This is a genomic window from Saccharomonospora sp. NPDC046836 (assembly GCF_040645195.1).
GTDB lineage: Bacteria > Actinomycetota > Actinomycetes > Mycobacteriales > Pseudonocardiaceae > Prauserella_A.
Map to the genome: position 1 here is coordinate 1 of NZ_JBEYXW010000013.1, position 57,671 is coordinate 57,671.

Genomic DNA, 57,671 nt, shown 5'->3' on the forward strand with positions numbered 1-57,671 from the left:
GGTATCGGCGGCGACCCCATCATCGGCACCACCCACATCGACGCCCTCGCCGCCTTCCAAGACGACCCCGACACCGAGGTCATCGTCATGATCGGGGAAATCGGCGGCGACGCCGAAGAACGCGCCGCAGCCTTCATCAAGGACAACGTCACCAAACCCGTCGTCGGCTACGTCGCCGGCTTCACCGCCCCCGAAGGCAAAACCATGGGCCACGCCGGCGCCATCGTCTCCGGCTCCACCGGCACCGCCCAAGCCAAAAAACACGCCCTCGAAACCGCCGGAGTCAAAGTCGGCAAAACACCATCCGAAACCGCCACACTCGCGCGAAAACTCGTCCGCAACGCCTGACGGCGGACCACGCGGCGGCGCCGGGTTCCTCCAGCGCCGCCGCTTCGGCGTTCAGGGCAGCGGCAACCGCGGCAGACCCGGCAGCCGCAGCGCACCGACCAGCCCGGCGCCGGTCACACTCAGCACCGCGGCGACGAGGAACGCGACGGCGTATCCGTCGCTGCCGGCGACGTACCCCGCGAGCGCGACCCCGAGCAGCCCACCCACGGACTTGGCACCGTAGAAGACCCCGAAGTTCGGCAACCCGGGTCGCTCACCGAAATGACCCTCGACCAGCCCGGGCAACAGCCCGTAACAGGCCCCTGCGGCCCCTCCGGCGAGCGCGGCACCGAGGAGCAGCAGCGTCGCACTGCCCTGCTGCCCGGCCGACAGGAGCAGCAGCTGCGCCACTCCCCCGGCACAGAGCGCGACCCGCACGACCCGGCGCCGGCCGAACCTGTCGCTCGCCCACCCCTCCGCCGTCCTCGTGAGACCACTCGCCGCGGCGAGCACAGCCAGCGCGGCCGCACCGAAGCCCGCACTCCACCCGCTTTCCACGGCGAACACGGCGAGGTGAGCGATGTCGAAGAGGATCACCGCGGTCAGGCAGGTCACCGCCAGATACAGCAGCCGGAACACCGGGGAACGCACCATCTCGGCGTCCGAATAGCGGCGAATCGGTGGGCGGTTGCGGCGCAGGCCACGGTTGACGGACTTGTCGAGCGCCCATTCGCGGGGGTCCACATGCGGGGGCCACCAGTAGTCCGGCGGGTCACGCAGCAGCAGGGCGGCGGCCGCGACCAGCAGGACGACCAACACGCCGGCGACGCCGAGGAACGCCTCGATGCCGTCTGGCGTGGCGAACTGGCCGGCGAGCACGACGAACGGGATCGACCCGTAGGCGAACGCGCCGCCGACGAAGGCGGTCCGCGCAGGCCGTTCCGGATACCAGCTCGCCACCACACCCAGGCAGGTGCCGTAGATCAGCCCGGCACCGATGCCGCCGAGTACTCCGTGGTTGAGCAGCACGACGACGAGGCTGCCGGAGCCGCCCAGCGTCACCAGTCCCGTCGCGCACAACACGGCACCAACGAGCATGGGCACGGCAGGCGGCACGCCGAGCCTGCCGCGTAACCGCGCTGCCGGATACACGGTGCCGCTCTGGCACAGGATCCATACGGCGAGCACCCAGCCACCCTGTGCGAGGCTCCAGCCATGCGTGCTGCCGAGTACGGGCATCAGGGCCCCGTAGCCGTACTGGCCGACACTCGCGACCAGCATCGCCGCCCATGCCGCCCAGAACATCCAGGTGCGCGAGCGGCCAAGCAGGTCACGATCGGTCTGCCCCACGCGGTAGCGCCGGCCGTAGTAGTCGCGGATCTCCTTCAGGACCGGCACAGGCGTGCCGCTGTACATGACGGACATACCTCACCTGTTCGCTGCATACAGTATGGAGCAGCCAGTATCGCAGGAACCTGGTGTGATGTCGACAACAGCGATTTGCGCCCTAAAACCACCCCCAAGGCCACCTTGGTTGCGTTCAACGCAACCAAGGTGGCCTTGGGGGACGAAAAACGTCAGTCGCGGGACCAGGCCACGCGCATCCACTGCACGCCGAGCACGAGCATGCAGGCCACCGCGAGCACCATGCCGATACCCGGGCCGCCACCGGCGGCTCCGCTGGCGGTGGAGGACTGCTGCGACCAGATCGCGAGGAACCCGTCGACAGCGGAGATCCAGCTGCCGATCGCGCACACCCAGCACAGCCACCAGCGCCGGGTGGACAGTGCCGCCACGGCCGCCAGGACACCGAAGAGGGCGGACGTCGTCGCGAACAGCCGGGGAATCGCCCCACCTTCGCCGGCGAGCACCTGCCAGCCGACGTGGTCGCCGACCCACGGCAACAGCAGCCCCACGACGACACCGAACACGGCAATGGCGATCCCGAAGCCACGGCGGCCGAACTCCACGGTCTTCGCCGCGCGGCTCACAGCCGCGTCGACGTCGGCGCCCAGCTCGTCGAGACCGGCGGCGTCGCCCTCACTCGGGCGCTGTCCGTTGCCGTCCTCGCCGCTCACAGCGCACACCCTCCCGCGCCGGACCCGGCCGTGGCGGGCGCCGGCGTACCGAAGGACGGCAGGCCGAGACTCACCCCGCTGGTCTTGGGACGCAGTCCCGCCTCGGTGTTGTCGCCGGCGCGCGTCCGCCGGTGCGACAGCAGAGCACCGTCGGCGACGAGATGATGCGGAGCCGCGTACGTCACAGTGGTCTCCACGATGTCGCCGGGGCGAACCGCTGTGTCGATGGCGGAACCCTCCGGCGTGAAGTGCACCAGCCTGCCGTCGCGGGCCCGCCCGCTCATCCTGTGGGTTTCGGCGTCCTTGCGCCCCTCCCCCGCCGCGACGAGCAACTCCACTGTGCGGCCGACGAGCTTCTTGTTCTCGTCCCACGCGATCTCGTCCTGTAGCGCGACGAGCCGGTCGTAACGCTCCTGGACGACCGCCTTCGGCACCTGGCCCGCCATGTCGGCTGCCGGGGTACCGGGCCGCTTCGAGTACTGGAAGGTGAAGGCGCTGGAGAACCGCGCCTGCCGCACGACGTCGAGCGTGGCCTCGAAGTCCTCGTCGGTCTCGCCGGGGAAGCCGACGATGATGTCGGTCGTGATCGCCGCGTCCGGCATCGCGGCGCGCACATTGTCCAGGATGGACAGGAACCGCGACGAGCGGTACGACCGGCGCATCTGCTTGAGCACGCGATCCGATCCGGACTGCAACGGCATGTGCAGCTGGTGACAGACGTTCGGCGTCTCGGCCATCGCGTGGATGACGTCGTTGGTGAAGGCCGCCGGGTGCGGCGAGGTGAAGCGGACGCGTTCGAGCCCGTCGACCGAGCCGCACGCACGCAGCAGCTTGCCGAAGGCGAGCCGGTCACCGAACTCGACGCCGTAGGAGTTGACGTTCTGGCCGAGCAGGGTCACCTCCAGCACGCCCTCGGCGACGAGCGCCTCGACCTCGGCGAGCACCTCGCCTGGCCTGCGGTCACGTTCCTTGCCGCGCAACGAGGGGACGATGCAGAAGGTGCAGGTGTTGTTGCACCCGACGGAGATGGAGACCCAGCCCGAGTAGGCGGACTCGCGCCGCGCGGGCAGCGTCGAAGGGAAGGTCTCGAGCGACTCCAGGATCTCGACCTGCGCCTCGGCATTGTGCCGGGCGCGCTCGAGTAGCACGGGCAGCGCGCCGATGTTGTGGGTGCCGAACACGACGTCGACCCACGGGGCACGCTTAACGATTTCGCCACGATCCTTCTGCGCGAGGCAGCCGCCGACCGCGATCTGCATGCCGGGGTTGCCGGCCTTGCGCGGCCGCAGGTGCCCGAGGTGGCCGTACAGCTTGTTGTCGGCGTTCTCCCGCACTGCGCAGGTGTTCAGCACGACGACGTCCGCTGCCTCCCCATCGGCAGCCGCCACGTAGCCCGCCTCCTCGAGCTGCCCGGCGAGCCGCTCGGAGTCGTGCACGTTCATTTGGCAGCCGAAGGTGCGGATGTAAAAGCTTTTGGTCACCCGATCTCCTGGTCGCGCTGGTAGTCCTGCACCCACCAGGGTAGGTCAACGGCGAAAAAGCACCTCACGACGCCTGTGGATCGCCGAATGGCTAAGGTTCGGACACAGTGTGCCGGCCAGCTGACGCGGAGTTGAACGGGCACTTAAGGTTGCGTTTTGATCTGAACGTCATACCGGGATTGCCCCAAAGGTGTTGAATGCCGGTGTCGTTCCCGCGAGACCCCGCGACCCGAGCAGATCACCGCGATGGAGGTTAAATGAGCACCGCGACACCCGCGCCGCCCATGATCAAGGCGGCCGCGGTGAACAAGTACTTCGGTGACCTGCACGTACTCAAGGAAATCGACTTCGAGGTCCCCAAGGGGCAGGTCGTCGTGGTCCTGGGCCCTTCCGGCTCTGGCAAGTCGACCCTGTGCCGCGCCATCAACCGCCTGGAACCGATCAACTCCGGCGAGATCGCGGTGGACGGCAAGCCGCTGCCCGCCGAGGGCAAAGCTCTGGCTGCCCTGCGCGCGGACGTGGGCATGGTGTTCCAGCAGTTCAACCTGTTCGCGCACAAGACCATCCTCGACAACGTGACGCTGGCGCCGCAGAAGGTCCGCAAGGTCTCCTCGGCCGAGGCGCGCAAGACGGCGATGGAGCTGCTCGAGCGGGTCGGCATCGCCAACCAGGCCCAGAAGTACCCGGCCCAGCTCTCCGGTGGTCAGCAGCAGCGTGCGGCCATCGCCAGGGCACTGGCCATGCGGCCGAAGGTGATGCTGTTCGACGAGCCGACCTCCGCATTGGACCCGGAGATGGTCCAGGAGGTGCTCGACACCATGACCGGGCTGGCCGACGAAGGTATGACCATGCTGGTCGTCACGCATGAGATGGGCTTCGCCCGCCGCGCCGCGCACCGGGTCGTGTTCATGTCCGACGGCGAGATCGTCGAGGACTCCACCCCGGATGAGTTCTTCACCGCACCGAAATCCGAGCGGGCCAAGGACTTCCTTGGCAAGATCCTCACTCACTAGTTCGCTACCCGTGTGCTGTCGGGCACCCCGACGGCAGCGGGGCGATAGATGGAAGGAACACGAAGCAAATGCGGTTCAGCCGAGTATTGCGTGTTGGCGCTCTTGTGGCAGCCACGAGTTTCGCACTCGCGGCCTGCGGTGGCGGCAACGGTGGGGATGACGAGGCGTCGGGTGGTGACTCGCTCGTCCAGCGGGCGCAGGATGCCGGCAGCCTGAAGATCGGTATCAAGATCGACCAGCCGGGCATTGGCCTGCAGACGCCGGACGGCGGCTACGAGGGCTTCGACGTCGATGTCGCCAAGTACATCGCCAAGGAACTCGGTGTCGAAGAAGGCAACATCGAATTCGTCGAGACGCCGTCGGCCCAGCGCGAGAACGCGATCGAAAGGGGCGACGTCGACTTCATCGTCGCCTCCTACTCGATCACCGACGAGCGCAAGGAGAAGGTCGACTTCGCGGGACCGTACTTCCTCGCGCACCAGGACCTGCTCGTCCGCGCCGACGACAACTCGATCACCGATGCCGAATCGCTCAACGGCAAGAAGCTGTGCTCGGTGCGGGGTTCGACCTCGGCACAGAACGTCAAGGACGATTTCGCACAGGACGCTGACCTGCAGGAGTACGCGGGTTACTCCGAGTGCCTCACCGGCCTGGAGAACGGCGCCGTCGACGCGCTGACCACCGACGACACGATCCTCGCAGGCTACGCCGCGCAGAACGCCGGCAAGTTCAAGCTCGTCGGCGCCAAGTTGAGCGACGAGAACTACGGCGTCGGTCTGCGCAAGGGCGACACCGAGGGCCGTACGGCGATCAACGACGCGATCAAGAAAATGCAGGACGATGGTTCCTGGGAGGCGGCGGCCGAGACGTGGTTCGGCCCGGCGGGCTACGAGGTCCCGCAGCCCCCAGCCATCGAGCAGTGACCCGCTGACACAACACTGAAAGAAGAGCCGAACTGATCCTGGGCCGGCCATCACGGCCGGCCCAGGGTCGTTTGGTCCTGTCGAGGAGCCCACTGTGTTCGACTTTCTGAGCGAGTACGACGTACTCGGGGCGTTCTGGGTCACCGTCCAGCTCACAGCGCTGTCTGCTGTGGGTGCGCTGATCTGGGGCACGATCCTCGCCGGCATGCGCGTGAGCCCGGTCCCCCTGATGCGCGCTTTCGGCACCGCCTATATCAATGTCATGCGGAACACCCCGCTCACCCTCGTCATCCTCGCGACCTCGCTCGGCCTCAACCAGACGCTGGGTTTCACGCTCGCCGGCCAGGACTTCTCCGAGCAGAACTTCCGCCTGTCCGTGCTGGGCTTCATCGCGTACACGGCGACCTTCGTCTGTGAGTCGATCCGTTCAGGCATCAATACCGTTCCGGTCGGCCAGGCCGAGGCCGCCAGAGCGCTCGGCCTCGGGTTCACACAGGTTCTCAGCATCGTGGTACTTCCACAGGCGCTGCGGTCCGTCATCGGTCCCCTCGCCAGTGTGTTGATCGCCCTCACCAAGAACACCACGATCGCGAGCACCATCGGCGTCGCCGAAGCGTCCCTGCTCATGAGCGAAATGGTCGAGAACGAGAGCGACAACATATTCCTGGTCTTCGCGATCTTCGCTCTCGGTTTTGTGATTCTGACCCTGCCTACCGGGCTGATTCTCGGGTGGGTGTCCAAGAAGGCGGCGGTGAAACGATGAGTGCTCCTTCAGTCCTCTACGACGCGCCAGGCCCCAAGGCCAAGGCACGCAACGTCATCTACGCTGTCGCCTTCGTCGTGGTGTTCGTCGCGGCAGCGTGGTGGGTGCTCGACACGATGGCGGAGAAGAACCAACTCGACTGGGCGAAATGGAGCCCGTTCTTCACCGACTCCCGGGTGTGGACCACGTTCATCCTGCCGGGCCTGCTGAACACCTTGACGGCAGCTGTTCTTTCGATCCTGATCGCGTTGCCGATCGGTGCGTTGTTCGGCATTCTCCGCTTGTCCGATCACAAATGGATCAGCGGGCCCGCGGCGACCATTGTGGAGTTCTTCAGGGCGGTTCCGGTCCTGATTCTGATGTTCTTCGCCAACGAGTTCTACTTCAACTTCACTGACGTACCCTCGGACCAGCGACCGCTGTACGCCGTCGTGACAGGCCTCGTCCTGTACAACGGCTCAGTGCTCGCCGAGGTCGTCCGCGCAGGCATTCTCTCGCTGCCTCGGGGACAGACCGAAGCGGCGCAGGCGCTCGGCTTGCGCAAGACGCAGACGATGACGAACGTTCTGCTTCCCCAGGCTGTCACGGCCATGCTGCCCGCGATCGTCAGCCAGGTCGTGGTCATCGTGAAGGACACCGCGCTTGGTGGTGCCGCACTCGGCTTCGCCGAATTGCTCAGCCGGTCCCGGCCGATCGCGAACAACTACGGCGCGAACACCATCGCCACGCTGGTCGTCATCGGCGTCGTGTACATCGTGCTGAACTTCATCATCACGTCACTGGCCACCTGGCTTGCGAACTGGAGCAGGCAACGACGGCGCGGGGCGCCCAGCGCCGTCGCCGGCCCTAACGACACCGGAGACCAACCGCTCGCCGGCGTACTCTAGCGCGCCGTCAAAGACAGTGAGGGCCACCAAGACCCGCTTCACCGCTGGTTCTTGGTGGCCCTCACTGCTTCTGCTGATCAGTCCCCGCCTCGGCGGAAGAGCTTGTTGCCCAGCCAGACGATCGGGTCGTAGCGGCGGTCGGCAACGCGCTCCTTCATCGGAATCAGCGCGTTGTCGGTGATGTGGATGTTCTCCGGGCACACTTCGGTACAGCATTTGGTGATGTTGCAGTAACCGAGGCCATGGTCGGTCTGTGCCTCGTCGCGCCGGTCGGCCACATCCAGCGGGTGCATCTCCAGCTCGGCAATGCGCATCAGGTACCGGGGCCCGGCGAACGCCGTCTTGTTCTCCTCATGGTCGCGCACCACGTGACACACGTTCTGACACAGGAAACACTCGATGCACTTGCGGAACTCCTGCGAGCGTTCCACATCGGACTGCCACATGCGGTACTCCCCCGGCTTCAGCTTCGGGGGCGGCGCGAACGACGGAATCTCCCGTGCCTTGGCGTAGTTGAACGACACGTCGGTCACCAGGTCACGGATCACCGGGAACGTGCGCATCGGCGTCACGGTGATGACCTCGGACTCGTCGAACACCGACATCCGCGTCATGCACAACAGCTGCGGCCGGCCGTTGACCTCGGCCGAGCACGAACCGCACTTGCCCGCCTTGCAGTTCCAGCGCACCGCGAGGTCCGGCGCCTGCGTTGCCTGCAGCCGGTGGATCAGATCGAGCACCACCTCCCCTTCGTTGGCCTCGACCGTGAAGTCCTGCAGCTGACCGCTGCCGTTGTCGCCACGCCACACCCGGAGCTTCGCGTCGTAACTCATCTCCTCAGGCCTTCCTCTCCGCGTGGTCGGCGAGTTCGTCCTCCGTGTAGTACTTCTCGAGCTCGCTGAGCTCGAACAACTCCAAGAGGTCCGGTCGCATCGGCTCCTGAGCCTTCGCCACGACGGTCACCAGCGGCACCAGCGAATCGCCGCCTCCGGCACTGCACACGAGCAAGGTGTTGCGCCACTTGGCATCCATCTGCGGGTGGTCGTCGCGGGTGTGCCCGCCCCTGCTCTCCGTGCGCCGCAGCGCCGCCTGCGCCACGCATTCGCTGACCAGCAACATGTTCCGCAGGTCGATCGCCAGGTGCCAGCCCGGGTTGTACTGACGGTGCCCCTCGACGGTGACGCCGGCAAGGCGCCTGCGGATCTCGGCGAGCCTGTCCAGCGCCTTCGAGATCTCATCCGCCTTACGGATGATGCCGACGAGATCGTTCATGCTCTGCTGGAGCTCGGTGTGCAGCGAGTACGGGTTCTCCTCGATGACACCGTCCTCGGGCGGGCCGAAAGGAGCAAGCGCGAGCTTCGCCGCTGCGGCGACGTCGGCGTCGTCGACATGGGGCCGCTCCCGTAGCGATTCCACATAGGACGCGGCGCCCAGCCCCGCCCTGCGGCCGAAGACCAGCAGATCCGACAGCGAGTTGCCGCCGAGGCGGTTGGAACCGTGCATCCCACCCGAGCACTCGCCCGCGGCGAAGAGCCCCGGCACGCTGGCGGAGGCGGTGTCCGGGTCGACCTCGATACCACCCATCACGTAGTGGCAGGTGGGCCCGACCTCCATCGGCTCCCTGGTGATGTCCACATCGGCCAGTTCCTTGAACTGGTGGTACATCGACGGAAGCCGTCGCTTGATCTCCTCGGCAGCCAGCCGGCTGGCGATGTCGAGATACACCCCGCCGTGTGGTGAGCCGCGGCCCTCCTTGACCTCGGTGTTGATGGCCCTCGCGACCTCGTCCCGCGGCAGCAGGTCCGGCGTGCGGCGGTTGTTGTCGGGGTCGTCGTACCAGCGATCGGCCTCGTCGTCGCCGTCGGCGTACTGTCCTTTGAAGACATCGGGGATGTAGCGGAACATGAACCGCTCGCCCGCGGAGTTCTTCAGTACGCCACCGTCGCCACGCACGCCCTCCGTGACGAGGATGCCCTTGACACTCGGCGGCCACACCATACCTGTCGGGTGGAACTGGACGAACTCCATGTTGATCAGATCGGCGCCCGCGCGCAGTGCCAGCGCGTGCCCGTCGCCGGTGTACTCCCACGAGTTCGAGGTCACCTTGAACGACTTGCCGATGCCCCCGGTCGCGATCACCACTGCCGGTGCCTCGAAGAGCACGAAACGGCCGGACTCGCGCCAGTAGCCGAAGGCGCCCGCGATGCGGCCGTCCGACTTGAGCAGCTCGGTGATCGTGCATTCGGCGAAGACCCTGATCTTCGCCTCGTAGTCACCGAGCTCCCGGTAGTCCTCCTGCTGCAGCGACACGATCTTCTGCTGCATCGTGCGGATCAGCTCGAGCCCGGTGCGGTCGCCGACATGCGCGAGCCTCGGATAGGTGTGCCCACCGAAGTTGCGTTGGCTGATCCTGCCGTCCTTGGTGCGGTCGAACAGGGCACCGTAGGTCTCCAGCTCCCATACCCGGTCGGGCGCCTCCTTGGCATGCAGCTCAGCCATCCGCCAGTTGTTCAGGAACTTGCCGCCGCGCATGGTGTCGCGGAAATGAACCTGCCAGCTGTCGTTGGGATTCGCGTTGCCCATCGCGGCCGCGCAACCGCCTTCGGCCATCACGGTGTGCGCCTTGCCGAACAGGGACTTGCACACCACCGCGACACTCAGGCCGCGCTGCCGTGCTTCGATCACCGCGCGCAGCCCCGCGCCGCCGGCACCGATCACCACGACGTCGTAGCTGTGCCGCTCGACCTCGGTCATGAGTTGCCACCTTCGAGAGTGCTGTTCAGTTGATGAAGCGCAGGTCCGCGATCACGTCGGTGGACACGAGCCAGACGTAGAGATCGGTGAGCACCAGCGTGCCCAGCGTGATCCAGGCGAACTGCATGTGCCGCGTGTTGAGCCTGCTGACCTGTGTCCAGATCCAGTACCGGACCGGGTTCCTGGAGAAGTTCTTGAGCCTGCCGCCGGTGACATGCCGGCAGGAGTGGCAGGACAGCGTGTAGCACCACAGCAGCACGACGTTGCCGAGCAGGATCACGTTGCCGAGCCCGAAGCCGAAGCCGCGCTCCCCGGAGAAGGCGACGATGGCGTCGTAGGTGTTGACCAGCGACACGGCAATCGCGAAGTAGAAGAAGTACCGGTGCACGTTCTGCACGATCAGTGGCAGCCGGGTCTCACCGGTGTACTTCGCGTGCGGCTCGGCGACAGCGCAGGCGGGGGGCGCGAGCCAGATCGAACGGTAGTACGCCCTGCGGTAGTAGTAGCAGGTGAGCCGGAACCCGAGCAGGAACGGCAACGACAGGAACGCCAGCGGAATGAACCCGGGCAGCTCACCGAAGGGCGTGCCGAAATGGCTCGAGCCGGGCACGCAGGAGTCGCTCAGACACGGCGAGTAGAACGGCGACAGGTAGTGGTACTGGGCGTCGTAGTAGCCCACCCGCAGGAACGAGCGGATGGTCGCGTACACGAGGAACGCAGCCAGGCCGAGTGTGGTCAGCAGCGGTGGCAGCCACCAACGGTCGGTACGCAGCGTGCGTGCGGCGATGGTCGCCCGCGAGCGGGCGGGGACGGTGGTGTCGGGGCCGGCCACGTTGCCCGCCGACGCCGTCACCGCTGGTGGCGCTGGTAGCCGCCGACGCCCTCGTCGTCCGCGCCCTCCCACAGGGCGGGGTCGTAGGGAGTGTCTGGCACCGGAACCTTGTCGACCGGCCCCGCCTGCGCGGGAACCGGCGCAATCCGGTCCAGCTCGACCGCGTCGATGTCGAGCCGCTCAACGTCGTTGACGAGCCGGCGCACCGCGGGCGCCTCCCCGTAGCGGGCGCGCAACGCACCCACGCATTGCCTGAGCTGTCCGATGGTCCGGCGGAGTTCGCTCAGCTCTGTACTGGACATACGCGTGCCCTCCGAATCACTTCCGGCGCCTATGGCCGACTCTGCCTTCCAGCGACAAGTGTGACAAGTAGCACACTCCGAGTGTGACCGTGATCGGGATCACTATTTGTCGCTCTCTTAATCGATTTTGAAAGCAAGACGGGCTATCTGTATCGTGTCAGTTGTCACTGCCCAGCCGCGACGCCAGTGCTGCCGTCCGCCGCCTGCCACTTCCAGTGAAGCGACCGGAGCTGCTCGTGAACCCAGTGCCCGACACCGTCCACCCCGTCCTCGCTCAGGTCACCGCGCGCATCGCCGCCCGCAGCGCGGGCAGCCGCGCCGCCTACCTCGCCCGCGTGTCCGCCGCCGCCTCGGCAGGCACGACGCGCTCGGGTCTCGGCTGCGGCAACCTGGCCCACGGCTTCGCCGCCTGCGCGGGACCCGACAAGCTCGCCATCCGCGGCCTGGCCAAGCCCGGTATCGCGATCGTGTCCGCCTACAACGACCTGCTGTCCGCACACCAGCCGTTCGACGAGTTCCCGGCCTGGATCAAGGACGCCGCCAGGGACGCGGGCGGGGTCGCCCAGTTCGCCGGCGGTGTACCCGCCATGTGCGACGGCATCACCCAGGGCCGCGCGGGCATGGAGCTGTCGCTGTTCAGCCGCGACGTGATCGCGATGGCCACCGGTGTCGCGCTGTCGCACGAGATGTTCGACGGGGCGCTGCTGCTCGGGGTCTGCGACAAGATCGTTCCTGGCCTGCTGATCGGAGCGCTGTCCTTCGGGCACCTGCCCGCCATCCTCGTTCCCGCGGGGCCGATGACCTCGGGCCTGCCGAACAAGGAGAAGGTCCGCGTGCGCCAGCTCTACGCCGAGGGCAGGGCCACCCGTGCGGACCTGCTCGACGCCGAATCGGCCTCGTACCATTCGCCGGGCACCTGCACCTTCTACGGCACCGCGAACTCCAACCAGCTCGTGGTCGAGGTCATGGGTCTGCACCTGCCGGGCGCGAGCTTCGTGCACCCCGGCACGCCACTGCGGCGGGCACTGACCGAAGAGGCGGCACGGCGCATCGTCGCGATCGCCCGTGGGGAGCAGTACACCCCACTGGCCGAGGTAATCGACGAGCGCGCGGTCGTCAACGGGCTGGTCGCGTTGCTGGCCACCGGCGGGTCGACCAACCACACGCTGCACCTCGTCGCGATCGCCGCGGCGGCCGGTATCCAGCTGACCTGGGACGACTTCGCCGAGCTTTCCGCCGTCGTCCCGTTGCTGGCCAACGTCTACCCCAACGGCAGCGCCGACATCAACCACTTCCAGGCAGCCGGTGGTGTGCAGTTCCTCGTCGGCACGCTGCTGGATGCCGGCCTGCTGCACGACGACGTACGCACTGTCGCCGGCACTGGCCTGCACCGGTACCGGCAGGAGCCCTACCTCGACGACGGCACGCTGGCCTGGCGGGACGGCACCCCGCACAGCCTCGACGAGGCCGTCCTGCGCCCGGCGGAACGCCCGTTCGCGCCCGACGGCGGCCTGCGCATGGTGTCGGGCAACCTGGGCCGCGCGGTGATCAAGGTGTCGGCGGTCGCGCCGCAACACCGGATGGTGCAGGCGCCGGCGCGCGTGTTCGCCACGCAGGCGGAGTTCGATCGTGCCTTCCGCGCCGGGGAACTCGACCGCGATGTCGTGGTGGTCATCCGCAACCAGGGCCCGCGGGCGAACGGGATGCCGGAACTGCACGGGCTCACCCCGGCGCTCGGGGTGCTGATGGACCGGGGACACCAGGTCGCCCTCGTCACCGATGGCCGCATGTCCGGGGCGTCCGGCAAAATACCGGCGGTGATCCATGTGACCCCGGAAGCCGCGGCGGGTGGTCCGCTCGCCAAGGTCGCCGACGGGGACCTCGTCAGGCTCGACGCCGAAGCCGGTGAGCTCGACGTGCTCGTCGACACGGGCGAGCTGGCCGCGCGGGAGCTCACCGACAACCCGCCGGCTGAGACAGAGTGGACCGGGACCGGGCGGGAGCTGTTCGCGGCGCTGCGGCGCTCGGTCGGCCCGGCGGATCAGGGCGCGAGCGTGTTCGGGCCCGTCACACCAGAACATTTCGGCGCGCCGACGGAGGTCAGTGTGGGAGGTACGGCATGACGACGAGCCGTGAGCTACTCGGGTTGTCACCGGTGCTGCCGGTGGTGGTGCTGCACGATGCCGGGGACGCGGTCCCGGTTGCGCAGGCGCTGCTGGCCGGGGGTATCCGTGCGATCGAGCTGACGCTGCGCACCCCCGTGGCGCTCGAGGCCATCGCCGCCGTCGCCGCGAAGGTTCCGGGCATCGTGGTCGGCGCAGGCACGGTGACCCGGCCCGAGCACGCACGGCAGGCCGCGGATGCGGGCGCGGCGTTCCTGGTGACGCCCGGCAGCACCGATGCCGTCCTCGATGCGACCTTCGCGACCGGCCTGCCGTTCCTGCCAGGAGCGGCCACCGTGTCGGAGGCCATGCGGCTGTCCGAGCGGGGCGTGGACACCCTGAAGTTCTTCCCGGCCGAGGCGAGCGGCGGCACCGCCGCGCTGAGCGCGATCGGCGGTCCGCTGCCCGACCTCCACTTCTGCCCGACCGGCGGAATCACGGTGGAGAGCGCACCGCGCTATCTCACGCTGCCGAACGTAGGGTGTGTGGGTGGCACGTGGTTGACCCCCAAGGACGCACTCGCCGCTCGGGACTACAGGCGGATCGAAGCGCTGGCGAAGGAAGCCTCGGCCCTCGGGCGGTGACGTCTCGAAGGAGAGACGCCTGCGGTGAGTTGGGCCTGGTTCGGCGATCCGGACTATTGGGCGTCGCGGCTGGTGTTCCAGCGAATGCTGGCCGCGATCTACCTGCTCGCGTTCCTGGTGGCGCTCAACCAGTTCCGTGCGCTCCTGGGTGAGCACGGCCTGCTGCCGGTTCCCCGTTTCCTGCGACACGTGCCGTTTCGTGATTCGCCGAGCCTGTTCCATTTCCATTACTCGGACCGGTTCTTCCTGATCGTCGCCGGAACCGGGGCCGTGGTGTCGGCCGGGCTGCTGGCCGGCCTGGCGGATCCGCTGCCCATCTGGACGAACCTGCTCGTGTGGGCGATTCCCTGGATGCTGTACCTGTCCATCGTCAACGTCGGGCAGACGTGGTACGCGTTCGGCTGGGAGTCCCTGCTGCTCGAGACGGGATTCCTCGCGATCTTCCTCGGCCCGGCCCACGTCGCGCCGCCTGCGCCGGTGTTGTGGCTCCTGCTGTGGCTGCTGTTCCGGGTCGAGTTCGGCGCCGGCATGATCAAGATGCGCGGAGACCGGTGCTGGCGTGACCTGACATGCCTGTACTACCACCACGAAACCCAGCCGATGCCCGGACCGTTGAGCTGGTATTTCCACCACCTGCCCAAGCCACTGCACAGAGCCGAGGTCGCCGCCAACCACGTCGCGCAACTGGTGGTGCCGTTCGTACTGTTCGCACCACAACCCGCCGCGACGGTCGCCGCCGGCATCATCATCGTCACGCAGGGCTGGCTGATGGTGAGCGGCAACTTCGCCTGGCTCAACCTCATCACCATCACGCTCGCCGTCGCCGCTGTCGACGGCACGATCCTCCCCCTCGGCTCACCTCCGGTCACCGCGGCACCACCGTGGTACCGGGGTGTGGTGCTGGCGGTGACTCTGGGCGTGATCGTGCTGAGCTACTGGCCGATCCGTAACCTGCTGGGCCGCGGGCAGCTCATGAACTACAGCTTCAACCGATGGCATCTGGTCAACACCTACGGGGCGTTCGGCAGCATCACGCGCGATCGCCACGAGGTGATCATCGAAGGTGCCGACGCGGCCGAGCTGACCGAGCGGACCCAGTGGCGGGAGTACGAGTTCAAGGGCAAGCCCGGCGACCCACACCGCCGCCCGCCGCAGATCGCGCCCTATCACCTAAGGCTGGACTGGATGCTGTGGTTCGTCTCGCTGTCCTCCCGCTACGGCGCGCACTGGCTGCCCGAACTGGTCACCAGGCTGCTGACCGGCGACCAGGCGACGCTGGCACTGTTGCGGCGCAACCCATTCCCGGACTCACCACCGACGTTCGTCCGGGCGAGGCTGTTTCACTACCGGTACACCACGCGGGAAGAACGCCGGGAGACCGGGGCCTGGTGGGTTCGCGAGCCCGTGGCGACCGTGGTCCGGACCTGCCGTCTCGACGCCCATGGTGCCGTGGTGCCCGTAGGAATGCCGGACTAGGGAACGTAGACTGCTCCAGTGGCCCGGCGCGAGCAGCGCCGGCGCCGTGGCTGCGCGACCTAGCGACAACGGCCTAATCGAGCGCGACGTCATCCAGCATCGTGGATTCGGCACCCGCGTCGCGGAGCTCCTCGCGGACAACCGTGTACGACAGGCCCTGCGGATACCCTTTGCGGGCGAGCACCCCGAGCAGCCGCCGGGTCGCGGTCTGCTCGTCAACATCCCCCAGGGAGCGCAGCTTCTTGCGCACCAACTGCCGCGCCCGTTCCTCCTCGGCGTCCCGGTCGATCTCGCCGGCGGCTTCCAGGGCGACGTCGCCATCGACGCCCTTGCGTTTCAGCTCGGCGACCAGCGCGCGCTTCGACAGTCCTTGGTAGGTGTGGCGAGAGCGTACCCACATCTCGGCGAATGCCGCATCGTCCACGAGCCCGGCATCATCGAGCTTGCCGAGCAGTGTTTCCCGGGTCTGCTCGTCGAAGCCCTTCCGCCGGAGCGCCTGGCGAAGCTCGTCCTTGGTCCGCGGTCGGGCGGCCAGGAGATCGAAACAGATCTCCTTGGCCTTCTTCCGCGCTTCCTCGGGTGTCAGCTCCGCGATCGGAATCGCTCGACCACGCTGTGCCGACCGTGCGCCTGATGTGTTCGCCTCGCCGGGGTTCCACTCGCCCACGCGGCGGCGTCCTTAGAAGTCAACCGGCGCGGGTGCGGTGTCTTCGGCGTCGAGCTGTGCTCCGATGCCGAGCTTCTCCTTGATGCGCTTCTCGATCTCGTTGGCGATGTCGGGGTTCTCCCGCAGGAACCGCCGCGCGTTCTCCTTGCCCTGCCCCAGCTGGTCGCCCTCGTAGGTGTACCAGGCGCCCGACTTGCGCACGATGCCCTGGTCGACGCCCATGTCGATGAGCGAGCCCTCCCTGGAGACACCCACGCCGTACAGGATGTCGAACTCCGCCTGCTTGAACGGCGGCGCGACCTTGTTCTTCACGACCTTCACGCGGGTGCGGTTACCGACCGCCTCGCCGCCGTCCTTCAGGGTCTCGATGCGGCGCACGTCAAGGCGGACCGAGGCGTAGAACTTGAGCGCCTTACCACCGGTGGTGGTCTCCGGGGAGCCGAACATCACGCCGACCTTCTCCCGGAGCTGGTTGATGAAGATCGCGGTGGTGCCGGAGTTGCTCAGTGCGCCGGTGATCTTGCGCAGCGCCTGGCTCATCAAGCGCGCCTGGAGGCCGACGTGGGAGTCACCCATCTCGCCCTCGATCTCGGCGCGCGGCACCAGCGCGGCGACCGAGTCGATCACCAGGATGTCGAGTGCGCCGGAGCGGATCAGCATGTCCGCGATCTCGAGCGCCTGCTCACCGGTGTCCGGCTGGGAGACCAGAAGTGCATCGGTGTCCACACCGAGCGCCCTGGCGTACTCGGGGTCGAGCGCGTGCTCGGCGTCGATGAACGCCGCGATGCCGCCCGCCTTCTGGGCATTGGCCACCGCATGCAGCGCGACCGTCGTCTTACCCGAGGACTCCGGGCCGTAGATCTCCACGATGCGCCCGCGCGGCAGGCCTCCGATGCCCAGCGCGATGTCGAGGGCGATGGCGCCGGTGGGAATGACCTCGATCGGCGGCCGGCTGTCCTCACCGAGCCGCATCACCGACCCCTTGCCGAACTGCTTGTCGATCTGGGCAAGAGCTAGATCGAGCGCCTTGCCCTTGTCCGGTGCTGCTGGCATGGAATCCACCTCATTGGCTATTGGCTGTTGCAGTTGTGCTCTGTTGGGCTCGACGTTACGGGCCAGGTCCGACAGTTCCCGGTCTGCGCGGAAATCTGTGGACAGACAACCCCGATGTGGACAACACGATAGCCGAACACGTGTTCGAGGTCGAAACTGACACACCGTGCCGCTAGGATTTCCGGCCGGTCAGCGGCGCTCAGGCGGGATCCCGAACTCGGCACAGACCTCCTGCCAGATCTCCTTGGCCGACACCCCGGCCGTGAGCGCCTCCTCGATCGTGCGCCCCCCGAGGCCGCTGAGCACATGGTCCTTGGCCAGCGTCTCGGCGCGGGCCGCACCGAACTCCTCGGCCATCTGCCGTCGAAACACCGTGATCCGCATCGAGCCAAGACTAGCGGCGCGAAGTGCCTCCGCTCGGTCGGGACGACGTACTGTGCAGGCATGCAGCTTGCACAGGAGGCATCCGGACTCGGGTCGACCGCACTGACGATCGCCTCCATAGTCACAGTGAGCGCAGCACTGATCGTTCTCATCGTCAACGCCCGCCGCAACGGGCGGAAGTGACGGCTGGCTACTCGCCCGGCTGAACGTTCTGCTCGAAGTAGTCGGCCAGGTTGCCCGGGGTCGTCGCCTCGCCCTCGCCGGTGGCGTTGACCTGGTAGACGAACCCCGCCAGTGGGCGGTCCTTGACCGTGAAGACCAGCACACCGGAGTTGCGCCCCACCGACGCCGAGTACCGCCCGTCGAGCGCATTGCCACGCCACTCGGCCTCGACCCGGTCACCGCCTCCGGTGCGGCTCAGCAACCCGTCGGTGTACTGCTTCAGCACGTCGGCCGACGTGCCGTGCAGGTAGGTGATCTGGGCACCGGCCAGGCCAGGGGCCGAGCAGGTCACCGTCACCCCGAGCTCCTCCTCGTTCGACGCGGCCGCTGGCCCGGTACCCGTGCCCGGCCCGCACTGGCTGCTCTCGGGTATGCCGCCGGCGAGCTGGCGCAGACAGCCGGTGAAACCCTGCTGGTCGGACTGCCCGGGCTGACGGCATTCCTCGGCGGTGTAGGTCGTCGCCGACGACGAGGGCAGGAAGAAGAACACGGCACCAGCGGCGAGCAGCACCACGGCCGCGACCACGGCACCGATCAGCAGCGTGCGGCGCCTGCCTTTTCCGGTGGTCTGCTGTGCCGCCGGGTAGGACGGGAAGTTCGCGGGCGCCGCCTGTGGGGTGCCCAGCGGCGGCGAGACGAGCGCGGGCTGCGGTCCGCTCGCCGGGTACGCGGGCTGCTGCGGGTATCCGGGCTGGTACCCGCCCGGGATAGCGGCGACCTGCGGCGGCTGGTGTGGGCCGGTGGCAGAAGGCGCCTGCGGCGGAATCCCCGCGGCGGCGAGCTGGCCATCGACGTTCTGCGTGCGCATGCTGATGCCGTCCGCCGCGACGTGGTGCGCGCCGAGCGCCACGGCCGTCTCCGGCTGGTCGAGGCTGGCAGGAACCACGCCGAGTTTCTCGGCGAGCAGCGTGCCGACGAGCGGAAGCCTGCTGGAACCTCCGACCAGGTAGATGCCGGCGAGCCGGTCGGGGCTCAGACCCGCCGAGCGGACCGTTCTGGCCAGCAGCTCGACGCTGCGCAGCATGGCAGGCCGCACGAGCGCCTCCAGCTCGGCCCTCGTGACGAGCACGTCGGCGAACGGCTCCGGCATCGGCACCTCGGTCTGCGGCAACCGCGACAGGGCCTCCTTGGCTGCCTTCACATCCTCCTGCAACGCCCGGCGGGTACGCCGGTCGGCGGTGGACTCCGGGCGCAGCAGCCGCTGCCAGCGCTGCGGATCCCGGTGCGAGACCTCCCGCCCGACGTGCACGAGCAGCGCCTGATCGACATCGAGACCGCCGAGGTCCGGCAGGCCGTCCTCGGCCAGCACGGCGTAGCCGCTCTGCGTCGCGCCCACCACCGCGACGTCGAACGTACCCGCCCCCAGGTCGTAGACGGCCAGCGTCTGGCCAGGGGCGAGCGCCTTGCCGGGGAACGACGCGAAGTGGGCAGCCGCCGCGACGGGCTCGGGCACCAGCGACACGGAGCCGGTCATGCCGGCCAGGCGGGCCGCCGACAGCAGCACGTTGCGGCGAACCGGTCCCCACTGCGCAGGGTGGGTCAGCCGGATCTCGTCGGGCTGCTCGCCGCCCAGCTGGCGGGTCGTCTCGTCGAGCACCCGGCGCAGCACCGCGGCCAGCGTCTCGTTGACCGGGACCACATCGGTGCCGAGCAGCAGGGTCTGCTCGTCCACGCGGCGCTTCGGGTTCGGTTCGAACCGGGTCGGGTCCAACCGCGCGCGGCGCTCGGCGTCTCGCCCGACGACCAGCGTGCCGTCCTCCTCCGCGAACACCGCCGAGGGCATCGTCGCGGATCCGTCCACCTCGACCACCCGGGGCGGGCGGCCGTGTGCGGACAGGACGGCAACGGTGTTGGACGTACCGAGGTCCACGGACAGAATCCGCACAGCACTCCCCTTGTTGATGTAGCACGCGCTCGCGGTGATGCTGCCATGTCCGGCTCGCTCGTGTGGACCGACCCGCGGGATTCCCAGCTCAGCGCGGGCGCACGGCGAAGTTGTCGGTGCCAGGCGCCATGATGGTGTCGTGGGCAGGAACGTGCTCGGACTCTTCTCCCCCGCGACCAGTGACTGGTTCGCGGGGGCGTTCGCCGCGCCCACCGCCGCCCAGGAGGGAGCCTGGCGGGCAGCACACGCCGGGGAGCATGCGCTCGTCATCGCGCCGACCGGGTCCGGCAAGACGCTGGCCGCGTTTCTCTGGGCGCTGGACCGGCTCACGATAGGCCCGCCTCCGGAATCGCCTGCCCACCGGTGCCGGGTGCTCTATGTCTCGCCGCTCAAGGCGCTGGCCGTGGACGTCCAGCGCAACCTTCGCGCACCGCTGGCCGGAATCTCGCAGGCAGCCCGCAGGCTGGGTCTACCGCCGCCGGACATCGCGGTCGGCATGCGGACCGGCGACACCACCGCCACCGAGCGTCGCCAGTTCGCCCGGACACCACCGGACGTGCTGGTCACCACACCGGAGTCGCTCTTCCTGCTCCTGACGTCTTCGGCGCGTGAGTCGTTGCGCGGTGTCGAGACGGTGATCGTCGACGAGGTGCACGCCGTCGCGGGAGGCAAGCGTGGCGCGCACCTGGCACTGTCGCTGGAGAGGCTGGACGACCTGCTGCCGAAGCCGGCACAGCGCATCGGCCTTTCGGCCACGGTGCGCCCGGTGGACGAGGTGAGCACGTTCCTCACCGGCGGACGGCCGGTGCGGGTGGTGCAGCCGAAGCTCACCAAGACGATCGAGGTCCGGGTCGAGGTCCCGGTCGAGGACATGGCCGAGCTCGACGCGCCGCCACAACCGGCCGAACCGCCCGTGCCGATCGACGCGCAGGAGGAGATCTCCGGCGTGGCCACACGCAAGCCCTCGATCTGGCCGGCCGTCGAGGAGCGCGTACTCGATCTCATCCGCGCCCACCGCTCCACGATCGTGTTCGCGAACTCCCGGCGACTGGCCGAGCGGCTCACCGCCAGGCTCAACGAGCTCGTGGCCGAGCAGACCGAGCTGGTACGAGGCCAGCGCTACCCGGCGGAGGCGATCGGCGAGTCGGGGCTGGCCACCGGGGCGGCGGCCACGATCGCCAAGGCCCATCACGGCTCCATGTCCCGGGAGCAGCGCACCCGGGTGGAAGAGGAGCTGAAGTCGGGACGGCTGCCGTGCGTTGTCGCCACGTCCTCGCTCGAACTCGGCATCGACATGGGTGCGGTCGACCTGGTGGTGCAGATCGAGGCGCCGCCGACGGTGGCCTCCGGTCTGCAGCGGGTCGGCCGCGCCGGGCACCACGTCGGAGCGGTATCGACCGGCGTCATGTTCCCCAAGTTCCGCGGTGACCTGGTGTCGTGCGCGGTGGTGGCCGAACGCATGACAGGCGGTGCGATCGAGGCGATCCGCTATCCCCGCAACCCACTGGACGTGCTGGCACAGCAGGTCGTGGCCATGGTCGCCCTCGAACCGCGCACGGTCGCCGACGTCACGGCGACGGTGCGCCGGGCCGCTCCTTTCACGGCGTTGCCCGACGACGCGTTGCACGCGGTGCTCGACATGCTGGCGGGCCGGTACCCGAGTGAGGAGTTCGGCGAGCTGCGCGCCCGTATCACCTGGGACCGGGTGACCGGCGAGCTGCGTGGCAGGCCGGGTGCGCAACGTCTGGCGGTCACCTCCGGCGGCACGATCCCCGATCGCGGGCTGTTCACCGTGATGACCCCGGGCGACGGCACGCGGCCGGGCTCGCGGGTGGGCGAACTGGACGAGGAGATGGTCTACGAGTCCAGGGTCGGCGACACGATCCTGCTCGGTACCTCCTCATGGCGGATCACCGATATCACGCACGACCGCGTGATCGTGCTGCCCGCGCCGGGTGAGCCGGCCCGGATGCCGTTCTGGAAGGGCGATGCACCGGGCAGGCCACTGGAACTGGGCAGGGCGCTGGGTGCCTTCCTCCGCGAACTGTCCACAGCGGACACCGAGTCGGCGCGGACGCGGGCGCTGACAGCGGGTCTGGACGAACGCGCGTGTGCCAACCTGCTCGGCTACCTCGACGAGCAGCGCGAGGCCACCCGGCACGTGCCCAACGACCGTACGGTCCTGCTGGAGCGGTTCCGGGACGAGCTCGGCGACTGGCGGGTCGTGGTGCACTCGCCCTTCGGCGCCCAGGTCAACGCGCCGTGGGCGCTGGCAGTCGCGGCGAGGTTGCGGGAGAACCGCGGTGTCGACGCCCAGGTGGCCCATTCCGACGACGGGATCGTGCTGCGCCTGCCCGAGGCGCTCGACGACGAGGGGCGCGAGGTCGTTCTGCACGCCGACGACGTGCTGATCGATCCCGAGGACGTGGAATCGCTCATCGTGTCCGAGGTCGGTGGTTCCGCGCTGTTCGCCGCGCGGTTCCGCGAGTGTGCCGCGCGGTCGCTGCTGCTGCCGCGCCGGGATCCGCGCCGCCGCACACCGCTGTGGCAGCAACGGCAACGTGCCTCGCAACTGCTCGGCGTTGCCGCCAAGTACGAGCGGTTCCCCGTGGTGCTGGAGGCGATGCGGGAATGCCTGCAGGACGTCTACGACGTCAGCGGGCTGCGTGAGCTGATGGCCGACGTGCGCGCACGCAAGGTGAAGGTCGTCGAGGTGGAAACGCCGTCGGCGTCGCCGTTCGCCCGCAGCCTGTTGTTCGGCTACGTCGGGATGTTCCTGTACGAGACCGATGCCCCGCTCGCGGAACGGCGGGCAGCGGCGCTGTCGTTGGACTCGGCGCTGCTGGCCGAACTACTCGGCACCGAGGCGATCCGGGAACTGCTCGATGCCGAGGTGGTGGCGGCCGTCGAGCGGACGCTGCAGCGGCTCGACCAGGACCGGCACGCCCGCAACGTGGAGGACGCGGCCGACCTGCTGCGGTTCCTCGGTGATCTGACCACGGCCGAGGCCGCCGACCGCGGCGTCCGGCCCGAGTGGCTTACCGAGCTGGTCGCCGCGCGCCGCGCGATCGAGGTCCGCATTGCCGGCGAGGAGCGCTACCTCGCCATCGAGGACGCCGGGCGTGTCCGGGACGCACTCGGCGTGGCACTGCCGATCGGCGTGCCGGAGGTGTTCACCGAACCGGTGACCGATCCTCTCGGCGACCTGCTCATCCGCTATGCCCGCAGTCACGGCCCCTTCGCGGCGGCACAGGTCGCACAGCGGTTCGGCCTCGGCGTCGCCGTGGTCACCGGCCTGCTCGACCGGCTGACATCGGAGGGGAGGCTGGTCCGTGGAGAGCTGCGACCAGAGCCGTACGAGTCCGGCGGCGTCGAGTACTGCGACGCGGGGGTGCTGCGCAGGTTGCGGCGCGCATCGCTGGCCAAGCTGCGGGCCGAGGTGGAGCCGGTCGAACCGGCCGCGCTGGGCAGGTTCCTCCCCGGCTGGCACGGGATCGGCGCGCGAATGCGGTCGGCGCCCACGGCCGACGACGTGCTCTCGGCGGTCGAGCAACTGGCCGGAGCGCCACTACCGGCGAGCGCGCTGGAGTCACTGATCCTGCCGAGCCGGCTCCCTGGCTACTACCCGGCGCTGCTGGACGAACTCACCACCGCCGGCGAGGTGACGTGGTGCGGGTGCGGCGCACTGTCCGGAGGGGACGGTTGGGTCGCGTTGGCGCCGTCCGACGTCGCCGACCTGCTGCTGCCCGATGTGGACGACACGGCCCCACAGAGCCCTTTGCACTCGGCGATACTGTCCACTTTGGCCAACGGTGCGCTGTTCTTCCGGCAGCTCGTCGACAGGGTGAGCGTCGAGCTGGAAACGCCGCCGAACGACGCCGACGTGGTCGCCGCTTTGTGGGACCTGGTGTGGGCCGGCTTGGCCACCGGCGACACACTCGCCCCGCTGCGGGCGCAGGTGTCGGGACGCGGGGCGGCGCACAAACCCCGCCGCTCCACGCCGCGTGGGCGCTATGCCCGGCTGCGCGCCGGCCGGCCCGCGCTGCCGTCCCGAACAGGCCCGCCGACGGTCGCCGGCCGCTGGGGGCTCACACCGGATCGGGAGCCGGACCTCACACGGCGCACCCATGCCCGCACGGAGTCGTTCCTCGAACGCCACGGCGTGCTCACCCGGGGGGCGCTGGACACCGAACGGGTCACCGGCGGCTTTTCCGGTATCTACAAGGTGTTGCGGGGGATGGAGGACTCCGGGCAGATCATCCGCGGCTATGTCGTCGAGGGTCTCGGCGCGGCTCAGTTCGCCGCGCGGGGCGCGGTGGACCGGCTGCGGGCGCTGTCCGACACGAGTGGTTCCCGGGCTCCGCAGGGTGCGGTAGTGCTGGCGGCCAGCGATCCGGCCCAGCCGTATGGGGCGGCACTGCCGTGGCCGGCTCCGCTCGGCACGACCAAGCACCGCCCCGCGCGCAAGGCCGGCGCCCTGACGGTGTTCGCCGACGGTACGCCCGCGCTGTACGTCGAGCGGGGCGGACGGTCCCTGCTGTCGTTCACCGAGGACACCGCTGCGCTGCGCGCGGCGGCACAGGCGCTCTCGACGGCTGTCCGGGAGGGCTGGCTCGGCCAGTTGCAGGTCGAGCGGGCCGATGGGGAGCACGCACTGACCTCCGAGCTCGCCGACATTTTGCGGGAGGCCGGTTTCCGCGCAACACCCAAGGGACTGCGCCTCCGGGCGTAACCGGAGTTGCCAGCTCGCACCGACACGCAAGCCGCTGTCAAAACTCTCTAGGCTGCACGGCGAGCTGTGGAAAGGACCCCGACAATGGCCATGCGCGACCTGCGCTACTTCGGTGACCCGGTGTTGAAAACCGTGACCGACCCGGTGACCACTTTCGACAAGTCGGTGAAGGCGCTGGTCGACGACCTGCTGGAGACGGTCGACCTACCCGGGCGGGCGGGGCTGGCCGCACCGCAGATCGGGGTGAGCTTGCGCGCGTTCAGCTACAAGGTCGACGGCAAGCACGGTTACGTGCTCAACCCGAAGATCGTCGAGCTCTCCGAGAACGCTCACGAGATCACGGAGGGCTGCCTGTCGGTTCCCAAGCTGTGGTTCCCGACGACCCGCGCCAAGTACGCCGTCGTCCGCGGGGTCGACCTCCGCAATGAACCGGTGACCGTCGAAGGCGACGGCGTGTTCGCGCAGTGCCTGCAGCACGAGACGGATCATCTCGACGGGATGCTCTACCTCGACCGGCTCGATCCCGACCAGCGACGGCAGGCGATGCGCGAGGCCCGCCAGCACGACTGGTTCTGGTCTCGGTAGAGAAACTTCGAACGAAGTAATCCAATCGAGTGAACGCAAGAAGGTTGCCTTAACGATCTGTGGTCATCGTCACTCCATCATGACTTCGCCGTTGCCGGTTCGTAATCTGGCCGAGCTCTTGACGTTATCGAGGCTCCGAGGACAGATATGGTCGGTCGACATCGCGCGAAGAACTCACCGTCGTGGAAGCTGCCTACAGCACTGGGCCTCGTCGCGGCGGGCATGCTGGTCTTCACGGTCTGGGTCACCAACGGCTGGTGGAACGACGACCGCCCGGCGGGAGGTGCCGCTCTCGCAGCCTCGCCGGGAACTCCGTCGACACCGCACCGGACCGCGCTCTCCGCCACACTGACTACCCGGCCATCTCCCACGACCACCACGACGACGGCACGGCCGACCACAACGGTCCTGCCGACCACGACCACCACGACAACCACCACGACGACGACAACCACGACGGAGGAGACCACCAGCGAGGAACCGCCTCCTCCGCCTCCGCCACCGCCGCCACCGCCGCCACCACCGCCCCCTCCGGCGCAGTGCTCGACAGACCTGGCGGGGACACAGCCGTCCGTCGCGCAGGCGGGCAACCACATCCTGACCAAGTTCCAGGTCAACTCCGTCCTCGGTGTCGGCGACCGTTCCGGAACCAGCGAGCACCCGTCGGGTCTGGCGCTCGATTTCATGGTCGACTCGGCGACCGGTGACGCACTGGCCGACTACGTCCTGGCGCACAAGGCCGAGTTCGGCGTGACCTACGTGATCTGGAAGCAGCGGTACAACGACGGCAGCGGCTGGTCACTGATGGAAGATCGCGGTGGCGTCACGGCAAACCACTACGACCACGTGCACGTCTCGTTCACTGCCGGCGCACCGGTATCGGTCACCTGCTGACTCCGGCGCCCGCGGGGCTGTGGCGTGCTCGGGACCGGTGGCCGCGATAGACCGGCCCCGTCACCTGCTGATTCCGGCGCCCGCCGGGCAGTTGCACACCGAACACGCCACAGCCCACATCGCACGCGCTCAGCGCCGGTGTCCGCGACAGATCCGCCCGTCACCAACTGACCAGCGCCCGCCGGGCACTCGCACGCGGCACGCACAGCCTGGCGCCCCGCACACCCGGCAGCGGGGTGCGCGGTAGACCCGGAGGTCCGCACCACCTACTGGGCGGGCGTGCGGCACTCACCGTTCGCTGTGCTCGGCCCCGGCCGCGTCGCGCTCACAGGGTGATACGCAGCTGTCCGGTCTCGTCGGGTGCCGACGCCGGGGAGAGGCCCGCACGCAGTGCGGTCCGGCGAATTCCGTCGCCCGAGGGCAGGGACATCGCGACCAGTTCCCGGCAGCCCCGGGCCGACGCCAGGACTGCGAGCCTGCGCAGCAGGGCGGTGCCGAGGCCGTTGCGCTGCCAGGCGTCCTCGACCAGCAGGGAGATCTCCGCGACATCGGTGAACGGCTTGGGGATCAGCTGCCCCAGTGCGATCACCTCCCGGCCGCATACGGCGACCACGCTGAGACCGCGCGGCGGCACGAGCAGCCGATGCAACCAGCGTCGGGGCACCGTGTGCATGCCTGTGTGGTAGCGATGGAACAGCGTCGCGGCCGAGCACCTGCCATGAAGCGCCAGGACCGCATCGGCGTCGCCGGGTACGCCCTCGCGAAGGACCACCGCCGCGCCATCGGTACAGGTCACGACCACCGGTCCGGGCACATTGGCCTCGACCACACTGAGCAGGCCCACCAACGCCTCAGCGCGCGCCAGCTCCTGCTGAAGGAACGGTGCCCACAGTCGCCGGGCGACGAGGGCATGGTCGTCACCGATCGGGAAGACCGCACGATGACCTCCCTCGGTGCGGCCAGGATTGGCCTCACCTGCCGGCACCACGGTCACCAGGTCGGCCTCGAGGATCTCGCGTACCGAATCGGCGGACTTGGCGGGGTCGGCGACAGCCCGGCTCGCGGCGGCGAGGCTGGCTGCCGATGAGTCAACCAGCTCACGCACATCCGCATCGGTGATGCCAAGGCACTCGCAGTCCTCCTCACGAATTGCCCGGACCAGTTGGGTACGCGTGAGCCCTACCGCAGGCCGGACCACGATCTCGTCGAGCACACCGCCCGGCACCGGCAGCACGGAGAGGCCGAGGATGTTGCATTCGAGATCGGCCAGGCGGATCGCAACGCGGGCCAGGATGCCAGGGCGGTCGTCCATGCGGATGCGCAGCCGCCACGTCACCGAGCCTGCCTCGGCCGCATGGTCCAGCCAGGCACGCGGGATCTCCGATCGCGCGGTCGCGCGAGCACGGCGAATGTCCATGCCTTCACGCTCCCGAACCCTTGTTGCTGGTCAGCGGCGCGGGTGTTTCGCGTGTGTCTCCGTCCCGCGACCGCCGCAACCCGGTTGAAACGTTGCGCGCGGCGCGCCGCGCGGCTGTTCACCGCAACGAGTTACCCCGCGTCGCCCGGGGCATCCTGCGCGACGATCAGCTCACCACCCTCCGGGGCCGCCAGCACGGTCCCAAGCACGCTGTGGTTGCCCTGCCCACCCGCTCCCGACCTGCGCAACCAAGCCACTTCGCCGTCGGCAGGGCCGGCACCGGACGCCGTCAGCTGCAGACGCAGGCGCCGGCCATCCGGATGCAGCGATTCGTTACGTAGCAGCTCCAGCCACGGTCCGTGCCCACCCGGGTGGCGCATGCTCACGAAGCTGGGATCACGGCGCACGATCTCCCACCCAGTGGCGGCGGACCAGAACGGCGCGAGCGCGATGGGGTCGAACGCGTCGGCCACAATGGCCGCCAGAGATCCGGTTCCCGCGTACTCGGTGCGCGGTTCGAGCACGCAGAACTCGTTGCCTTCCGGGTCCGTGAGTACCTCCCAGGGCAGCGCACCCTGTCCAATGTCGGCAGTCGCGGCACCCAGCCCAACCGCCTTGTCGACTATGGACCGTTGCTGCGCCGCTGTGGCGCTGGCCAGGTCGAGATGGACGCGGTTCTTCACCTCCTTGCGTTCCGATACCGCCGAGCACAACAAACCGAACGCGCAACCGTCCGAATCGGGCGGTCGCACTGCCACCACGTCGCCGCCGTCCGGTGCCCCCGTGCCGGGGTCGCGTTGCCCTTGCTCCGCCCGGCTCGCGGTGCTGTCTGGCACGACCTGCCAGCCGAGTAGGTCTGCCCAGAACCGAGCCACCGCGGCCGGGCGGACCGCATCGATCACGACGTTAGCCAGCTGCGTCACCATGGCTGGAGAGTAGGCCGTGTCCTCGAGCGGGGGCGCCGCTCGCTGCGGGCCTGGGCCAGCTCGCACCGCCACACAAACGGACAGTGCTTCCCCACACGTCCGTCATCGTGTTGCCAGTCGCAGCAGTGCCCACAACTGCCCGGCCGCGTCGTCATCGCCGTCCACATCCACCGCACCGAGCCGCTGCCTGCCCCACAACCACAGGTAGACCGTGGCGGGCGATGCCGAGACAACCGCATCGGCCCGGCTCGCCTCCTCGTCGGAACAACGCCATGCGATGGTCTCCGCCGGCCCCGCCCTGGCGATCCAGCTGTGGCCACCGGTGCGTACGCCCACCGAACCTGGGTGCGTGCCGGTCATGCCCAGCAGGGGCAGCCGGTGTCCGAACCACAACGCCAGCGCCTCGTCCACACCATCGATGGCGATGTCGTCGGTGATCTCGGCCCGCTCCACCCCCGCCGCGTCCTCGATGTCGACCCGGTGCACAGTCGTCTCGTGCGTCATCCTGCGGCACCAGAAGCCGTACGTGTGGTCGGCAGGCCACCACGTGGCGGCCCGTTCGCCCGGATCGTGCCAGGTGAGGACCTCCTTCAGATCGGCGAACCCCTGACGCAGGTAATTTTCGACGGTCTGGCCAGGAGCCGGATCGCGCTGCCACTCACGCGGCCGCCTGCCCTCGACCAACCAGGCCAGCACGACGCGGTACACACTGCCCACATGCCGAACCACCTCGCCGAGCGTCCATCTTGGACACGATGGGACCGGCACGTCCGGTGGTGCCGCACGCGCTGCGTCGACGAGAAGTTCGACCTCGTGCCCGAACGCATCCAGCAGCCGGCCGTGGTCGATCAACGTCTGCCCTGGCATCAGCCGCCCCGGCGCTCGTACCTACGCGGGCGCGCACCACACGGGGCGGCCCTCGCGGCGGCGTGACCGTGCACCACCCGGCCGGCGATCGCCACGAAACGACCGGCCTGAACGAACAGCTCGTCCGTCGACTCCGCGGTGATCCGGCGTGTGACCCCGGCCTGTGCCGCGGCCTGGCGGGCCGAATACGCGGCAAAGAACACCGCCCACTGCTGCAGCTCCGGCGCCGCCGACTCCAGGAGGGTCCAGACGCTCTCCGGCTTGGCCCGGCCCCGGTGTGGCCTGCCGCGAGCGGCGAGTACCGCGGCCGCGGCCCGCAGCGCGGACAGGTACGCGGAAATGAACCGCCTGACCGGGTCGGCTTCCCGCCCGGCTTCGGCGAGCCCGTGCCTGGCCTGCGTGAGCAGCGACACGGCAGCCGGTGCCGCCGGCGGCCGTAACTCGATTGGCAGCGCCGGCTGGACCGGCCCCTGCCGGGACTCGGGGCCACTACGCGAAGCGAACGCGACGGACATGGCCCACCTTCCTCTCTCGTGCGGGAGCCGGCACCGGACAACAGTCCCCGGCGCGCAGATGCTTCCCCCATCCACCCGCCGGGGACCGACCGGAGAGCGCTCCACCGGATGTCGAACGTATGTTCGAACAACACCAGAGTAGCGTGCCGGCGGCGAAGGCTCAAGCCCTGCCGCACACACAACTCGCCGCGGCCCTCCGCATCGCAGGCCGCCCCCGCCCGTGATCTCATTACAGGTATGAGTTCGCTCGACCACCCCGCGATCGCCAAGGTGGCCGCCGCCCTCACCGAGGCGGGCCAGCACGACGCGGCCAACGGAATCCGCATCCTGCCCGCCGAGGTACGCACCGCGGCACAGGCCGCCGAAGCCCTCGGCATCGAGGTGGGCGCGATCGCCAACAGCCTCGTCTTCCGGGCGTCTTTCGCCGCGGGCCCGGACGCGCCGCTGCTCGCGCTGACCTCCGGTGCGCACCGTGCCGACACGGCAACGCTCGCCGGCCTGGCCGGGGCCGCCGGTGTCGGCAAGGCCGATCCGGTCTTCGTCAAGGAGCACACCGGGCAGACGATCGGCGGGGTTGCGCCAGTGGGCCATCCGAGCAGGCTCATCACGCTGGTCGATACCGCATTGCTGTCCTACGACGTGGTGTGGGCGGCAGCCGGACACCCCAAGTCGGTGTACCCGACGACGTTCGAGCAGCTCCTCGCCGTCACCGCGGGCCGTGCCGCCGACGTCGCCGCAGTGCCCCCGGACACGCAGCCATGACCGCGATGTCCTCCGGCTACAAGCGCGTCGCGGAACTCTCCGGTGACGAGTTCCGCGCCCGGCTGCCCGAGGCACTGTCCCTGTACGTCGCCGCGATGAACTACCCGGCGGGCACCGCCGAGCAGCGGGCACCGATGTGGCTCACCCACGCGCTGCGCGTCGGCTGGCGCTGTATCGCCGCGTTCGACGCCGATGACCGCCTGGTCGGACTCGCATACGGGTACGAGGGCAGCCCTGGTCAGTGGTGGCACGAGCAGGTTCGCCGCGGCCTCACCGCGCAGGCGGGCCAGACCGCTGCCGACACGTGGCTCGGTGACTACTTCGAGCTGACCGAGATCCACGTCCGGCCGGAGAGCCAGGGGCGCGGCACGGGTGAGGACCTGCTGCGCAGGCTCGTCCACAGCGTCCCCAACCGGCACATCCTGTTGTCCACCCCCGAAGGGCCGAGCCGGGCATGGCGGCTCTACCGCAGGCTCGGCTTCGCCGATGTGCTGCGGGACTACCACTTCGCAGGCGATCCCCGCGCGTTCGCGATCCTGGGCAGGGCGCTCCCGCTCGACTGAAGCGGCGGGGGTTTGTGCCGTTTATGTCACGCTGGCGCGTGGAACGGCGGGACCGGCACTCCACGTTGGCTCTGACATGAACTCGCCGGCGACAGACCGCCTCCGCATGCATGTCGAAACTCGCGCGCTCCTCGTTGTGGCCGGGTTACCCGGCGCCGGCAAGAGCACCCTGCTGCGCGATATCGAGGCCACGGCTGACATCACCGTGCTCGACACCGACCACCTGCGGGCCCGGCTGGCGCGCACTTTCCCACCAGGCACCGCGTACTCGCTCTACCGGCCGCTGGTGCACCTCCTGCACGCGGCGCGGCTGGTGGTCGCCGCGGTCCGCGCACCAGGGACGCTGGTGGTGCACGACCCGGCCACCGGTGCCCTCACCCGGTCCGCCTTCGTCGTGCTGGGCACGCTGACCCGGCGGCCGCGGCACCTGCTGTGGATCGACTGCACCGTCGCCGACGCGCTCGCCGGGCAGCGCCGCCGCGGCCGTGTCCTGCTCGGCTGGTCGTTCTCCCGGCACGCCCGCAACGCCCCGCGGACGCGGGACCGGCTGGCCGCCGGTGCCCGGCCGCGAGGCTGGCGCAGCGTCACGGTCGTCGACCGTACGGTCACCCAGCAGGGTCTGCGCGTCGAGCCGGCCGCCAGTAACTGACGCCGATGGCACCGGTGAGCAGGGCCGCACCGCACCAGCCGACCACACCCAGCTGGTCGTCGAGCAGCACCGCCGCCAGCACGGCCGCAGTCAGCGGTTCCAGCAGAGCTGCGAACGCAGCGAGCACCGGGTGGGAGTCCCGCAGGCCACGGAAGTATGCCGCGTAGGCCAGCGCGGTCGGGACGGCACCGAGGTAGATCGCCAACCCGACCACGTCGGGCCTCGCGGGCAGGCCGATACCGAGCCACACCGCGACCGGTAGCAGCGCCAGCCCGCCTGCGAGACAGCCGAATGCCGTGGTGCGCAAGGGATCCAGCCCGGCGACCTGGCGGCGGTTGACCATCGTGAGTGCCGCGAAACCGGCCCCGGCGACGAGCGCCAGCGCCAGGCCTGCGACCAGCTCGCCGCGTTCCCCGGTCCCACCGGGCGACCAGGTCAGCAGAACCAGCCCGAGCAGCGCGGCGGCGACCGACGCGAGCGTCGGCGTCGCCGGCCTGCGGCGCTCGGCCACCGCGCTCGCCACGGCCACGAATACCGGCACGCTGCCGATGGTCGTCATCGTCGCGATGCTGACCGACGACAGCAGCACGGAGGCGAAGTAGCAGGCCTGGAACACGGCGAGCAGACCGCCCGCCACGAGCACGCGGCGAGCAACGGCCGCCGTCCGCGGCATCGCACGCAGGCCGCCGGTGAACGACAGGAACAGCACCGCAAAGACACCGCCGAGCAGCAACCGATAGGTGGCCACCACCAGCGGATGCAGATCGGCGCGGGTGAACAGGATCGATCCGGCGAGGCCGCCGGTGCCCCACAGCACCCCGGCAGCGATCAGACTGGCCGAGCCTGTGCGAGTGCGCACGGCAACAGAGAAAGACACGGACAACGCTCCAACGTCGCAGTGGAAAGGGAAGACGACGACGCGGGGCGCAATGGGTCACGGCTGCCCTGCAGCCATGAAAGAACCGTGCGACATCGGCAAATGGCCGCACGGCGTGGCGTGTGCCTACGCCCCGCTCAGGAGCGAGGCGGTGGGGTGCTGGTCCGCAAAACCCGGTGCATGCCGGTGATCGTACCGGTCGCCACACACCAGACGCCTAGAAGTCCCCTCCAGGGCTCAGTCGAGCGCGGCGAGTTGCTCGCGCAGGGTGTCCAGTCCCATGCCGCCCATTCGCAGGGCACGCGTGTGGAAGTCCTTCGGGTCGAAGGCGGCGCCCTGCCTGCGCCTGGCATCCTCGCGAGCCTCCAGCCACAGCCGCTCGCCGAGCTTGTACGCCGGGGCCTGACCTGGCCAGCCGAGGTAACGGTCGATCTCGTCGTGCACGTGATCGGGGTCGGTGATGGTCCTGGTCAGCATGAACTCCAGACCGAGTTCCGGCGTCCACCGCTGTCCCTCGTGGAAACCGGTGCCTGCCGGAACCTCCAGCTCCAGGTGCATGCCGATGTCGACGACGACCCGGGCGGCACGGAACAGGTGCGCGTCGAGCATGCCCAGCAGGTCCCCGTCGTCGCCGAGGTAGCCGAGGCCCTCCATGAGCCGTTCCGCGTAGAGGGCCCAGCCCTCCGCGTGCCCCGAGGTGAAGGAGAGCAGCCGCTGGAACCGGTTGAGCGAGGCCGCCTGGTACACCGACGTCGCGATCTGCAGGTGGTGGCCAGGCACGCCCTCGTGGTAGACGGTGCTGACCTCGCGCCAGGTGATGAAGTCCTGCTTGCCGGCCGGCACCGACCACCACATCGTGCCCGGACGGGAGAAGTCCTCGTTCGGCCCGCTGTAGTACGCGCCGACACCGCCCCCGGGCGGGGCGATCCGGCAGTCGAGCGTCATGAGCGCGTCCGGGATGTCGAAATGCTTGCCGCGCAACGAGTTCAGCGCCTCATCGGACAGCCGCTGCATCCATTGCTCGAAGGCCTGCCGGCCATGCACGTGGTAGCGCTCGTCGGCGTCGAGCGCCTGCGCCACCTCGGCGAGGGTCGCGCCGGGCTTGATGTGTTCGGCGACTCGTGTGGCCTCGCGCTCCACGCGGGTGAACTCCTCCCAGCCCCACGCATACGCCTCACGCAGGTCGAGCTCCGCACCGATGAAGTAGCGGGACCACAACCGGTAGACGTCCTCGCCGACCGCGTCCTTCACCGGCGCACCGGGCGCGAGCTCGCCGCGCAGGAAGCCGGCCAGCTCGGCGTAGGCCTCCTGCGCCGACCGCGCGGCGCGCGCCAGCTCGCCGCGCAACGTCTCCGGCACACCCGTGGCACCGGCGACGAAGGTGTCGAAAAAGCCCGCGTCGCCGTTCAGACCGGCCCACACCTCCGCCTGCTCGGCGACCTTGCTGATCTGGCGCAACGCGGGTGAGCGGCCAGCGCCTGCGGCCGTGAGCAGCGAGGCCCGCACACCGTCGAGCGCGGCCGGGATCTTCCCCAGCCGCGCGGCGATGACCTCCCACTGCTCGGGTGTGTCCTGCGGCATCAGGTCGAACACCTGGCGCACGTGCTGCACGGGGCTCTCGATGACGTTCAGCGAAGCGACGTCGAGACCGGCTTCGTGGATCTCCACATCCAGCCCGACCCGCTCGGTGAACACGGCCTTGGCCACCCGCTCGCCGTCGTCGGCGGGATCGGCCGCGGCGATCTGCCGCAGCGCCCGCCTACTGACGGCGGCACGGGCGGCGTACCCCTCGGGCGAGTAGTCGGTCAGCTGGTCGTCATGGCTGGAGACGCCGAACATCGTCGCGGCGACCGGGTCGGCCGCGGCGAAGTCGTCAACAAAGGCGTCGCAGATCTCGTGCACGCGCATGCACGGCAACGCTACCTGCTTGCGCGCGCGGGGATGAGCCCCAGCCTGCCGACCAGCTCCCGTGTCGCCTTCGACCTGTTGAACGTGTAGAAGTGCAGCGCGGGCACGCCTTCGGCGAGCAGGCGGTCGCACAGCTCGGTCACGGCGTCGAGCCCCTCGGCGCGAAACGCCTTCGCGTCGCCGGAAAGTGGCTCGAGCCGGTCGAGCAGGCTGCGCGGGGCCTTCGCGCCGGACAGCTCGATGGTCTTGGCGAGCGTGCGCGGTGTGGTCAGTGGCATGATGCCGGGAAGCAGCGGTTTGTCACAGCCCGCAGCTGCCACCCGGTCACGCAGCCGCAGGAAGTCCTCGGCCTCGAAGAACAGCTGCGCGATCCCGAAATCGGCTCCGGCGCGGAACTTCCGCACGAGGTGCATGGTGTCGGTGGCCAGGTCCCGCGAGCGCGGGTGACCGTAGGGGAACGCCGACACACCAACACAGAAGTCACCGAGCGAGCGCACCAGCGCGACCAGTTCCTCGGCGTAGGTCAGGCCCTCCGGATGCGGAACCCATTCGCCGTAGGGATCACCTGGCGGGTCACCACGCAGCGCGAGGATGTTGCGCACGCCCACGGCGGCGTACCACCCGATGACGTTACGCAGCTCGGCGACGGAGTGGTTCACCGCGGTGAGGTGGGCCATCGGCACCAGGGTCGTCTCCGTGGCGACCCTGGCGATGCTGCGGATGGTGCCGTCGCGGCTGGAACCGCCCGCCCCGTAGGTGATCGACATGTACGCAGGGTCGAGCTGCTCCAACTCCCGGATCGCCCGCCACAGCACGGCTTCGTCGGCCTCGTCGCGCGGCGGGAAGAACTCCACTGAGAACACGGGAGTGTGGCCCTGCAGCCGCTCGATCACCGACGTCATGCCGCAATGCTACTGGGGGCATACCAACCTGGGACGATAGCCGCATGAGTGAGCCCGACTACGACGCAGACCTGCCGGCCCACATCAACCGTGTCCTTGCCGGCTTTCTCCGCGACGCGAGCGAGACGATCGGGCGAACCGAACCGGTGTTCACCCCGGCGACGGACGCGTTGTGCGACTTCGTGCTCGGCGGCGGCAAGCGCCTGCGCCCCACCTTCGCCTGGTGGAGCTGGCGTGGCTTCGGCGGGGACCCGGCGGGCGACCAGGCGGCCGGGGTACTGCACGTGGTCGCGAGTCTGGAGCTCATCCAGGCGTGCGCGCTCATCCACGACGACCTGCTCGACTCGTCCGACTCCCGGCGCGGCTCACCGACCGTGCACGTGGCGTTCGCGGCGCGGCACCGCGAACAGGGCTGGCTCGGCTCTGCGGATTCGTTCGGGCTGGCCGCCGCCGTGCTGATCGGCGACCTCGCACTCGCCTGGGCGGACGACATGTTCGCCGCGGCACCGCTGCCACCAGCGGTGCTGCACGCAGGCAGGCCGGCCTGGCGGGCCATGCGCACCGAGGTGCTCGCCGGTCAGTACCTCGACGTGCACACGCAGGCCACCGGAGACTCCTCGGTCGAGGCGGCACTGCGGATCGACCGGCTCAAGACGGCCGCCTACACGGTGCAGCGGCCACTGCACCTCGGCGCCGCGCTCGCCGGCGCCGAGGCGGGAGTCGTCGAGCCGCTGCTGGAGTTCGGCGGCGATCTGGGAGTGGCGTTCCAGCTGCGCGACGACATGCTGGGCGTGTTCGGCGATCCGTCGGTCACCGGCAAACCGGCGGGCGACGATCTGCGTGAGGGCAAGCGGACACTGCTGCTCGCTCTCGGCCTGCAGTACGCGGCGCAGCAGGGGCGGGAGGCCGCGACGCGGGCGATCACCGCCGCGGTCGGCAACGCCGGGCTGACCGAGTCCGAGGTGGACACCGTGCGCGCCGCGCTGACCGAGGTGGGTGCGGTAGCCGAGGTGGAGCGCCGCATCGACGAGCTGACCGAGACCGCCCTGACGTCGCTGCGCGCGGCCGCCCTCGCCGAACCGGCCGCGACCAGGCTCACCGAGCTGGCGATCAAGGCGACCCAGCGCAAGTACTGAGGAACGGGCAATGCGCACGGTTTCGGGCGCCACCGACCGGATCGTCGTTGTCGGCGCCGGGCTCGCCGGACTGTCGGCCACCCTGCACCTGCTGGGGGCCGGCAGGCAGGTGACGTTGCTGGAGCAGGAGCCGCTTCCCGGCGGCCGTGCCGGCAGCCGGCACGCCGACGGCTACACGGTCGACACCGGCGCGAGCGTGCTCACCATGCCGGAACTGCTGGACGAGGCGTTCGCCGCGGTCGGGCAGCGAATGGCCGACCGGCTGACGCTACGGCCGCTGGATCCCGCGTACCGGGCCCATTTCGCCGATGGCAGCACGATCCACCTGTATACCGACCCCGCCGCCATGGAAACCGAGATCCGAGCGGTGGCGGGCCCCGCGGAGGCCGCCGGATACCGGCGGCTGCGGCGCTGGCTGACCGATCTGTACACCGTGCAGAAGGACCATTTCATCGGCGGCAACTTCGACTCGCCGCTGGACCTGCTGCGCCCCGAGCTGGCGAAACTGGCCGCGCTCGGCGGGTTCGGCAGGCTGGGCCCGCGCATCCGGCGATTCCTGCGCGACGAGCGGGTGCGCAGGTTGTTCTCGTTCCAGTCGCTCTACGCCGGTCTCGACCCCGGCAGGGCGATCGGGGCATACGGCGTCATCTCGTACATGGACACGGTCGGCGGTGTGTACTACCCGCTGGGCGGCATGGGCGGTATTACGGGGGCGATGGCCGGTGCCGCCGAGCAGGCAGGGGCGTCGGTGCGGCTCGGCACGCGGGCGGTCTGCCTGGAGCGGGCCGGGTCACGGGTGTGCGCGGTGCGCACCGCCCACGGTGAGCGCATCGAATGCGATGCCGTGGTACTGGCGACCGAGCTCACCACCGCCTACCGGCTGCTGGGCGGCCCGCCACGACGTGCCGTGCCGTTGCGCTTCTCGCCGTCGGCGGTCGTCCTGCACGGGCACAGCGCGCGCACCTGGCCGCAGCTGGCCCATCACACGATCTTCTTCGGCGGGCACTGGGAACGCACGTTCGCCGAGATCATCCGCGATGGCACGCTCATGACCGACCCTTCGCTGCTCGTCACCCGCCCGACGGCGAGCGATCCCGGCCTCGCTCCCGAGGGCAGGCAGGTCATCTCGGTGCTGGCGCCTGCGCCGAACCTGCACACGGGCACGATCGACTGGGCAAGGGTGGGCCCGGCCTACCGCGACGAGCTGCTCCGGACCCTCGCGCGGCGCGGCCTGAACGGCTTCGCCGAGGATCTCGAGGTGCGCGAGCTGGTTACTCCCCTGGAATGGGGCGAGCGGGGACTCGCGGCGGGTACGCCGTTCTCGCTGGCCCACACGTTCACCCAGACCGGGCCGTTCCGCCCTGCCAACCTGGTTCGCGGTGCGGACAACGTCGTGCTCGCCGGGTGCGGCACCACTCCCGGTGTCGGCATCCCGCCGGTGCTGATCTCGGGCCGCCTCGCCGCCGCACGGATCACCGGCCGATGACCCTGCACGACGCGTACGCCGAATGCCGCCGCATCACCGCCCGGCACGGGCAGACCTACTACCTCGCGACCCGGCTGCTCCCCGCGCACGCCCGCCCGGCCACCTACTCGCTGTACGGTTTCGCCCGCTCCGTCGACGACGCGGTGGACAACCCGCCGCCCGGCAGCGATCCCGCCGCGGTACTGGACGGCTGCGCCGCAATGCTGGACCGCGTGTACGGCGGCGCGGAGCCGTCCGCGCCCATGCTGGTGGCCTTCGCCCACACCGTGCGCCGCTATGGCCTCGAACGCTCGCTGTTCGACGCATTCCTCCAGTCGATGCGGATGGACCTGCACATCGGCGAGTACGCGACGCTCGACCAGCTTCGCGAGTACATCTACGGCTCCGCGTGCGTGATCGGGCTGCAGATGCTCCCGGTGCTGGGCACCGTGGTGCCGCGGGAGGAGGCCGCACCGTACGCCGCGGCGCTGGGCGAGGCCTTCCAGCTCACCAACTTCCTGCGAGACGTCGGGGAGGACCTGGCTCGCGGCCGGGTCTACCTGCCCGCGGCGGAACTGGCCGCGTTCGGCGTTGACCGCGAGCTGCTGGAGTGGTCGGCCCGCAACGGCGCCCCGGACCGGCGAATCCGCAGGGCGCTGGCTGCGCTGGTGGCGCACAACCGGGCGGTCTACCGCAAGGCCCAGCCCGGGATCCGGCTGCTGCGCGCGGAGTCCCGACCGTGCGTGAGCACCGCGTTCACCCTCTACGGCGGCATTCTCGACGAGATCGTCGCTGCCGAATACGACGTGCTGCGCCGCCGGGTTGCCGTGGGGCCGCGGCGCAGGATCACCGTGGCGGCAACGGCGATCCTTACTAGGCTGAAGGTATGACGACCCCAAACCGGCCTGTCCGGATCGGACTCCAGTTGCAGCCCCAGCACGCCGACTACGCGGCCATCCGGCGCGCGGCGGCCGAGGCCGAGGAACTCGGCGTCGACATCCTGTTCAACTGGGACCACTTCTACCCGCTCACCGGCGACCCCGACGGCCTGCACTTCGAGTGCTGGACGATGCTGGGCGCGTGGGCGGAGGCGACGTCCCGGGTCGAGATCGGCGCGCTGGTGACCTGCAACAGTTACCGCAACCCCGAGCTGCTCGCCGACATGGCCCGCACGGTCGACCACATCAGTGACGGCAGGCTGATTCTCGGCATCGGCTCCGGCTGGTTCGAAAAGGACTACACCGAGTACGGCTACGAATTCGGTACCGCGGGCGGCAGGCTCGATGCTCTTGCCGAGGCGCTGCCGCGCATCGAGAGCAGGCTGGCCAAGCTCAACCCGGCGCCCACCCGCAAGATTCCGGTGCTGATCGGTGGTGGCGGCGAGAAGAAGACGTTGCGGCTGGTAGCCAAGCACGCCGACATCTGGCACGGCTTCGGCGATGTCGAGGTGGCCGCGCGCAAGACCGCGATCCTGGACCAGCACTGCGCTGACGTCGGCCGCGACCCGGCGGAGATCGAGCGTTCCGTTGGCGCGCGCGGCGCCCCGGAGGACTCTGCGGCGAAGCTGCTCGACCTGGGCATCACCACGTTCACGATCGGTGTCGGCGGACCCGACTACGACCTGAGCGGGCTATCCAAGTGGCTGGCCTGGCGCGACGCCCAGAACGGCTGACAGCACACGCTGACAGCACGCGCAGAGGGCCACCTTTCTCCGCGCTGGACGCGGGGAAAGGTGGCCCTCATCGCATGGACCGGCTCAGAACGCCATGGCCTGTGCGCGCCGCTTGACCTCGGTGCCGTGGCTGGTGCGCAGGGCGTTGATGGGTGTGACACCGGGCAGTGACTCGTCCTCGGAGAACAGCCAGCGCAGCATCTCCGTTCGGCTGAACCCGGCGTCGGAAAGCACCGTGATCGTGCCGGCGAGCCCCTTGATCACCCCGTCCTTGCCGAGGAAATCGGCTGGGATGAGCAGATCTCCAGCTCTGCGGACGGCGATCAGCTGGCCGTCCCGCAACATTTGCCGCACTTTGTTCAGCGACAACCCGAGCAGGCCGGCCACCTCCGTTACCGGGAGTACGGCCACGTCTGCACCGAGTACGTCGTCAGCGATAGGGATCGCACTCACGCCTACTACCTTGCCACATTCACAGCAGCGCCGAGCAGGACCAATCTAATGGCGTAACCGGGACACGGTCGCCGGAGCCGGCACCGCCAACCGTAGGATCCAGCGCTGTGACACGCTCGGATGCCAGCCTCGTGGGCGCGCTGCTCGACCGGCGATACCGCGTCGGCAGGCTGCTCGCCAGAGGTGGCATGTCCTCGGTGTACCGCGGCGTCGACACCCGGCTGGACCGGCCGGTGGCCATCAAGATCATGGACTCGCGCTTCGCCGACGACCGCAGCTTCGTCGACCGGTTCGAGCGCGAGGCCCGATCCGCCGCCCGGCTGCACCACTCGCACATCGTCGCCGTGCACGACCAGGGCTTCGACACCTCGGGCGGGGCCGAGGACCGGCGCGCGTTCCTGGTGATGGAACTCGTCGACGGCGGGACACTGCGCGACCTGCTGGAGCAGAACGGCGCACTGGACATCCCGCTCGTCTTCACGATCGCCGAACACGTGCTCTCCGCGCTCGCCGCGGCACATGCCGCCGGGCTCGTGCACCGCGACATCAAGCCGGAGAACGTGCTCATCGGCCGTAGTGGTAACAGCGGCGGCGGCGTGGTGAAGGTCGGCGACTTCGGACTGGTCCGGGCCGTGGCCAGCGCTGGGACGACGAGCACGAGCGTCATCCTCGGCACCGTCGCCTACCTCTCCCCCGAACAGGTGACCAGCGGCTCGGCCAGCGAGCGCGGGGACATCTACTCCACGGGGATCCTGCTCTACGAGATGCTCACCGGGAACGTGCCCTACACCGCGGACACGGCCTTGTCGGTGGCCTACCGGCACGTCAACGACGACGTGCCCGCGCCAAGCCAGGCGCGGGCCGACATCCCGCCTGCGCTCGACGAGCTCGTGGTGCGCGCGACGCGCCGCGATCCGCAGGCCCGGCCCGCTGACGCCAGCGAGCTACTCGCCGAGCTCACGCGAGTCCGCACCGAACTGGGCATCCCGGTGGTGAACGTGCCGGTGCCCACCACGGAGCCGGAACCCGCTGACGACGTCCCGGACACCGAGCGCACAGTGCCCGCCATGCCCGCCGTCACCGGGCAGGCACCGCACGGTGGCCCGCGCGGCACGCAGGCGCTCCCCCGCGCGACGGCTGCCATCGACCCCGGGCCGCCCGCCGAGCCGGCCGTGGAGGCGCCCCGACGGCGCGGCCGCTGGGTGGTGTTGTGGGTGCTCGTCGGCCTGCTGCTCGCCGGAGGCATCGGCACGGGTGTGTGGTGGTTCACCGGTGGCCGCTGGGTGGAGGTGCCGCAGGTGAGCGGCATGGACCAGGCGCGCGCCGAACAGGTGCTGCGGCAGGCCGAGCTGACCCCGCAGTTCACCGAGGAGCGGCACAACACAGCGCCGAGCGGGACGGTCGTCCGCACCGAGCCGGGGCAGGGTTCGCGGGCGCTGCGCGGCGATGAGGTGACGGTGGTGCTGTCACTGGGCAAGCCGGTTGTACCGGACATTCCGCCAGGCGCCACTGTGGAGCAAGCCGAACAGGCGATCCGTGCCGTCCAGTTGGAGCCGCGCCGGGACCAGGCCGCTGACCAGTTCAGCGCGGAGGTGCCCGCGGGTGCGGTGGTGGCCGTGTCGCCGCAGCCGGGCAACACGGCCAACATCGGTGACGCCGTCACAATCGTCGTGTCGAAGGGGCCGCCGCCGACACCGGTGCCCGCCGTGGCAGGGATGACTCGCGACGAGACGTTCCAGGCGCTGACCGCCGCCGGGTTCCAGCCCTTCGACGCCGGCGAGGAGTTCTCGGCCGACGTGCCGGCAGGCCACGTCACCCGCACCGATCCGCAGGGCGGGGCGACAATCGAGACCGGCAACCGGGTGGGCGTGTACGTGTCCAACGCGGTGGAGGTGCCTTCGGTGCTCGGCAGCTCGGGCGAGACGGCAGCGCAGATCCTGGCCCAGGCCGGGCTCACGCCGAGCGACAACGGTGGCGGCCGGCCGTTCAGCTTCGTCGTCGGGCAGGACCCCGCGCCGGGCACCCGCGTGCCGCGCGGCACGACGATCGCGCTCACGATCCTGCCCTGATACGCCCTGCGGTCGACAGCACCGAAATGACACCGTAGATTCGGCATTCGCGCTGTGTGCAAGGGGAACGTGCGCGGGTGTGTCATTCCAGGGTTATCGGCGCGGTAACACCCTGACCACGCATGCGTCATTTATGGGTGATGCACTGAAACTGCCCACCGACAACATGATCAACTCCGGGGGGACCGCCGATGGCAGGGGACCGGCTGAGCGCACTCGACATCGCTTTTCTTTGCTTGGAAGGGGAATCCACACCGATGCACATGGGGGCGGTCGCCACTTTCCGCCCCCGACGGCAGGTCGACCCCGCCAAGCTCGTTGCGCTACTGGCCGAACGTGCTGCCGCGATACCCAAGCTGCGCCAGCGTGTTGTGCAGAGCTGGCCACTCATCGGTGGTGCGCAATGGGAAGACGATCCCGATTTCGATCCGGCGCGGCACATCGGAATCAGCCAGCTGTGTGATCTTTACGAACCGGATCCGCTCGCCGAGCTCGCGGCACAATGGATCGCCGAGCCGCTCGACCTGCACGCTCCATTGTGGAATGTTCAACTGGTTACCGGTTTACCCGGTGGCGAGTTCGCTTTGTTGGTGAAGTTCCATCACGCGCTCACGGACGGCACCGGCGCGGTCGGCGTCGCCTTCGGTCTACTGGATGACATCGAACTGCCGGTTCAACGTGCTCGCGTCTGCCGGCAGTCGGCGCCACGGTCACCGCTGGACATGCTGCGCGATGGCGCATCGACAGCCATCGGCCACGCCGCCGAGTCGGCTGGCATCGCCAGCGCCGTGCTGCGCGCCGCGCGCCCGTATCCGATCTCGCCGACAGTCACGGTCAACTCGGCGGCACGGCGGGTCGGCCTGGTGCGGGTGGACATCGCCGACGTACGGCAGATCCGCAAGGCACACGGGGGCACCACCAACGACGTCGTGCTGGCGATGCTCGCCGGCGCGTTGCGCGAGTGGATGATCAACCGTGGGCAGCGCGCCGATGCCCGCTCGTTGCGCGCGCTCATCCCGGTGAGCCTGCGGGGGCGCGAGGCCGAGCGTGCCGGCGGCAACGTCCTGTCCGGCTACCTGTGCGACCTGCCGGTGGAGCTGGACGATCCGGTGGAGCGGCTGCACGTGGTGCGGCGCATCATGGAACGCAACAAGAAGGCCGGGCCCGCGCGTGGCGCCGGCGCCATCCCGATTCTGGCCAATCGGCTGCCCCCTGGTGTGCACCGGCTGGCGACGAAGGTGGCAGGCCGGGCGGCGCCGCTGCTGTTCGACACGGTGGTCACCAACGTGCCGCTGCCAGGTCTCCCGATGACGCTGGGTGGCGCGCAGCTGCGCGAGGTGTACCCGTTCGTGCCGCTGCCCCCACACCAGTCGGTGGGCATCGCGGTGTCGACCTACCGCAACGCCCTGCACATCGGGCTACAGGCCAACGGTCACGCGGTGCCCGACGTGGGTTCGCTCGCCGATGCGGTCACCAAGTCGCTGGCGGCACTGCACCGCTGCAGTTGAAGCACCGGTCAGGCCCGCAGCATCTCGGCGACCAGGAACGCCAGCTCCAGCGACTGCTGGGTGTTCAAGCGCGGGTCGCACGCCGTCTCGTACCGTCCGGTGAGGTCCAGATCGGAGATCTCCTGCGCGCCACCGAGGCATTCGGTGACATCCTCACCGGTCAGCTCGACGTGGATGCCGCCGGGGTAGGTCCCGAGCCGGTGGTGGACCTCGAAGAAGCCCTGGACCTCATCGACGATGCGGTCGAAATGCCGGGTCTTGTACCCGTTGGACGACTCGTGGGTGTTGCCGTGCATCGGGTCGCACTGCCAGATGACCCGGTGCCCCGAGTTCTCGACCTTCTCCACGATCGCAGGCAACACCTCGCGGACCTTGCCGTTGCCCATCCGGGAGATCAGCGTGAGGCGACCCGGCTCGTTGCGCGGATCCAGCCGCTCCACGTACTCGACCGCCTGTTCCGGCGTCGTGGTGGGGCCGATCTTCACGCCGATCGGGTTGGCCAGCAGCTCGGCGAAGGCGATGTGAGCGCCATCGAGCTGCCGCGTCCGCTCGCCGATCCACAGGAAGTGCGACGACAGGTTGTACAGCTTCGCGTCCGGATCGCCCGGCTTGTCCAGCCGCAGCATGGCCCGCTCGTAGTCGAGCAGCAGCGCCTCGTGGCTGGCGAAGATCTCCGTGGTGTGCAACGAGGTGTCGCTCACGCCGCATGCCGACATGAAACGCAGGCCGCGGTCGATCTCGGAGGCCAGTGCCTCGTAACGCTCCCCCGCGGGCGAGGTCCGCACGAAGTCCTTGTTCCAGTCGTGTACCTGCGCCAGGTCGGCCATCCCGGCCCCGGTCAGCGCGCGGATCAGGTTCATCGCCGCACCGGAGTTGGCGTACGCGCGGATCATCCGGCCCGGGTCCGGCACCCGCAGCTCAGGCTTGGGGACCAGCGAGTTCACGATGTCGCCGCGGTACACCGGCAGGCCGAGCGCATCGGTCGAGTTCGACCGCGGCTTGGCGTACTGGCCCGCAATGCGGCCCACCTTGACCACCGGCAGGCTCGCACCGTAGGTCAGCACAACTGCCATCTGCAGCAGCGTGCGCAGGTTCGCCCTGATGTGCGGCTCGGTGTTGGACTCGAACGTCTCCGCGCAGTCCCCACCCTGGAGCAGGAACGCCTCCCCACGGGCGACCATCGCCAGCCGCTGGCGCAGCCGGTCGATCTCGGGGGGCACGGTGATCGGCGGAACGCTCTCCAGCACCGCCCTGACCCGGCCGACGGTGTCGGCGTCGGGCCACTCGGGCTGCTGCGCGGCCGGGCGCGCCAGCGCACTGTCGAGCTGGGCGCGTAGCTCGGCCGGCAGGGGCGGCAGCGAAGGCAGAGTGTCGATGGGGACGTCGACTGTCCAGTTCACCACACCAGGATACGGAGCCATCGCCGCCGCGCCCTCGCCTACCCGAGGTCCATTGGCCTACACCGGGGTCAGCGGCAGGGCCGTGGGGTGGACCGGGGCGGGCAGGTCGGAAGCGCCGGTGAGGTAGGTGTCCACCGCGTTCGCCACCGAGCGCCCCTCGGCGATCGCCCACACGACCAGTGACGCACCACGATGCGCGTCACCGCAGACGAAAACGCCCGGCGCGTCGGTCTGCCAGTCCGCGCCGCACGACAGCGTGCCGCGCCTTGTCAGTTTCAGCCCGAGCTCGTCCAGCAGCCGCATGTGCTCGACGCCGTCGAAACCGATCGCGAGCAGCACGAGGTCCGCGGGAAGCTCCTCGACCTCGTCGCTGGTCGGCACGACCTCACGGCGGCCGGTCTCCGGGTCCTTCTCGACCCGCACCTTGTGCAGCTCGATGGCGCGCACGCGGCCCTCGTCGTCGCCGACGAACCGCTTGACCGCGACCGCGAAGATCCGCTCCCCCGTCTCCTCGTGCACCGGGTAGGTGCGCAGGATGTACGGCCACGTGGGCCACGGAGACCGGTCGTCGTCGCGCGTGGTCGGCGCCTGCGGGTACTGGTCGAGCTGCGTCACCGACAGCGCGCCCTGCCGGATGGCGGTGCCGTAGCTGTCGGCGCCGGTGTCACCGCCGCCGATGACGATGACGTGCTTGCCGGCCGCGTCGATCTCCGGCGGCCCGTCGCCCTCACACTGCCGGTTGGCGGCCACGAGGTGCTCCATCGCCAGGTGGATGCCCGCGAGCTCGCGGCCCGGCGTGGTGCGGTCGTCCCGGCCACGCAGCGCGCCGACGGCGAGCACCACCGCGTCGTAGCGCTCCCGTAGCTCCTCGACGGTGATGTCGACACCGACCTCACAGCCCGTGACGAACGTGGTGCCTTCCTTCCGCAGCTGGGCGAGCCTGCGGTCGAGCACCTTCTTCTCCATCTTGAACTCGGGAATGCCGTAGCGGAGCAGGCCACCGAGCCGGTCGTCCCGCTCGAACACGGTCACCTCGTGTCCCGCCCGCGTCAGCTGCTGCGCCGCCGCAAGCCCTGCGGGGCCGGAGCCGACGACGGCGACCCGGTGCCCTGTCGACACGGTCGCCTGCTTCGGCTGCACATAGCCGGACTCCCAGGCCTGCGCGGAGATGGTCTCCTCGACCCGCTTGATCGTCACCGGACCGCCGGACGCCGGCAGGATCGACAGCACGCACGCCGCCTCACACGGGGCGGGACACAACTTCCCGGTGAACTCCGGGAAGTTGTTGGTCGCGTGCAACCGTTCGCTGGCCTCCGCCCAGTCACCACGGCGTACCAGGTCGTTCCACTCGGGGATCAGGTTGCCGAGCGGACAACCCGCGCTGCCCGAATGGCAGAACGGGATGCCGCAGTCCATGCAGCGTGTCGCCTGCGTGCGGACCGCCGCATTGCGCGCCTCCTGGCCGAGGTCGGCGTAGACCTCCTGCCAGTCCTGCACGCGTTCGGACTTGAGTCGCTTCGGCGGTTCGGCACGCTCGTACTTCATGAACCCGGTCGGGTCAGCCACGAGCTGCCTCCATGATCGCCTCGTCAACGTCGCGCCCCGCCGCGCGCGCGGCCTTCGTCGCCTCCAGAACCCGCTTGTAGTCGCGCGGCATGACCTTCGTGAACGACGGCGAGCGGCGCCGCCAGTCGCCGAGCAGCGACGCGGCGACCGCGGAGCGGGTCAGCTCGTAGTGCCGCGTCACGATCCGCTTGAGCCAGGTGAGGTCGTCGGCCTCCGGCCGCAGCAGATCCACCATGCCCAGGTTCACGTGGCCCTCGTCGAGGTCGAGCACGAACGCCAGGCCACCGGACATACCAGCCGCCAGGTTGCGCCCCGTACTGCCGAGCACGACAGCGCGCCCACCCGTCATGTACTCGAACGCGTGATCGCCCACGCTTTCGGCGACGATGAGCGCACCCGAGTTGCGCACACCGAACCGCTCCCCCACCTGCCCGCGCAGGAACAGCTCCCCGCTCGTGGCGCCGTAGGCGATGGTGTTGCCGGCGATGACCTGGCCCTCCGCCGCGAACGGGGCCTCCGGGTGCGGGCGGACGATGATGCGCCCGCCGGACAGGCCCTTGCCGACGTAGTCGTTGGCGTCGCCCACCATGTCGAGCGTGATGCCCGGCGGCAGGAACGCACCGAGCGACTGCCCCGCCGAACCGGTCAGCATGATGTGGATCGTGTCGTCCGGCAGGCCCGCACTGCCGTAGCGGCGGGTGATCTCCGAACCGAGCAGCGTGCCGACGGTGCGGTTGACGTTGCGCACCGGAATCTCCAGCCGCATCGGGTGCGCATCCTCCAGCGCCGCCTCCGCCAGCTGGATCAGCGTGCGGTCCAGCGCGTGCTCGAGACCGTGGTCCTGCTCGCGCACCTTGCGCCGCGCCCCGCCGTACGTCGGTCCTTCGGTGGGCATCTGGAAGATCGGCGCCAGATCGAGCGACCGCGCCTTCCAGTGCGCCACGGCCTCGTCGACGTCGAGTGCATCGACACGCCCGATCGCCTCGTCCAGAGTCCGGAAGCCCAGCTGCGCCAACAGCTCCCGCACCTCCTGCGCGACGAACCGGAAGTAGTTCACCACGTGCTCGGCCTGTCCGGTGTAGCGCTTGCGCAGCTCCGGGTTCTGCGTGGCCACACCCACCGGGCAGGTGTCGAGGTGACAGACCCGCATCATCACGCACCCGGCGACGATGAGCGGCGCGGTGGCGAACCCGTACTCCTCCGCGCCGAGCAGCGCGGCGACCACCACGTCCCGTCCCGTCTTCATCGCGCCGTCCACCTGCACGGTGATCCGGTCACGCAAACCGTTGAGCAGCAACGTCTGCTGGGTCTCGGCCAGGCCGATCTCCCACGGCGTGCCCGCATGCTTGAGCGAGTTCATCGGCGACGCGCCGGTCCCACCGTCGTGCCCGGAGATCAGCACCACGTCCGCGTGGGCCTTGGAGACACCGGCGGCGACGGTGCCGACGCCGAGCGAGCTCACCAGCTTGACGTGGACGCGCGCGCGCTCGTTGGCGTTCTTGAGGTCGTGGATCAGCTGCGCCAGATCCTCGATGGAGTAGATGTCGTGGTGCGGCGGTGGCGAGATCAGGCCCACGCCGGGCGTGGAGTGCCGGGTGCGCGCGATCCACGGGTACACCTTGTTCGGCGGGAGCTGTCCACCCTCACCGGGCTTGGCGCCCTGTGCCATCTTGATCTGGATGTCGTCGGCGTTGACGAGGTACTCGCTGGTCACCCCGAACCGTCCACTTGCGACCTGCTTGATCGCGCTGCGCCGCTGCGGGTCGTAGAGGCGCTCCGGATCCTCACCGCCCTCACCGGTGTTGGACCGCCCACCGATGCGGTTCATCGCGATGGCCAGCGTCTCGTGTGCCTCGGCGGAGATCGAGCCGTAGGACATCGCGCCCGTGTTGAACCTCTTGCAGATCGACTCGATGGACTCGACCTCGTCGATCGGCACCGGGGTGCGCGCCTGTGTGCGGAACGTGAACAGCCCGCGCAGCGCCCCGCCCTCCCGGTTGAGCCGGTTGACCTCCTCGGCGTAGGCCCGGTAGGCCTCGTCGCGCCGCGTCTTGCTCGCGTGCTGCAACAGGAAGACGGTCTCCGGGGTGAACAGGTGCAGCTCACCATCGCGGCGGTAGGCGTACTCGCCGCCGGTCTCCAGCCCGCGGTGCGCTCGCTCCGCCGGATTGTCCGGATACGCGTTCCGGTGCCGCGCCGCGACCTCCTCGGCCAGCACGTCGAGACCGACACCGCCGAGCTTGGACACGGTGCCCGTGAAGTACTCGTCGAGCACCTCCTGTGACAGCCCGAGGGACTCGAAGACCTGCGCGGCCGTGTAGGCGCCGACGGTCGAGATGCCCATTTTGGACATGATCTTCAGGACGCCCTTGACGAGTGCGCCGACGTAGTTGCTGACGGCCTTCGCCGGGTCGAGACCGGTGATCGCGCCCTGCGTGATCATGTCCTCGATCGTCTCGAACGCGAGGTACGGGTTCACCGCGGCGGCGCCGTAGCCGAGCAGCAGCGCGATGTGGTGCACCTCGCGGGCGTCACCGGTCTCGACGACCAGCGCGACACGCAGCCGTTCCTTGGTGCGCACCAGATGGTGGTGCACCGCGGACACCAGCAGCAGTGACGGGATCGGCGCCATGCGGTGGTCGGAGTCGCGGTCGGAGAGCACGAGTGTGCGCGCTCCGGCGGCGATCGCCTCCGAGGCCTCCCGGCGCACGCGCTCGATCGCATCGGCCAGCGCAGGCCCGCCACCGTCCACTTCGTACAGACCGGAGAGCACGGCGCAGGCGAAGCCCGGCAGGTCGCCGTCGTCGTTGAGGTGGATGAGCTTGGCCAGCTCGTCGTTGTCGATGACGGGGTACGGCAGCTGGATGTGCCGGCACGACGCGGGTCCCGGCTCGAGCAGGTTCTGCTCGGGGCCCATGATCCGGCTCATCGAGGTGACGAGCTCCTCGCGGATCGCGTCGAGCGGCGGGTTCGTCACCTGCGCGAAGCCCTGCTTGAAATATTCGTACAGCAGGCGGGAACGCTTGGACAGCACCGAAGGTGGGGTGTCGGTGCCCATCGAGCCGACCGGCTCCGCACCCTTGGCGGCCATCGGGCCGAGCAGGATCTTCAGCTCCTCCTCGGTGTAGCCGAACGAGATCTGGCGGCGCAGCACGGAAGCGTGCGTCTGCGTGATGTGGTCGCGGTCGGGCAGCCCGTCCAGCGTGAGCAGGCCGGCATGCAGCCACTCCGCGTACGGCGCCTCGGCGGCGAGCCCGCTCTTGATCTCATCGTCGTTGACAATGCGGCCTGCCTTGGTGTCCACCAGGAACATGCGGCCCGGCTTGAGCCTGCCCTTCGCGATGACCTGGCTCGGAGGCACGTCCAGCACGCCTGCTTCGCTCGCGAGAACGACCCGCTCGTCAGCGGTCTGCCACCAGCGCGCGGGGCGCAGACCGTTGCGGTCCAGCACGGCGCCCACGAGGACACCGTCGGTGAACGTCACGCATGCCGGGCCGTCCCAAGGCTCCATCAGGCTCGCGTGGAACTGGTAGAACGCGCGGCGCTGCTCATCCATGGTGGCGTGGTTCTCCCACGCCTCGGGGATCATCATCAGCACCGCGTGCGGCAGGCTGCGGCCGCCGAGATGCAGTAGCTCGAGCACCTCGTCGAAGGAGGCCGAGTCGGACGCCTCCGGCGAGCAGACCGGGTAGAGCCGGGTGAGGTCGCCGGGGAGCAGGTCCGTCGCCAGCAACGCCTCCCTGGCCCGCATGCGGTTGCGGTTGCCGCGAATGGTGTTGATCTCGCCGTTGTGCGCGACGAACCGGAACGGGTGCGCGAGCGGCCACGAGGGGAAGGTGTTCGTGGAGAACCGGCTGTGCACGAGCGCGATCGCGCTGAGCAGGCGCTCGTCACGCAGGTCGGGGAAGAAGACGGGCAGCTGCTCGGGCGTCAGCATGCCCTTGTACACCATGGTGCGCGAGGACAGCGAAGGAAAGTACACGCCGCAGCCGGCCGCGGGGCTCTCGTTCTCGGCACGCTTGCGCAGGCAGAAGGCCATCCGGTCCAGCTCGATGCCGCTGGGCAGCTCGCCGTCGGCATCGGGTGTTCCGGTGACGAACAGCATCGCGAAGTGGGGCATGACCGACCGGGCGGCGGGCCCGACGGTGGCCGCATCGGCGTCGGTCGGCACATCCCGCCAGCCGAGCACGGTGAGGTTCTCCTCGCCGGCGATCCGTTCGATGAGCGCGACCGCTTTGCGCCGCTGCTCGGTGTCGACGGGCAGGAACGCGATACCAGCCGCGTAATGGTGCTGCCCGAAGGCGTCCGGTTTCGGCAGCAGGAACCCGGCTTCCGCTCGCAAGAGCTCGTCAGGCAGCTGAACCAGGATGCCGGCGCCGTCACCACTGGTGGGCTCGGCACCGGCGGCCCCCCGATGGTTCAGATTCGTCAACGCGGCCAGACCGTCGGTGACGATGCTGTGCGAGCGGACTCCACGGACGTGGGCGACCATGGCCACACCGCAGGAATCCTGTTCCGTAGCAGGGTCGTAAAGACCCTGCTGAGCCGGAATCGCGGAGAAGATCAAGGGGACCTCCTGCGTCGTCTTCGTGCTCGGTAAGTACTGGGCACGGGACGACAATGGCCCGCTTATTTGCGGAACCTTAACATCTAGGAAACGTGTGAGCACTGTTGTGCGGCACTCATTTCTGCCCAGAACTGTAACAATCTGGCAGCCCCGAACGACTGTGTTCCTGATGGGCTCGAGCGCGGTAGCCCAGCAAACCGAGTGTACCCGAGACACAGGTTCGGCAAGCCTGTGAGATTGGCCTGGTAGCGTCACTCCGACGCGAGCGGCAGCGAAGTCCGGTGTGAATCCGGCGCTGTGCCGCAACTGTGATGGCCGTTCCGTGACGGGGTGATCGCGAACCGTGACGGGACAACCGAGTCAGGTCGCCTGCCTCTCGCGCCGACGCCATTCCGCCCCCGGCGCAGGGGTGCGGCGTCCACGACCACGCAAGCGGTCCTGGCGCGGCCCACGCGCCCGACCGACCAGCGAGGTCTCATGATTCGCGTGCCCCGCCGCGCCCGGCTGCTCGCGCTGCTTCCCCCGCTTCTGGCCCTTGCCCTCACCGGATGTGCGGACCGCGAGGCTGCCGCTCCCGCGGCGCCGTCGGCAACGGCCAGTGAGTTCCCCGTCGAGCTGCGGCCGGAGAACGCCCCAGCGGTCACCATCGGCGAGCGACCGGAACGGATCGTGTCGCTGTCGCCGTCGACCACCGAGACCCTGTTCGCAGTCGGCGCAGGCGAGCAGGTCGTCGCGGTCGACTCCGCGTCGACGTATCCCGAGCAGGCCCCGAAGACGTCGCTCAGCGGTCTCAACGTCGACCCCGAGGCGATCGCGTCGCACAACCCCGACCTCGTGATCGTCGAATCGGACCTCGACGGCAAGCTCGCCGGGAGCCTCGCCAAGACCGGTATCACGACACTCGTGCTGCCCGCACCCGCGACACTGGACGCCGCCTATGGCCAGTTCGAGCTCGTCGGCAAGGCCACCGGGCACCCGGAGCAGGGCGCCGACCTCGCCCGGCGCACCAAGGAGGAGATCGGCAAGCTCGTCGCCGACGTTCCGAAGCCAAGCGAGCCACTCAGCTACTACCACGAGCTGGACCCCACCCTCTACAGCGCGACCTCGGCGACGTTCATCGGGCAGGTCTACAGCCAGTTCGGGCTCACCAACATCGCCGATCAGGGCGACCCGAACGCCCTCGGCGGCTACCCACAGCTCTCCGCCGAACGCATCCTGCAGGCCGACCCCGACCTGATCTTCCTTGCCGACAGCCAATGTTGCGGGCAGAACGCGCAGACCGTGGCGGAGCGGCCGGGGTGGAGCACGCTCAGCGCGGTCAAGCAGGGGCGCGTTGTCGCCATTGACGACTCCATCGCCTCCCGCTGGAGCCCGCGGCTGGTCGAGCTCGCCAGCGCCGTGGCCGACGCGGTGACCGGCCGGTAGCCGCGAGCCGTGGCAGTCCTGCGTGCCCGCACCCGGCCCGCGCTCACCCGCCTGCGGCCGCGCGCGCTGGCGCTCGCGCTCGTGGCGCTGCTCGCCGCGCTGGTGTTCGCATTGGTGGCCGACTCCGGCGGGCTGGGCTGGCAACGGGTGCTCGCCGAGATCGTCGCGCAGCTCACCGGCGGCACCTCGCCGCTGAGCGAGCGAGAGGCGGCGATCGTGTGGGAGCTGCGGTTGCCGCGGGTGCTGCTGGCCGGGCTGGTCGGCGCCGCGCTGGCGGGCGCTGGTGCGGCGTTTCAGGGCGTGTTCCGTAACCCGCTCGCCGACCCGTACCTCCTCGGCGCCGCGGCAGGCGCGGGCATGGCCGCCACCGTCGTCGTGGTGTTCGCGCCTGCGGTCACGGGCTGGCTGATCGGGCCGCTGCCACTCGCGGCCTTCGCCGGCGCGCTCGGCGGTGTCGGCCTCAGCTGGTTGCTCGGCCGCTCCGCGGGCGGTTCGGGCACGGCGACCCTTCTGCTGGCCGGGGTCGCGGTCACGGCGTTCCTCACCGCGATCCAAACGTTCGTCCAGCAGCTCAACACCGACACCATCAAGCAGGTGTACACCTGGACGCTCGGTGGGCTGAACGTCACCGGCTGGCACGACGTCTGGATCGCCCTGCCCTACATCGCGCTCGCCGCGATCGTGCTGTGCGCGTGCGCGCGGCTGCTGGACGTGCTGACGCTGGGCGACGCCGAGGCCGCCTCGCTCGGCATCCGGCCAGGGCTGGTCCGGCTGGTCCTGCTCGCCGCGGCCTCACTGGCGACGGCCGCGGCCGTCGCCGTCAGCGGGCTCATCGGCTTCGTCGGCATCGTCGTGCCGCACATCGTGCGCCTGCTCGCCGGTGCCAGCTACCGGGTGATCATGCCGCTGGCCCTCATCGGCGGGGCGGTGTTCCTGATACTGGCCGACTTCGTGGCGCGGACGGTACTGCCCGGCGAGCTTCCGCTGGGTGTCGTGACGGCGTTCGCCGGGGCGCCGTTCTTCGCGGTCGTGCTGCGTACGAACAAGGAGCGGGCAGCGTGACCGGGGTACGGCTGCACGGGGTCGGCGCCGGATACGGCGACCGGCCTGCCGTGCGCGATGTGTCGGCCGAGATCGCCGAGGGCGGGTGGCTGGCGATCGTCGGCCCCAACGGAGCCGGCAAGTCGACACTGCTGAAGGCCATCGCCGGGCTGGTGCCCTGTCATGGGACGGTCGAGTTCGACGGGACGGCGGCGGAGTCGTTGTCCCGCAAGGAACTGGCCCGGCTGATCGGCTACGCACCGCAGAACCCGGCGCTGCCTGCGGGGCTCACCGTCACCGACTACGTCCTGCTCGGGCGCACCCCGCACCTCGGCAGGCTGGCACGGGAAAGCCGGGCCGATCTGTCCATTGTGGAAGACACGCTGGAGCGGCTGGACCTGCGTACGCTGGCGGGCCGCACACTGCGCACACTCTCCGGTGGGGAGGCGCAACGTGCCGTGCTGGCCAGGGTGCTGGCCCAGCAGACGCGGCTGCTGTTGCTCGACGAGCCCACCACCGGACTCGACATCGGGCATGCGCAGGCACTGCTGGAACGGCTCGACCGGCTGCGCCGGGAGGACGGTACGACCGTCGTGTCGACCCTGCACGACCTGACCTTCGCCGCGCAGTACGCCGACGAGCTGGTGCTGCTCGACGGCGGCGAGGTCGTCGCGGCAGGCAAGCCGGCGGATGTGCTGACCACGGACCGGCTCAGCCAGCACTACGGTGCCGAGACCGAGGTGCTGACGACCTCGGCAGGCCATCCGGTGGTCGCGCCGGTGCGCCGAGCCGACCCGTGAAACCGACCGGTGGCTACGCGCCCGGTTCGGCTCTGCGGTCGTCGCCGCCGGGCGTTGCGTCGGCGGGTGTGTCGTCGTGCCGCTCCTTCTCCCCCGCGGGCTCCGTGCTGTCCTCGACGTTGTCGGTGACGTCGGTGTCCTCGGCGGCTTCGGTGTCGGCGTCGCGGTCACGTAGCGTCTCGGGTTCCTCACGCGGCCCCCGCCGCCTGGCGACGATGAAGTAGGCCACCGCGCCGGCGAAGAGGATCAGCGAGGTCCACACGTTCACCCGCAGGCCGAGGATGTGGTTGGCCTGGTCGGTACGCATGAGCTCGATCCAGAACCGGCCCGCGGTGTAGCCCGCGACGTAGAGAGCGAACGCCCGGCCGTGCCCGAGCCGGAAACGACGGTCGGCCCACACCACCAGCAGGGCGACGCCGAGGTTCCACAGCAGCTCGTACAGGAACATCGGGTGGACGATCTCGACGGGAACGTTGTTGACAGCGACCCCGTTCAGCGGGTCCTCGACGAGCGGGTTGTTCGGATCGACGCGGCGGTAGATCTCCAGGCCCCACGGCAGATCCGTCGGGCCGCCGTAGAGCTCCTGGTTGAAATAGTTACCGAGCCGGCCGATGGCCTGTGCCACGACGATGCCCGGTGCGACCGCATCGGCCACGGCAGGCAGCGGGATGCCCTTGCGGCGGCAGGCGATCCACGCACCGACGCCGCCGAGCGCGATGGCGCCCCAGATACCGAGACCGCCGTCCCAGATGTAGAGCGCGCGCAGCGGGTCCCTGCCCTCACCGAAGTAGAGCTGGTTGTCGGTGATGACGTGGTACAGACGGCCACCGACGAGGCCGAACGGCACCGCGAACACGGCGATGTCGACGATGCTGCCCTTCGACCCACCACGCTGGACCCAGCGCCGGTCACCCCACCAGATGGCGACGATGATCCCGACGATGATGCACAGCGCGTAGGCCCGCAGCGGGAACGGACCGAGTTGCCACACCCCGCGATCCGGGCTGGGGATGCTCGCGAGGAAGACTGCCGACGCGGTTGTCACAACGGCAACCGTAGCGTGCGGGTCCCCCGGTCGGGCGCCGAGGTACGGTTCGCCTTTGTTGCGCTTTCAGGAGGTTGCGACGGGGCGGCGCACACCGTCGGCCAGCTCGCGTGTCAGCTCACCGAGCGCGGCCGTGCCCTCGGCCGCCTTGGTGACGAGGGCGGAGCCGACGATCACCGCATCGGCGAATCCCGCGACCTCGGCGGCCTGGTCGCCGGAACGCACCCCGAGGCCGACACCGATCGGCAGGTCCGTGTGCGCGCGTGTCCTGCGGACCAGGTCAGCGGCGCTGGCGCCGACCGACTCCCGCGCACCGGTCACGCCCATCACCGCGGTCGCGTAGACGAACCCGGATGCCGCCTTGACGGTCAGCGCGATGCGCTCCTCCGACGATGACGGCGCCACCAGGAAGATCCGGTCCAGCCCGTGCTGGTCGGACGCGGCGAACCAGTCGCCTGCCTCGTCGGGTGTGAGGTCCGGCGTGATCAGGCCGAGACCGCCTGCCGCGGCCAGGTCGCGTGCGAACGCGTCCACGCCGTAGCGGTGCACGGGGTTCCAGTACGTCATCACGACGGCTCGGCCACCACGCGCGGCCACCGACTCGACCACCTCGAACACGTGCTTGAGCCGGAAGCCGTTCTTCAGTGCGGTGTCGGCGGCCGCCTGGATGGTGGGGCCGTCCATCACCGGGTCCGAGTAGGGCACGCCGACCTCGACCAGGTCGGCGCCCGCGTCGATCGTCGCCGCGAGCAGGTTCTTCGACTCCTCGACGGTCGGGTAACCGGCAGGCAGGTACCCGACCAGCGCTGCCCGCTGCTCCGCACGGGTCCTGCCGAACAGCTCCTGCAGCCCGGTCACACGTCCTCCACCAGGTTGAAGTACCGCGACGCGGTGTCCACGTCCTTGTCCCCGCGACCGGAGAGGCTGACCAGGATGTGGGCTTGCTCGCCGAGCTCCCGCCCCAGCTTCATCGCCCCGGCCAGCGCGTGGGCAGACTCGATGGCCGGGATGATGCCCTCGGTCCGGGACAGCAGCTGGAAGGCCTCCATCGCCTCGGCGTCGGTGACCGCGCGGTACTCGGCCCGCCCGGTGTCCTTCAGCCACGAGTGTTCGGGGCCGACGCCGGGATAGTCCAGGCCCGCCGAGATGGAGTAGGCCTCAATGGTCTGGCCGTCCTCGTCCTGCAGCAGGTACGACAGGGCGCCGTGCAGCATGCCCGGCGTGCCCTCGGTGAGTGTGGCGCCGTGCTCACCGGTCTCGATGCCCTTGCCGCCCGGCTCCAGGCCGACCAGCCGCACACCGGGGTCGTCGATGAACCCGTGGAAGATGCCGATCGCGTTGGACCCGCCGCCGACGCACGCGGCGACGACGTCCGGCAGGCGCCCGGTCAGCTCGAGGATCTGCCGGCGCGCCTCCTCGCCGATGATCTTGTGGAAGTTGCGCACCATCACGGGGAAAGGGTGGGCACCGGCGGCTGTGCCAAGCAGGTAGTGCGTGGTGTCCACATTGGTCACCCAGTCCCGCAGCGCCTCGTTGATCGCGTCCTTCAGCGTCCGGGAGCCGGTCTTGACCGGGATCACCTCGGCGCCGAGCAGCCGCATCCTGGCGACGTTGAGCGCCTGCCGCTCGGTGTCCACCTCGCCCATGTAGATCACGCAGTCGAGGTCGAGCAGTGCGCACGCGGTGGCCGTGGCGACGCCGTGCTGGCCGGCGCCGGTCTCGGCGATGACCCGCTTCTTGCCCATGCGCTTGGTGAGCAGAGCCTGGCCCAGCACGTTGTTGATCTTGTGGGAGCCGGTGTGGTTGAGATCCTCCCGCTTGAGGAAGATCCGCGCTCCGCCCGCGTGCGCGGCGAACCGCGGCGCCTCCGTCAGCAGTGAGGGCCGTCCCGCGTAGCCGCTGAGCAGGCGGGCGAACTCGCTGGTGAACTCGGGGTCGAGCCGCGCCTTGTCGTACTCGGCGGACAGCTCGTCGAGCGCGCTCATCAGCGCCTCGGGCAGGAACCTCCCGCCGTACGGGCCGAAGTGCCCGCGCCCGTCGGGACCGTGCTTGGCTCGCTCGTTCTTCTCCGTCACCGGCTCGGCCTCGGACATGCGGGGTGGGATCCGGCGGTCACCAGCTTGACGAGTGCACC

The 57,671-nt window shown here is 69.5% G+C and carries 49 protein-coding genes and 1 pseudogene (1 of these 50 running past the window's edge); 24 read left to right on the forward strand and 26 right to left on the reverse strand.

Features of this window, described 5'->3' with window-relative positions; translation table 11 throughout:
* A pseudogene (locus tag ABZ863_RS16510) lies at positions 1-348 on the forward strand (succinate--CoA ligase subunit alpha); the annotation flags it as partial.
* A 51-nt stretch (positions 349-399) separates the two neighbouring features.
* Here ABZ863_RS16510 and ABZ863_RS16515 read toward each other — a convergent pair.
* From ABZ863_RS16515 to miaB, 3 genes are all read right to left on the reverse strand, one after another.
* Positions 400-1,752 (reverse strand): MFS transporter, encoded by a 1,353-nt coding sequence (locus ABZ863_RS16515; protein WP_358536046.1) that lies wholly within the window; start codon positions 1,750-1,752, stop codon positions 400-402.
* 152 nt (positions 1,753-1,904) lie between these two features.
* Positions 1,905-2,405 carry a hypothetical protein gene (locus tag ABZ863_RS16520; protein ID WP_358536048.1) on the reverse strand — a complete coding sequence of 167 codons (501 nt, stop codon included), beginning with the start codon at positions 2,403-2,405 and terminating at the stop codon, positions 1,905-1,907.
* A complete protein-coding gene (miaB, locus tag ABZ863_RS16525; protein WP_358536050.1) occupies positions 2,402-3,886 on the reverse strand; it encodes a tRNA (N6-isopentenyl adenosine(37)-C2)-methylthiotransferase MiaB in 1,485 nt (494 codons plus the stop codon). Before miaB ends, ABZ863_RS16520 begins: the two co-directional genes overlap by 4 nt.
* A gap of 284 nt (positions 3,887-4,170) precedes the next feature.
* Between miaB and ABZ863_RS16530 the strand changes: the two genes are divergently transcribed.
* The 4 genes from ABZ863_RS16530 (at position 4,171) to ABZ863_RS16545 (ending at position 7,472) form a co-directional block, all read left to right on the forward strand.
* Positions 4,171-4,899, forward strand: coding sequence for an amino acid ABC transporter ATP-binding protein (locus ABZ863_RS16530; RefSeq protein WP_358536331.1), 729 nt, complete (start codon positions 4,171-4,173; stop codon positions 4,897-4,899).
* A 104-nt stretch (positions 4,900-5,003) separates the two neighbouring features.
* Positions 5,004-5,822 (forward strand): glutamate ABC transporter substrate-binding protein, encoded by an 819-nt coding sequence (locus ABZ863_RS16535; RefSeq protein WP_358536052.1) that lies wholly within the window; start codon positions 5,004-5,006, stop codon positions 5,820-5,822.
* A gap of 94 nt (positions 5,823-5,916) precedes the next feature.
* Positions 5,917-6,585 (forward strand): amino acid ABC transporter permease, encoded by a 669-nt coding sequence (locus ABZ863_RS16540; RefSeq protein ID WP_358536054.1) that lies wholly within the window; start codon positions 5,917-5,919, stop codon positions 6,583-6,585.
* The gene (locus ABZ863_RS16545) at positions 6,582-7,472 is read left to right on the forward strand and encodes an amino acid ABC transporter permease (RefSeq protein WP_358536056.1); all 891 of its coding nucleotides are present in this window, start codon (positions 6,582-6,584) and stop codon (positions 7,470-7,472) included. The genes ABZ863_RS16540 and ABZ863_RS16545 overlap by 4 nt, the downstream gene beginning before the upstream one ends.
* Positions 7,473-7,549: 77 nt before the next feature.
* Here the strand turns inward: ABZ863_RS16545 and ABZ863_RS16550 are convergent, their stop codons facing one another.
* The 4 genes from ABZ863_RS16550 to ABZ863_RS16565 are packed head-to-tail and all read right to left on the reverse strand — an operon-like array spanning position 7,550 to position 11,360.
* Complete coding sequence (locus tag ABZ863_RS16550; RefSeq protein WP_358536058.1) at positions 7,550-8,305, reverse strand: succinate dehydrogenase/fumarate reductase iron-sulfur subunit; 756 nt, start codon at positions 8,303-8,305, stop codon at positions 7,550-7,552.
* A 4-nt stretch (positions 8,306-8,309) separates the two neighbouring features.
* Positions 8,310-10,226, reverse strand: coding sequence for a fumarate reductase/succinate dehydrogenase flavoprotein subunit (locus ABZ863_RS16555; protein ID WP_358536060.1), 1,917 nt, complete (start codon positions 10,224-10,226; stop codon positions 8,310-8,312).
* Positions 10,227-10,251: 25 nt separating this feature from the next.
* Positions 10,252-11,058, reverse strand: coding sequence for a hypothetical protein (locus ABZ863_RS16560; protein WP_358536334.1), 807 nt, complete (start codon positions 11,056-11,058; stop codon positions 10,252-10,254).
* 17 nt (positions 11,059-11,075) lie between these two features.
* Complete coding sequence (locus ABZ863_RS16565) at positions 11,076-11,360, reverse strand: hypothetical protein (protein WP_358536062.1); 285 nt, start codon at positions 11,358-11,360, stop codon at positions 11,076-11,078.
* Positions 11,361-11,596: 236 nt separating this feature from the next.
* Here ABZ863_RS16565 and edd point away from each other — a divergent pair, with 236 nt between their 5' ends.
* From edd to ABZ863_RS16580, 3 genes are read left to right on the forward strand one after another with little or no spacing between them, the layout of a single operon-like run.
* Positions 11,597-13,483 (forward strand): phosphogluconate dehydratase, encoded by a 1,887-nt coding sequence (gene edd, locus ABZ863_RS16570; RefSeq protein WP_358536064.1) that lies wholly within the window; start codon positions 11,597-11,599, stop codon positions 13,481-13,483.
* Entirely contained in the window at positions 13,480-14,106 is a 627-nt protein-coding gene (gene eda, locus ABZ863_RS16575) for a bifunctional 4-hydroxy-2-oxoglutarate aldolase/2-dehydro-3-deoxy-phosphogluconate aldolase (RefSeq protein ID WP_358536066.1), read from the forward strand. Before edd ends, eda begins: the two co-directional genes overlap by 4 nt.
* 24 nt (positions 14,107-14,130) lie before the next feature.
* Positions 14,131-15,582, forward strand: a complete 1,452-nt coding sequence (locus tag ABZ863_RS16580; RefSeq protein ID WP_358536068.1) for a lipase maturation factor family protein — start codon at positions 14,131-14,133, stop codon at positions 15,580-15,582.
* 73 nt (positions 15,583-15,655) lie between these two features.
* Here ABZ863_RS16580 and ABZ863_RS16585 read toward each other — a convergent pair whose 3' ends face one another.
* The 3 genes from ABZ863_RS16585 to ABZ863_RS16595 form a co-directional block, all read right to left on the reverse strand.
* Complete coding sequence (locus tag ABZ863_RS16585; RefSeq protein ID WP_358536337.1) at positions 15,656-16,183, reverse strand: regulatory protein RecX; 528 nt, start codon at positions 16,181-16,183, stop codon at positions 15,656-15,658.
* 78 nt (positions 16,184-16,261) lie between these two features.
* Positions 16,262-17,302 (reverse strand): recombinase RecA, encoded by a 1,041-nt coding sequence (gene recA, locus ABZ863_RS16590; protein ID WP_358536070.1) that lies wholly within the window; start codon positions 17,300-17,302, stop codon positions 16,262-16,264.
* 189 nt (positions 17,303-17,491) lie between these two features.
* Positions 17,492-17,686 carry a DUF3046 domain-containing protein gene (locus tag ABZ863_RS16595; RefSeq protein WP_358536072.1) on the reverse strand — a complete coding sequence of 65 codons (195 nt, stop codon included), beginning with the start codon at positions 17,684-17,686 and terminating at the stop codon, positions 17,492-17,494.
* Positions 17,687-17,746: 60 nt separating this feature from the next.
* Between ABZ863_RS16595 and ABZ863_RS16600 the strand changes: the two genes are divergently transcribed.
* On the forward strand, positions 17,747-17,869 hold the full coding sequence (locus ABZ863_RS16600; protein WP_358536074.1) for a hypothetical protein: 123 nt from the start codon (positions 17,747-17,749) through the stop codon (positions 17,867-17,869).
* Positions 17,870-17,876: 7 nt separating this feature from the next.
* On the opposite strand, the gene ABZ863_RS16605 is transcribed toward ABZ863_RS16600, so the two are convergent.
* Complete coding sequence (locus ABZ863_RS16605) at positions 17,877-19,793, reverse strand: Hsp70 family protein (RefSeq protein ID WP_358536076.1); 1,917 nt, start codon at positions 19,791-19,793, stop codon at positions 17,877-17,879.
* A gap of 139 nt (positions 19,794-19,932) precedes the next feature.
* Between ABZ863_RS16605 and ABZ863_RS16610 the strand changes: the two genes are divergently transcribed.
* From ABZ863_RS16610 to ABZ863_RS16620, 3 genes are all read left to right on the forward strand, one after another.
* The gene (locus ABZ863_RS16610) at positions 19,933-24,525 is read left to right on the forward strand and encodes an ATP-dependent helicase (protein WP_358536078.1); all 4,593 of its coding nucleotides are present in this window, start codon (positions 19,933-19,935) and stop codon (positions 24,523-24,525) included.
* An 84-nt stretch (positions 24,526-24,609) separates the two neighbouring features.
* Positions 24,610-25,110: a peptide deformylase gene (def, locus tag ABZ863_RS16615; RefSeq protein WP_358536080.1), complete on the forward strand. Its 501-nt coding sequence runs from the start codon at positions 24,610-24,612 to the stop codon at positions 25,108-25,110.
* 147 nt (positions 25,111-25,257) lie between these two features.
* The gene (locus ABZ863_RS16620) at positions 25,258-26,004 is read left to right on the forward strand and encodes a hypothetical protein (protein WP_358536082.1); all 747 of its coding nucleotides are present in this window, start codon (positions 25,258-25,260) and stop codon (positions 26,002-26,004) included.
* 325 nt (positions 26,005-26,329) lie between these two features.
* Here the strand turns inward: ABZ863_RS16620 and ABZ863_RS16625 are convergent, their stop codons facing one another.
* From ABZ863_RS16625 to ABZ863_RS16640, 4 genes are all read right to left on the reverse strand, one after another.
* On the reverse strand, positions 26,330-27,421 hold the full coding sequence (locus ABZ863_RS16625; RefSeq protein ID WP_358536084.1) for a GNAT family N-acetyltransferase: 1,092 nt from the start codon (positions 27,419-27,421) through the stop codon (positions 26,330-26,332).
* 131 nt (positions 27,422-27,552) lie between these two features.
* On the reverse strand, positions 27,553-28,347 hold the full coding sequence (locus ABZ863_RS16630) for a VOC family protein (RefSeq protein ID WP_358536086.1): 795 nt from the start codon (positions 28,345-28,347) through the stop codon (positions 27,553-27,555).
* A 102-nt stretch (positions 28,348-28,449) separates the two neighbouring features.
* Entirely contained in the window at positions 28,450-29,214 is a 765-nt protein-coding gene (locus ABZ863_RS16635; RefSeq protein ID WP_358536088.1) for a maleylpyruvate isomerase family mycothiol-dependent enzyme, read from the reverse strand.
* Positions 29,214-29,729 (reverse strand): SAV_6107 family HEPN domain-containing protein, encoded by a 516-nt coding sequence (locus ABZ863_RS16640; RefSeq protein WP_358536090.1) that lies wholly within the window; start codon positions 29,727-29,729, stop codon positions 29,214-29,216. The genes ABZ863_RS16635 and ABZ863_RS16640 overlap by 1 nt, the downstream gene beginning before the upstream one ends.
* A gap of 237 nt (positions 29,730-29,966) precedes the next feature.
* Here ABZ863_RS16640 and ABZ863_RS16645 point away from each other — a divergent pair, with 237 nt between their 5' ends.
* From ABZ863_RS16645 to ABZ863_RS16655, 3 genes are all read left to right on the forward strand, one after another.
* A complete protein-coding gene (locus ABZ863_RS16645; protein ID WP_358536092.1) occupies positions 29,967-30,491 on the forward strand; it encodes a YbaK/EbsC family protein in 525 nt (174 codons plus the stop codon).
* Positions 30,488-31,054, forward strand: a complete 567-nt coding sequence (locus ABZ863_RS16650; RefSeq protein WP_358536094.1) for a GNAT family N-acetyltransferase — start codon at positions 30,488-30,490, stop codon at positions 31,052-31,054. Before ABZ863_RS16645 ends, ABZ863_RS16650 begins: the two co-directional genes overlap by 4 nt.
* Before the next feature lie 106 nt (positions 31,055-31,160).
* Positions 31,161-31,703 (forward strand): AAA family ATPase, encoded by a 543-nt coding sequence (locus tag ABZ863_RS16655; protein WP_358536096.1) that lies wholly within the window; start codon positions 31,161-31,163, stop codon positions 31,701-31,703.
* On the opposite strand, the gene ABZ863_RS16660 is transcribed toward ABZ863_RS16655, so the two are convergent.
* From ABZ863_RS16660 to ABZ863_RS16670, 3 genes are all read right to left on the reverse strand, one after another.
* Positions 31,660-32,562, reverse strand: a complete 903-nt coding sequence (locus ABZ863_RS16660) for a DMT family transporter (RefSeq protein ID WP_358536098.1) — start codon at positions 32,560-32,562, stop codon at positions 31,660-31,662. The genes ABZ863_RS16655 and ABZ863_RS16660 overlap by 44 nt on opposite strands.
* 255 nt (positions 32,563-32,817) lie before the next feature.
* The gene (locus ABZ863_RS16665; RefSeq protein WP_358536100.1) at positions 32,818-34,488 is read right to left on the reverse strand and encodes a DUF885 domain-containing protein; all 1,671 of its coding nucleotides are present in this window, start codon (positions 34,486-34,488) and stop codon (positions 32,818-32,820) included.
* An 11-nt stretch (positions 34,489-34,499) separates the two neighbouring features.
* Positions 34,500-35,390: a methylenetetrahydrofolate reductase gene (locus ABZ863_RS16670; protein WP_358536102.1), complete on the reverse strand. Its 891-nt coding sequence runs from the start codon at positions 35,388-35,390 to the stop codon at positions 34,500-34,502.
* 44 nt (positions 35,391-35,434) lie between these two features.
* Here ABZ863_RS16670 and ABZ863_RS16675 point away from each other — a divergent pair, with 44 nt between their 5' ends.
* From ABZ863_RS16675 to ABZ863_RS16690, 4 genes are read left to right on the forward strand one after another with little or no spacing between them, the layout of a single operon-like run.
* Positions 35,435-36,526 carry a polyprenyl synthetase family protein gene (locus tag ABZ863_RS16675; RefSeq protein ID WP_358536104.1) on the forward strand — a complete coding sequence of 364 codons (1,092 nt, stop codon included), beginning with the start codon at positions 35,435-35,437 and terminating at the stop codon, positions 36,524-36,526.
* A 10-nt stretch (positions 36,527-36,536) separates the two neighbouring features.
* On the forward strand, positions 36,537-38,012 hold the full coding sequence (crtI, locus tag ABZ863_RS16680; protein ID WP_358536106.1) for a phytoene desaturase family protein: 1,476 nt from the start codon (positions 36,537-36,539) through the stop codon (positions 38,010-38,012).
* Positions 38,009-38,881, forward strand: a complete 873-nt coding sequence (locus tag ABZ863_RS16685; RefSeq protein WP_358536108.1) for a phytoene/squalene synthase family protein — start codon at positions 38,009-38,011, stop codon at positions 38,879-38,881. Before crtI ends, ABZ863_RS16685 begins: the two co-directional genes overlap by 4 nt.
* Positions 38,878-39,663, forward strand: a complete 786-nt coding sequence (locus ABZ863_RS16690; RefSeq protein ID WP_358536110.1) for an LLM class F420-dependent oxidoreductase — start codon at positions 38,878-38,880, stop codon at positions 39,661-39,663. The genes ABZ863_RS16685 and ABZ863_RS16690 overlap by 4 nt, the downstream gene beginning before the upstream one ends.
* Before the next feature lie 84 nt (positions 39,664-39,747).
* Here ABZ863_RS16690 and ABZ863_RS16695 read toward each other — a convergent pair whose 3' ends face one another.
* A complete protein-coding gene (locus ABZ863_RS16695) occupies positions 39,748-40,116 on the reverse strand; it encodes an Rv2175c family DNA-binding protein (protein WP_358536112.1) in 369 nt (122 codons plus the stop codon).
* Positions 40,117-40,223: 107 nt separating this feature from the next.
* On the opposite strand from ABZ863_RS16695, the gene ABZ863_RS16700 reads away from it, so the two are divergent.
* Positions 40,224-42,185, forward strand: coding sequence for a PASTA domain-containing protein (locus ABZ863_RS16700; protein ID WP_358536114.1), 1,962 nt, complete (start codon positions 40,224-40,226; stop codon positions 42,183-42,185).
* A 191-nt stretch (positions 42,186-42,376) separates the two neighbouring features.
* On the forward strand, positions 42,377-43,693 hold the full coding sequence (locus tag ABZ863_RS16705; protein WP_358536116.1) for a wax ester/triacylglycerol synthase family O-acyltransferase: 1,317 nt from the start codon (positions 42,377-42,379) through the stop codon (positions 43,691-43,693).
* An 8-nt stretch (positions 43,694-43,701) separates the two neighbouring features.
* Here the strand turns inward: ABZ863_RS16705 and ABZ863_RS16710 are convergent, their stop codons facing one another.
* The 3 genes from ABZ863_RS16710 to gltB are packed head-to-tail and all read right to left on the reverse strand — an operon-like array spanning position 43,702 to position 51,226.
* Entirely contained in the window at positions 43,702-45,114 is a 1,413-nt protein-coding gene (locus ABZ863_RS16710; protein ID WP_358536118.1) for a class II 3-deoxy-7-phosphoheptulonate synthase, read from the reverse strand.
* A gap of 36 nt (positions 45,115-45,150) precedes the next feature.
* Complete coding sequence (locus ABZ863_RS16715; RefSeq protein WP_358536120.1) at positions 45,151-46,659, reverse strand: glutamate synthase subunit beta; 1,509 nt, start codon at positions 46,657-46,659, stop codon at positions 45,151-45,153.
* Positions 46,652-51,226, reverse strand: coding sequence for a glutamate synthase large subunit (gene gltB, locus ABZ863_RS16720; protein WP_358536122.1), 4,575 nt, complete (start codon positions 51,224-51,226; stop codon positions 46,652-46,654). The genes ABZ863_RS16715 and gltB overlap by 8 nt, the downstream gene beginning before the upstream one ends.
* 477 nt (positions 51,227-51,703) lie before the next feature.
* Here gltB and ABZ863_RS16725 point away from each other — a divergent pair, with 477 nt between their 5' ends.
* From ABZ863_RS16725 to ABZ863_RS16735, 3 genes are read left to right on the forward strand one after another with little or no spacing between them, the layout of a single operon-like run.
* Positions 51,704-52,651, forward strand: coding sequence for an ABC transporter substrate-binding protein (locus ABZ863_RS16725; RefSeq protein WP_358536124.1), 948 nt, complete (start codon positions 51,704-51,706; stop codon positions 52,649-52,651).
* A gap of 18 nt (positions 52,652-52,669) precedes the next feature.
* On the forward strand, positions 52,670-53,713 hold the full coding sequence (locus tag ABZ863_RS16730; RefSeq protein ID WP_358536339.1) for an iron ABC transporter permease: 1,044 nt from the start codon (positions 52,670-52,672) through the stop codon (positions 53,711-53,713).
* Positions 53,710-54,492: an ABC transporter ATP-binding protein gene (locus ABZ863_RS16735; protein WP_358536126.1), complete on the forward strand. Its 783-nt coding sequence runs from the start codon at positions 53,710-53,712 to the stop codon at positions 54,490-54,492. Before ABZ863_RS16730 ends, ABZ863_RS16735 begins: the two co-directional genes overlap by 4 nt.
* 13 nt (positions 54,493-54,505) lie before the next feature.
* Here ABZ863_RS16735 and lgt read toward each other — a convergent pair whose 3' ends face one another.
* The 4 genes from lgt to trpC all read right to left on the reverse strand — a co-directional run.
* The gene (lgt, locus tag ABZ863_RS16740) at positions 54,506-55,537 is read right to left on the reverse strand and encodes a prolipoprotein diacylglyceryl transferase (RefSeq protein ID WP_358536128.1); all 1,032 of its coding nucleotides are present in this window, start codon (positions 55,535-55,537) and stop codon (positions 54,506-54,508) included.
* Between the two features lie 66 nt (positions 55,538-55,603).
* Positions 55,604-56,395 carry a tryptophan synthase subunit alpha gene (gene trpA, locus ABZ863_RS16745; protein ID WP_358536130.1) on the reverse strand — a complete coding sequence of 264 codons (792 nt, stop codon included), beginning with the start codon at positions 56,393-56,395 and terminating at the stop codon, positions 55,604-55,606.
* Complete coding sequence (gene trpB / locus ABZ863_RS16750) at positions 56,392-57,630, reverse strand: tryptophan synthase subunit beta (protein ID WP_358536132.1); 1,239 nt, start codon at positions 57,628-57,630, stop codon at positions 56,392-56,394. Before trpB ends, trpA begins: the two co-directional genes overlap by 4 nt.
* A protein-coding gene (trpC, locus tag ABZ863_RS16755) for an indole-3-glycerol phosphate synthase TrpC (protein WP_358536134.1) crosses the window boundary here: on the reverse strand, positions 57,609-57,671 show its end. Its footprint extends 747 nt past the window's final position; the window shows 63 of its 810 coding nt (coding positions 748-810); its start codon lies off the right edge, out of view; the stop codon is at positions 57,609-57,611. Before trpC ends, trpB begins: the two co-directional genes overlap by 22 nt.

Bases quoted from the DNA above. Each gene is read 5' to 3' on its own strand.
- ABZ863_RS16515 (WP_358536046.1), bottom strand. From the start codon at position 1,752: ATGTCCGTCATGTACAGCGGCACGCCTGTGCCGGTCCTGAAGGAGATC.
- ABZ863_RS16530 (WP_358536331.1), top strand. From the start codon at position 4,171: ATGATCAAGGCGGCCGCGGTGAACAAGTACTTCGGTGACCTGCACGTA.
- ABZ863_RS16545 (WP_358536056.1), top strand. From the start codon at position 6,582: ATGAGTGCTCCTTCAGTCCTCTACGACGCGCCAGGCCCCAAGGCCAAG.
- ABZ863_RS16550 (WP_358536058.1), bottom strand. From the start codon at position 8,305: ATGAGTTACGACGCGAAGCTCCGGGTGTGGCGTGGCGACAACGGCAGC.
- ABZ863_RS16555 (WP_358536060.1), bottom strand. From the start codon at position 10,226: ATGACCGAGGTCGAGCGGCACAGCTACGACGTCGTGGTGATCGGTGCC.
- ABZ863_RS16565 (WP_358536062.1), bottom strand. From the start codon at position 11,360: ATGTCCAGTACAGAGCTGAGCGAACTCCGCCGGACCATCGGACAGCTC.
- eda (WP_358536066.1), top strand. From the start codon at position 13,480: ATGACGACGAGCCGTGAGCTACTCGGGTTGTCACCGGTGCTGCCGGTG.
- recA (WP_358536070.1), bottom strand. From the start codon at position 17,302: ATGCCAGCAGCACCGGACAAGGGCAAGGCGCTCGATCTAGCTCTTGCC.
- ABZ863_RS16595 (WP_358536072.1), bottom strand. From the start codon at position 17,686: ATGCGGATCACGGTGTTTCGACGGCAGATGGCCGAGGAGTTCGGTGCG.
- ABZ863_RS16600 (WP_358536074.1), top strand. From the start codon at position 17,747: ATGCAGCTTGCACAGGAGGCATCCGGACTCGGGTCGACCGCACTGACG.
- def (WP_358536080.1), top strand. From the start codon at position 24,610: ATGGCCATGCGCGACCTGCGCTACTTCGGTGACCCGGTGTTGAAAACC.
- ABZ863_RS16620 (WP_358536082.1), top strand. From the start codon at position 25,258: ATGGTCGGTCGACATCGCGCGAAGAACTCACCGTCGTGGAAGCTGCCT.
- ABZ863_RS16625 (WP_358536084.1), bottom strand. From the start codon at position 27,421: ATGGACATTCGCCGTGCTCGCGCGACCGCGCGATCGGAGATCCCGCGT.
- ABZ863_RS16630 (WP_358536086.1), bottom strand. From the start codon at position 28,347: ATGGTGACGCAGCTGGCTAACGTCGTGATCGATGCGGTCCGCCCGGCC.
- ABZ863_RS16635 (WP_358536088.1), bottom strand. From the start codon at position 29,214: ATGCCAGGGCAGACGTTGATCGACCACGGCCGGCTGCTGGATGCGTTC.
- ABZ863_RS16640 (WP_358536090.1), bottom strand. From the start codon at position 29,729: ATGTCCGTCGCGTTCGCTTCGCGTAGTGGCCCCGAGTCCCGGCAGGGG.
- ABZ863_RS16645 (WP_358536092.1), top strand. From the start codon at position 29,967: ATGAGTTCGCTCGACCACCCCGCGATCGCCAAGGTGGCCGCCGCCCTC.
- ABZ863_RS16650 (WP_358536094.1), top strand. From the start codon at position 30,488: ATGACCGCGATGTCCTCCGGCTACAAGCGCGTCGCGGAACTCTCCGGT.
- ABZ863_RS16655 (WP_358536096.1), top strand. From the start codon at position 31,161: ATGCATGTCGAAACTCGCGCGCTCCTCGTTGTGGCCGGGTTACCCGGC.
- ABZ863_RS16665 (WP_358536100.1), bottom strand. From the start codon at position 34,488: ATGCGCGTGCACGAGATCTGCGACGCCTTTGTTGACGACTTCGCCGCG.
- ABZ863_RS16670 (WP_358536102.1), bottom strand. From the start codon at position 35,390: ATGACGTCGGTGATCGAGCGGCTGCAGGGCCACACTCCCGTGTTCTCA.
- ABZ863_RS16675 (WP_358536104.1), top strand. From the start codon at position 35,435: ATGAGTGAGCCCGACTACGACGCAGACCTGCCGGCCCACATCAACCGT.
- crtI (WP_358536106.1), top strand. From the start codon at position 36,537: ATGCGCACGGTTTCGGGCGCCACCGACCGGATCGTCGTTGTCGGCGCC.
- ABZ863_RS16685 (WP_358536108.1), top strand. From the start codon at position 38,009: ATGACCCTGCACGACGCGTACGCCGAATGCCGCCGCATCACCGCCCGG.
- ABZ863_RS16690 (WP_358536110.1), top strand. From the start codon at position 38,878: ATGACGACCCCAAACCGGCCTGTCCGGATCGGACTCCAGTTGCAGCCC.
- ABZ863_RS16705 (WP_358536116.1), top strand. From the start codon at position 42,377: ATGGCAGGGGACCGGCTGAGCGCACTCGACATCGCTTTTCTTTGCTTG.
- ABZ863_RS16710 (WP_358536118.1), bottom strand. From the start codon at position 45,114: ATGGCTCCGTATCCTGGTGTGGTGAACTGGACAGTCGACGTCCCCATC.
- ABZ863_RS16725 (WP_358536124.1), top strand. From the start codon at position 51,704: ATGATTCGCGTGCCCCGCCGCGCCCGGCTGCTCGCGCTGCTTCCCCCG.
- trpB (WP_358536132.1), bottom strand. From the start codon at position 57,630: ATGTCCGAGGCCGAGCCGGTGACGGAGAAGAACGAGCGAGCCAAGCAC.